This is a genomic window from Acinetobacter sp. CWB-B33 (assembly GCF_039655955.1).
Taxonomy (GTDB): domain Bacteria; phylum Pseudomonadota; class Gammaproteobacteria; order Pseudomonadales; family Moraxellaceae; genus Acinetobacter; species Acinetobacter bouvetii.
In genome coordinates, this window is record NZ_JAGFEU010000001.1 from 172,614 (window position 1) to 230,284 (window position 57,671).

Annotated in this window: 49 protein-coding genes, 1 tRNA gene and 2 pseudogenes (2 of these 52 cut by a window edge); 25 read left to right on the forward strand and 27 right to left on the reverse strand. The window is 44.0% G+C overall.

All coding sequences use genetic code 11. The features are described from left to right. Positions 1-75: the 5' portion of a DJ-1/PfpI family protein gene (locus JZ784_RS00860; RefSeq protein ID WP_346313465.1), read on the reverse strand. The gene continues 504 nt to the left of window position 1, outside the view; 75 of the gene's 579 nt are visible here — the first part of the coding sequence; it begins with the start codon at positions 73-75; its stop codon lies off the left edge, out of view. A 232-nt stretch (positions 76-307) separates the two neighbouring features. Between JZ784_RS00860 and JZ784_RS00865 the strand changes: the two genes are divergently transcribed. Both JZ784_RS00865 and JZ784_RS00870 read left to right on the forward strand, forming a co-directional pair. Next, complete coding sequence (locus tag JZ784_RS00865) at positions 308-829, forward strand: hypothetical protein (RefSeq protein WP_346313466.1); 522 nt, start codon at positions 308-310, stop codon at positions 827-829. A 531-nt stretch (positions 830-1,360) separates the two neighbouring features. After that, positions 1,361-1,459, forward strand: a pseudogene (locus JZ784_RS00870) (IS5/IS1182 family transposase); the annotation flags it as partial. A 215-nt stretch (positions 1,460-1,674) separates the two neighbouring features. Here JZ784_RS00870 and JZ784_RS00875 read toward each other — a convergent pair. From JZ784_RS00875 to gatC, 5 genes are all read right to left on the reverse strand, one after another. Further along, positions 1,675-2,253 (reverse strand): hypothetical protein, encoded by a 579-nt coding sequence (locus tag JZ784_RS00875; protein WP_346313467.1) that lies wholly within the window; start codon positions 2,251-2,253, stop codon positions 1,675-1,677. A 607-nt stretch (positions 2,254-2,860) separates the two neighbouring features. After that, entirely contained in the window at positions 2,861-3,700 is an 840-nt protein-coding gene (locus JZ784_RS00880) for a DUF6236 family protein (protein ID WP_346313468.1), read from the reverse strand. A 96-nt stretch (positions 3,701-3,796) separates the two neighbouring features. Beyond that, a complete protein-coding gene (gene gatB / locus JZ784_RS00885) occupies positions 3,797-5,278 on the reverse strand; it encodes an Asp-tRNA(Asn)/Glu-tRNA(Gln) amidotransferase subunit GatB (RefSeq protein WP_346313469.1) in 1,482 nt (493 codons plus the stop codon). Then, positions 5,278-6,756 (reverse strand): Asp-tRNA(Asn)/Glu-tRNA(Gln) amidotransferase subunit GatA, encoded by a 1,479-nt coding sequence (gatA, locus tag JZ784_RS00890; RefSeq protein ID WP_346313470.1) that lies wholly within the window; start codon positions 6,754-6,756, stop codon positions 5,278-5,280. Before gatA ends, gatB begins: the two co-directional genes overlap by 1 nt. 53 nt (positions 6,757-6,809) lie before the next feature. After that, entirely contained in the window at positions 6,810-7,124 is a 315-nt protein-coding gene (gene gatC / locus JZ784_RS00895) for an Asp-tRNA(Asn)/Glu-tRNA(Gln) amidotransferase subunit GatC (protein WP_346313471.1), read from the reverse strand. Positions 7,125-7,256: 132 nt separating this feature from the next. On the opposite strand from gatC, the gene JZ784_RS00900 reads away from it, so the two are divergent. The 6 genes from JZ784_RS00900 (at position 7,257) to JZ784_RS00925 (ending at position 12,006) form a co-directional block, all read left to right on the forward strand. Then, positions 7,257-8,303 (forward strand): rod shape-determining protein, encoded by a 1,047-nt coding sequence (locus JZ784_RS00900; RefSeq protein ID WP_005011659.1) that lies wholly within the window; start codon positions 7,257-7,259, stop codon positions 8,301-8,303. A 16-nt stretch (positions 8,304-8,319) separates the two neighbouring features. Continuing rightward, a complete protein-coding gene (mreC, locus tag JZ784_RS00905; protein WP_005011656.1) occupies positions 8,320-9,177 on the forward strand; it encodes a rod shape-determining protein MreC in 858 nt (285 codons plus the stop codon). After that, entirely contained in the window at positions 9,164-9,655 is a 492-nt protein-coding gene (gene mreD / locus JZ784_RS00910) for a rod shape-determining protein MreD (RefSeq protein WP_346313472.1), read from the forward strand. Before mreC ends, mreD begins: the two co-directional genes overlap by 14 nt. Further along, on the forward strand, positions 9,643-10,209 hold the full coding sequence (locus JZ784_RS00915; RefSeq protein ID WP_346313473.1) for a Maf-like protein: 567 nt from the start codon (positions 9,643-9,645) through the stop codon (positions 10,207-10,209). The genes mreD and JZ784_RS00915 overlap by 13 nt, the downstream gene beginning before the upstream one ends. 41 nt (positions 10,210-10,250) lie before the next feature. Further along, positions 10,251-11,705, forward strand: a complete 1,455-nt coding sequence (gene rng, locus JZ784_RS00920) for a ribonuclease G (RefSeq protein WP_346313474.1) — start codon at positions 10,251-10,253, stop codon at positions 11,703-11,705. Positions 11,706-11,832: 127 nt separating this feature from the next. Further along, positions 11,833-12,006 (forward strand): PA1571 family protein, encoded by a 174-nt coding sequence (locus tag JZ784_RS00925; RefSeq protein WP_086211437.1) that lies wholly within the window; start codon positions 11,833-11,835, stop codon positions 12,004-12,006. Between the two features lie 101 nt (positions 12,007-12,107). Here the strand turns inward: JZ784_RS00925 and JZ784_RS00930 are convergent, their stop codons facing one another. Both JZ784_RS00930 and JZ784_RS00935 read right to left on the reverse strand, forming a co-directional pair. Next, positions 12,108-13,487 carry a wax ester/triacylglycerol synthase family O-acyltransferase gene (locus JZ784_RS00930; protein WP_346313475.1) on the reverse strand — a complete coding sequence of 460 codons (1,380 nt, stop codon included), beginning with the start codon at positions 13,485-13,487 and terminating at the stop codon, positions 12,108-12,110. Positions 13,488-13,653: 166 nt separating this feature from the next. Then, positions 13,654-14,388 (reverse strand): phosphoadenylyl-sulfate reductase, encoded by a 735-nt coding sequence (locus JZ784_RS00935; protein WP_346313476.1) that lies wholly within the window; start codon positions 14,386-14,388, stop codon positions 13,654-13,656. A gap of 196 nt (positions 14,389-14,584) precedes the next feature. Here JZ784_RS00935 and thrH point away from each other — a divergent pair, with 196 nt between their 5' ends. Next, a complete protein-coding gene (gene thrH / locus JZ784_RS00940; protein WP_005011640.1) occupies positions 14,585-15,202 on the forward strand; it encodes a bifunctional phosphoserine phosphatase/homoserine phosphotransferase ThrH in 618 nt (205 codons plus the stop codon). A gap of 84 nt (positions 15,203-15,286) precedes the next feature. Here the strand turns inward: thrH and JZ784_RS00945 are convergent, their stop codons facing one another. After that, positions 15,287-16,444, reverse strand: coding sequence for an outer membrane protein transport protein (locus tag JZ784_RS00945; protein ID WP_346313477.1), 1,158 nt, complete (start codon positions 16,442-16,444; stop codon positions 15,287-15,289). A 309-nt stretch (positions 16,445-16,753) separates the two neighbouring features. Then, complete coding sequence (locus tag JZ784_RS00950) at positions 16,754-17,995, reverse strand: outer membrane protein transport protein (RefSeq protein WP_346313478.1); 1,242 nt, start codon at positions 17,993-17,995, stop codon at positions 16,754-16,756. 314 nt (positions 17,996-18,309) lie between these two features. On the opposite strand from JZ784_RS00950, the pseudogene JZ784_RS00955 reads away from it, so the two are divergent. The 6 genes and pseudogenes from JZ784_RS00955 to JZ784_RS00980 form a co-directional block, all read left to right on the forward strand. Further along, positions 18,310-18,450, forward strand: a pseudogene (locus JZ784_RS00955) (IS3 family transposase); the annotation flags it as partial. A 175-nt stretch (positions 18,451-18,625) separates the two neighbouring features. Further along, the gene (gene kdpA, locus JZ784_RS00960) at positions 18,626-20,332 is read left to right on the forward strand and encodes a potassium-transporting ATPase subunit KdpA (protein ID WP_346313479.1); all 1,707 of its coding nucleotides are present in this window, start codon (positions 18,626-18,628) and stop codon (positions 20,330-20,332) included. Positions 20,333-20,348: 16 nt separating this feature from the next. Then, the gene (gene kdpB, locus JZ784_RS00965) at positions 20,349-22,361 is read left to right on the forward strand and encodes a potassium-transporting ATPase subunit KdpB (RefSeq protein ID WP_346313480.1); all 2,013 of its coding nucleotides are present in this window, start codon (positions 20,349-20,351) and stop codon (positions 22,359-22,361) included. A gap of 9 nt (positions 22,362-22,370) precedes the next feature. After that, positions 22,371-23,000, forward strand: a complete 630-nt coding sequence (gene kdpC, locus JZ784_RS00970; RefSeq protein WP_346313481.1) for a potassium-transporting ATPase subunit KdpC — start codon at positions 22,371-22,373, stop codon at positions 22,998-23,000. 37 nt (positions 23,001-23,037) lie between these two features. Next, complete coding sequence (locus JZ784_RS00975) at positions 23,038-25,686, forward strand: sensor histidine kinase KdpD (protein WP_346314234.1); 2,649 nt, start codon at positions 23,038-23,040, stop codon at positions 25,684-25,686. A gap of 11 nt (positions 25,687-25,697) precedes the next feature. Further along, positions 25,698-26,402: a response regulator transcription factor gene (locus tag JZ784_RS00980; RefSeq protein ID WP_346313482.1), complete on the forward strand. Its 705-nt coding sequence runs from the start codon at positions 25,698-25,700 to the stop codon at positions 26,400-26,402. Positions 26,403-26,497: 95 nt separating this feature from the next. On the opposite strand, the gene chrA is transcribed toward JZ784_RS00980, so the two are convergent. The 4 genes from chrA to JZ784_RS01000 form a co-directional block, all read right to left on the reverse strand. After that, positions 26,498-27,850 carry a chromate efflux transporter gene (chrA, locus tag JZ784_RS00985; RefSeq protein ID WP_346313483.1) on the reverse strand — a complete coding sequence of 451 codons (1,353 nt, stop codon included), beginning with the start codon at positions 27,848-27,850 and terminating at the stop codon, positions 26,498-26,500. Positions 27,851-27,852: 2 nt separating this feature from the next. Beyond that, on the reverse strand, positions 27,853-28,773 hold the full coding sequence (locus tag JZ784_RS00990) for a chromate resistance protein ChrB domain-containing protein (RefSeq protein ID WP_346313484.1): 921 nt from the start codon (positions 28,771-28,773) through the stop codon (positions 27,853-27,855). 400 nt (positions 28,774-29,173) lie between these two features. Continuing rightward, positions 29,174-29,249, reverse strand: a tRNA-Arg gene (locus JZ784_RS00995). 82 nt (positions 29,250-29,331) lie between these two features. Next, the gene (locus JZ784_RS01000; protein ID WP_346313485.1) at positions 29,332-30,684 is read right to left on the reverse strand and encodes an amino acid permease; all 1,353 of its coding nucleotides are present in this window, start codon (positions 30,682-30,684) and stop codon (positions 29,332-29,334) included. Positions 30,685-31,012: 328 nt separating this feature from the next. Here JZ784_RS01000 and prpF point away from each other — a divergent pair, with 328 nt between their 5' ends. Next, positions 31,013-32,203, forward strand: a complete 1,191-nt coding sequence (prpF, locus tag JZ784_RS01005; RefSeq protein ID WP_346313486.1) for a 2-methylaconitate cis-trans isomerase PrpF — start codon at positions 31,013-31,015, stop codon at positions 32,201-32,203. A gap of 417 nt (positions 32,204-32,620) precedes the next feature. Beyond that, complete coding sequence (locus tag JZ784_RS01010; RefSeq protein WP_131276358.1) at positions 32,621-33,529, forward strand: farnesyl diphosphate synthase; 909 nt, start codon at positions 32,621-32,623, stop codon at positions 33,527-33,529. A gap of 69 nt (positions 33,530-33,598) precedes the next feature. Here the strand turns inward: JZ784_RS01010 and putP are convergent, their stop codons facing one another. The 5 genes from putP to JZ784_RS01035 form a co-directional block, all read right to left on the reverse strand. Continuing rightward, complete coding sequence (gene putP / locus JZ784_RS01015; RefSeq protein WP_346313487.1) at positions 33,599-35,089, reverse strand: sodium/proline symporter PutP; 1,491 nt, start codon at positions 35,087-35,089, stop codon at positions 33,599-33,601. Positions 35,090-35,304: 215 nt separating this feature from the next. Next, complete coding sequence (locus JZ784_RS01020; protein WP_005011598.1) at positions 35,305-36,159, reverse strand: SPFH domain-containing protein; 855 nt, start codon at positions 36,157-36,159, stop codon at positions 35,305-35,307. Between the two features lie 4 nt (positions 36,160-36,163). Further along, positions 36,164-36,643 (reverse strand): NfeD family protein, encoded by a 480-nt coding sequence (locus tag JZ784_RS01025; protein ID WP_005011596.1) that lies wholly within the window; start codon positions 36,641-36,643, stop codon positions 36,164-36,166. 93 nt (positions 36,644-36,736) lie between these two features. After that, positions 36,737-37,660, reverse strand: coding sequence for a patatin-like phospholipase family protein (locus tag JZ784_RS01030; protein WP_346313488.1), 924 nt, complete (start codon positions 37,658-37,660; stop codon positions 36,737-36,739). Between the two features lie 65 nt (positions 37,661-37,725). Then, positions 37,726-38,352, reverse strand: coding sequence for a 1-acyl-sn-glycerol-3-phosphate acyltransferase (locus JZ784_RS01035; protein ID WP_346313489.1), 627 nt, complete (start codon positions 38,350-38,352; stop codon positions 37,726-37,728). A gap of 167 nt (positions 38,353-38,519) precedes the next feature. Between JZ784_RS01035 and JZ784_RS01040 the strand changes: the two genes are divergently transcribed. The 5 genes from JZ784_RS01040 to JZ784_RS01060 all read left to right on the forward strand — a co-directional run bounded on the left by JZ784_RS01040 (position 38,520) and on the right by JZ784_RS01060 (position 44,492). After that, positions 38,520-39,815: an MFS transporter gene (locus tag JZ784_RS01040; RefSeq protein ID WP_346314235.1), complete on the forward strand. Its 1,296-nt coding sequence runs from the start codon at positions 38,520-38,522 to the stop codon at positions 39,813-39,815. Positions 39,816-39,852: 37 nt separating this feature from the next. Then, positions 39,853-40,623 carry a TSUP family transporter gene (locus JZ784_RS01045; protein WP_346313490.1) on the forward strand — a complete coding sequence of 257 codons (771 nt, stop codon included), beginning with the start codon at positions 39,853-39,855 and terminating at the stop codon, positions 40,621-40,623. A 173-nt stretch (positions 40,624-40,796) separates the two neighbouring features. After that, a complete protein-coding gene (locus JZ784_RS01050) occupies positions 40,797-42,461 on the forward strand; it encodes a phosphoethanolamine--lipid A transferase (RefSeq protein WP_346313491.1) in 1,665 nt (554 codons plus the stop codon). 15 nt (positions 42,462-42,476) lie between these two features. Next, positions 42,477-43,151 carry a response regulator transcription factor gene (locus tag JZ784_RS01055; RefSeq protein WP_219191093.1) on the forward strand — a complete coding sequence of 225 codons (675 nt, stop codon included), beginning with the start codon at positions 42,477-42,479 and terminating at the stop codon, positions 43,149-43,151. Positions 43,152-43,172: 21 nt separating this feature from the next. After that, positions 43,173-44,492, forward strand: a complete 1,320-nt coding sequence (locus tag JZ784_RS01060; RefSeq protein ID WP_346313492.1) for an ATP-binding protein — start codon at positions 43,173-43,175, stop codon at positions 44,490-44,492. A gap of 11 nt (positions 44,493-44,503) precedes the next feature. Here the strand turns inward: JZ784_RS01060 and JZ784_RS01065 are convergent, their stop codons facing one another. Further along, positions 44,504-45,226 (reverse strand): phosphatase PAP2 family protein, encoded by a 723-nt coding sequence (locus JZ784_RS01065; protein WP_346313493.1) that lies wholly within the window; start codon positions 45,224-45,226, stop codon positions 44,504-44,506. Positions 45,227-45,405: 179 nt separating this feature from the next. On the opposite strand from JZ784_RS01065, the gene JZ784_RS01070 reads away from it, so the two are divergent. After that, positions 45,406-46,101, forward strand: a complete 696-nt coding sequence (locus tag JZ784_RS01070) for an HAD family hydrolase (protein ID WP_346313494.1) — start codon at positions 45,406-45,408, stop codon at positions 46,099-46,101. Positions 46,102-46,196: 95 nt separating this feature from the next. On the opposite strand, the gene JZ784_RS01075 is transcribed toward JZ784_RS01070, so the two are convergent. The 6 genes from JZ784_RS01075 to JZ784_RS01100 all read right to left on the reverse strand — a co-directional run bounded on the left by JZ784_RS01075 (position 46,197) and on the right by JZ784_RS01100 (position 52,190). After that, a complete protein-coding gene (locus JZ784_RS01075) occupies positions 46,197-47,384 on the reverse strand; it encodes an ammonium transporter (protein WP_346313495.1) in 1,188 nt (395 codons plus the stop codon). Positions 47,385-48,072: 688 nt separating this feature from the next. Continuing rightward, the gene (locus JZ784_RS01080; protein WP_171457736.1) at positions 48,073-48,798 is read right to left on the reverse strand and encodes an amino acid ABC transporter ATP-binding protein; all 726 of its coding nucleotides are present in this window, start codon (positions 48,796-48,798) and stop codon (positions 48,073-48,075) included. A gap of 14 nt (positions 48,799-48,812) precedes the next feature. Continuing rightward, positions 48,813-49,496: an ABC transporter permease subunit gene (locus tag JZ784_RS01085; RefSeq protein ID WP_346313496.1), complete on the reverse strand. Its 684-nt coding sequence runs from the start codon at positions 49,494-49,496 to the stop codon at positions 48,813-48,815. Beyond that, positions 49,496-50,239 (reverse strand): amino acid ABC transporter permease, encoded by a 744-nt coding sequence (locus JZ784_RS01090; protein WP_005011567.1) that lies wholly within the window; start codon positions 50,237-50,239, stop codon positions 49,496-49,498. Before JZ784_RS01090 ends, JZ784_RS01085 begins: the two co-directional genes overlap by 1 nt. 68 nt (positions 50,240-50,307) lie before the next feature. Continuing rightward, complete coding sequence (locus tag JZ784_RS01095) at positions 50,308-51,255, reverse strand: transporter substrate-binding domain-containing protein (protein WP_346313497.1); 948 nt, start codon at positions 51,253-51,255, stop codon at positions 50,308-50,310. Between the two features lie 401 nt (positions 51,256-51,656). Beyond that, the gene (locus JZ784_RS01100; RefSeq protein WP_346313498.1) at positions 51,657-52,190 is read right to left on the reverse strand and encodes a hypothetical protein; all 534 of its coding nucleotides are present in this window, start codon (positions 52,188-52,190) and stop codon (positions 51,657-51,659) included. A 137-nt stretch (positions 52,191-52,327) separates the two neighbouring features. Here JZ784_RS01100 and JZ784_RS01105 point away from each other — a divergent pair, with 137 nt between their 5' ends. Next, a complete protein-coding gene (locus JZ784_RS01105) occupies positions 52,328-53,398 on the forward strand; it encodes a molecular chaperone DnaJ (protein WP_346313499.1) in 1,071 nt (356 codons plus the stop codon). Between the two features lie 201 nt (positions 53,399-53,599). Further along, a complete protein-coding gene (locus JZ784_RS01110; protein WP_346313500.1) occupies positions 53,600-55,573 on the forward strand; it encodes an AAA family ATPase in 1,974 nt (657 codons plus the stop codon). Between the two features lie 47 nt (positions 55,574-55,620). Here JZ784_RS01110 and JZ784_RS01115 read toward each other — a convergent pair whose 3' ends face one another. Next, positions 55,621-57,671, reverse strand: partial view of a valine--tRNA ligase gene (locus JZ784_RS01115; protein WP_346313501.1) — the 3' portion only. 844 nt of this gene lie beyond the right edge of the window; only the last 2,051 of its 2,895 coding nucleotides appear in the window; the start codon falls outside the window, past its right edge; the stop codon is at positions 55,621-55,623.

Sequence of the window (57,671 nt, forward strand, 5' to 3'; positions counted from 1 at the left end):
TAGGAACTGAAAAGGCACCATGGTTTCATAGTCTTCGGCATAGTCGCCCACCAGCATTAGAATTTGTTTGGCCATGTTTTTTTCCCTCTGTTTAGATGTGATTTATATTGCTTTTTCAATGACCATAGCACACGCAGGAGGTTTAGAAAATGCAGCGGGCATGGCTCTTTAGTCGAAGCAAGTAGCTGCATCAAATCATCAGGTTTTTATGCAGGATGCATCACGGGTGTTATTTTACAGAGTCGTAACAGGTGCATCGCCGTACTTTGTGATACAAAGAGGTGGAATATTCACTGGAGTTTGCTTTATGTCACGCGATGTTTTTACTGCTGTACGCCCAAAAAAATCCCGCATGGGCTGCCTGAGCTTGATGGCCGTATTTCTATGTGGAGTCAGCCAAATTGCCGCAGCAGGGCCAACAGTGGATCAGCTCAGTGACTGTTTGGTGAAATCAACCACAGCGGCGGATAAAACTACCGTGCTGCAATGGACATTTAGCGCTTTGTCGGCTCATCCAGACTTAAAGGCATACAGCCAGGTGACGGATGCGCAGCGGACTCAGCTGGATAAAAATTTAGCGCAGACTTTGCAGCGGATTTTGACGGAGCAGTGTTCTGCTCAGGCCAAAGCGGTGATTAAGGCTGAAGGCATGCAGGCCGTGGGTGAGAGTTTTCAGGAACTCGGCAGCATCACGGGCGAAGAAATTTTGAAGAATCCTGAAGTGAAATCGCAGTTGCAAGGCGTGCTGCGCTATGTGGATATGAATAAATTGGTGATGACCTTTTTGACGCCTGAGCTTTGGAATAAATTGGGTTCGACTCGACAATAAATCCATCGGGTTATTTAAAGATTGAAAAGATAATTTTAAATAGCCCCAAAATAGGATAGAAGATGAATTCGATGCCATAGAGTAAGCCTATTCCTCGCTGTTTTCTTGGTGAATAGGCTTCAGGTTGTGTGAGCTTTTTACGCCATTTGGGATGGATTAGCATCACAATGATAAGGATTAGAATCAGTCCAAGGGTACATTGAATGATAGATTGTAAAAGTTCTGGTGCCATTTTTGTTTTTCTTTGATATTTATTTAATTATATAACATCAAAAATAATCCTTTCCCTAGCCCTCTCCTCAAAGGAGAGGGAGTATCCAATATTAAATTCATGCCAGTATTTGATTGCTCATGAACGCTCCTTCTACCACTAGGATGAGCCGCATTGCTGCGCAAAGGGAGCTCAGGATTTACAGTCTAATTTTTTGGATTTTGAAAATGCAATTCAGCCTTTTTCGGCTTTGAGTTTTGGCCGCAGCAAGACTGTGCTAAGGAATGTTCAATATTATAAATTTACTTAAATCAGTGTTGTTTTGCCAATTGAAGCAATTAAGAAAAATCGCAACACAAGATGGCAAGCTAAAGCGAAATTATGAAAATTCTGCGGTTTTGGCCTGCATATTTATTTGATGATTTCACGGAACCTCAACACGCCTTATTTTAGAACAATTTGAATTTCAGCAGTCATTTAACAGGCCGCTGAAAGGATAGATTGTATATTTTCTTGCGATGGCCGATAGGCCTCTCTCAATCACAGCAGCTGGCACAGGCTTGTTTGGCCAGCCACGGGCAGAATCCCTTGACGTTTTATGCTTGGGCCAGAGCTGTGATGTGGATATTGAGGCTCACTTTACTGGAATCATTAAGTGCTGATAAGGAGTTCCGGGCCACATGATGTACGGTATGCTGGTGTCTGGTTGGGCACTCTTAGGATACATATCATAAAAGCTGGGTTCCGCGCCGACAATCATGACATGGGAGCCGGTCTTGATCCAATGGTTGCCTGCAGTTGGCTTTTGGGCATAAGGATCAACATTGCTGGCATCGGTTCCGCCTTCCAGCATGTACATAAAGCCAATTTTACCGGCTTTTGGCGGCTGGTGACCCATCCAGGCTTCTGCCCATTCCAAAGCCGCCTTGTCCATGCACATCGGGTCTGGGCCTGGGGTCGCTGGATTATCAGGCATGCAGGTAAAGTTGTTATGGCCTTTACGCAAGGTATGCATCTTGCCATCTTTGCCCATGGCCACAATGGTTGCTGCTGCAGCCACTTTTTTTGGCGCTGCGCTCATTGCGCTCGCAATAGCTTTTTGGTCAGCTGCTGCGGTGCTGCCGTGAGTAGCAACCTTGGTCTGCGCTGCAAAGAGGTTAGGTGCGGATAGGACAATACAACCGGTAAGAATTAATATTTTAGGGAAATTCATGGTCTGTTCTCCAAATAGGAGGTTATGTTTGTGACCCCTGACTCAAGTGATATGAAACATTTGCCCTATAGTTAAAAATAAATGAATCGGCGCATCATTATTCTTGTTAATGGATTATTCTTAACCATATTCGGTGATTTCAGCAATATGATGTACAGCAATGCACAAAATTCATAACAAATAAAATCACGAGGACACAAGAAGTTACGGACAAAGAAAACTGCGGTTTGGCTCAGTCGGGCGAGCATCAAATAGCATGATGTCAATTTAATGTCTTAGAATCTATTTTATGCCCATGAATAGTTAACTTTTGAATCGAGAAAACAAGGTGAAATCGAGTTGCGGGAGGATGGTAAAGGGAAGCCCCTTTTCCTTTTAGGAGAAGGCGGAGGATGAGGGCTAAAGTTTTCATCTTTTAAATCTCATCCTCTCCCTAGCCCTCTCCTTTGTTAAAGGAGAGGGAACTAAGCGTATCAATTTGATCACGTGACAAAGTCTCCCTTTTTTAAAGGGAGATTTAGAGGGATTCAAAAGTCACGTATAAAGAAAGACTTTGAAAACTGAATACGTCCTAAGTCTTCGAGTTTGGCAATATAGGGTATATTGTTTAAAGGATATTATTTTTTTTTGCTTTAACTAAATAATCTAGTTTTAAATTTCCTTCAGCAGATTTCAAAGCCCATTCTTTTGAAAATTTAAATTTCACTATTGATTTAAGTGTGTTAGCAATGGTTAGGGTAGGAAATGTAGCTAATGCCATATCGATAACCCCAGATTTTACCATTTCAGAAAGCACACTTTCATTAAACTCTAAGCTGACAGAGTGGTCGACACGGGAGGTTAGGCGGAAGCGTTCGATAAGTGTTTTATCCAAACCGTGTATTGCTACTTTTAAATTATGAAATTCTTTTTTTCTTCTTAAGTCTTGGTCTTCACTGTTTAAAATTTTTTCATAGATTTCATCCAAAGATTCATGTAATGCTATTAATTCATCTTTGCGTTGAGCTTTAAAGTCTAATAAATCGTGAATTGCTACATTGTTCCGTGGAACAGGTAAGAGTTTCTTTAACTCAGCTTTTAGAACATCTTTATTTTTATATTGAATAGGGTCACTGTCTTTAGAATCTAACATATTCACTAAAGTCCATTCATTTTCAACATCTTGTAACTTAGAATTAGCAACATAAGTATGTGACTTCTGAAGAACATTAGCCATTTCTCCAGAATTAAATGGTGATTTAACAAGTTCTAAAATGCCTGCTTCAATGTAATCTTGTTCAAAAGGCACTCCTATTTTAATTGCTCTTTGATCTGGTATTGCTATTTTGTCCCAGTATAAAGAAAAATATTGCAATTCTTGGGTGTTATATGATCTTTCAATAAAAACATTATTTTTATTTGCATCGCACTTTATTAACGCTGGGGGAATAATAATACCTCTTTGCATTTTTATATTTCTCGGAAAATTGTTATTTTAATTATATAATAGATAAATAGAAAAACCCGCTCTAAAGCGGGTTTTTTATTCCAAAATTAACTAGCCTCAACCAATCAATTTCTTCATTAATTCATTCACTTGAGCTGGGTTAGCTTTACCTTTCGCTGCTTTCATTACTTGACCAACAAGACCATTGAAAGCTTTCTCTTTACCAGATTTATACTCTTCAACCATCTTCTCGTTGGCAGCAAGCACGTCTTTAATAATTGCTTCAACTGCGCCTGTATCAGTTTCCTGTTTCAAGCCTTTTTCAGCAATAATTTCGTCTGCAGTTTTGCCTTCTTCCCACATAAAGCCGAACACTTGCTTCGCGATTTTACCGTTAATTGTGTTGTCCACAATACGCGCGATCATGCCGCCAAGTTTTTCTGCTGTTACAGGAGAATCTTGTAGTTCTAAGCTTGCTTTATTTAAAGCGCCCGAGAATTCGCCCATCACCCAGTTGGCAGCCACTTTGCCTTGCGCAGCGCCGCCGGCAGCGTTTACAACGGCTTCGTAAAACTCTGACATTTCACGAGTCAGCGTTAAAACGTGTGCATCGTATTCAGTTACGCCAAAGTCCGCGACAAAGCGTTCACGGCGTGCAGCAGGCAACTCAGGAAGGGCAGCACGCGCCGCTTCAATTTGCGCATCTGCAATCACAACAGGCAATAAGTCAGGGTCTGGGAAGTAGCGGTAATCGTTCGCTTCTTCCTTAGAACGCATAGAACGCGTTTCCATCTTCACAGGGTCGAACAAACGCGTTTCTTGGTCAATGGTGCCATCCCATTCTAGGATTTCCATTTGACGTTCAATTTCAACGTTAATTGCTTGTTCAATGAAACGGAATGAGTTGAGGTTTTTCAGCTCACAGCGTGTACCGAACTCATTGCCCGGACGGCGTAAAGACACGTTGCAGTCACAGCGGAACGAACCTTCCGCCATGTTGCCGTCAGAAATACCTAACCAGCGGACCAACGTGTGAATCGACTTAATGTAAGCCACCGCTTCTTCAACTGAACGCATATCCGGTTCAGAGACGATTTCAAGCAAAGGTGTACCAGCACGGTTCAAGTCGATGCCTGACATGCCTTCAAACTGGTCATGAATTGATTTGCCGGCATCTTCTTCAAGGTGCGCACGTGTCACGCCAATGCGTTTTACGGTGCCATCTTCAAGTTGGATGTCGATATGGCCCAAGCCCACAATCGGGTTGTCCATTTGGCTGATTTGGTAGCCTTTAGGTGAGTCTGGGTAGAAGTAGTTTTTACGCGCAAACACAGATGCTTGGTCAATGTACGCATCAATCCCCAAACCAAAGCGGATGGCTAAATCAACCACTTCTTTATTGAGAACTGGCAATACGCCCGGCATGGCCAAATCAACAAGGCTGGCTTGAGTGTTTGGGTCTTGACCAAAGGTCGTTGAAGAGCCAGAGAAGATTTTGGTATTGGTGGCAAGCTGAGTGTGAATCTCGATGCCAATCACCACTTCCCAGCCATCAATCAGGTTAGATTTTGGTTTAGCCGATTTTTGAGCTTGAGCCATTATGCATTCTCCTCAGCAATTGCCGCGCGTTTTGTATGCCAGTCGGTTGTTTGCTGGTACTGATGCACCACAGACAATAATTGAGATTCTGACCAGTAGTTGCCAATCAGCTGTAAGCCCACAGGCAGGCTGTCTTTGTCAAAACCGACCGGGGCATTGATTGCAGGAAGGCCCGCAAGGTTGACTGCGATGGTATAAATGTCACCTAAGTACATCTCAACCTGAGACAGGTTTGCACCGATTCTGTACGCAGTTGTCGGTGCAGAAGGCGCAGCGATCACATCCACATTTTCAAAGGCTTTTAAGAAGTCTTGCTGGATTAAACGGCGTACTTTTTGCGCTTTTACATAGTAGGCATCGTAATAGCCAGCCGATAACGCATAGGTGCCGATCAGGATGCGCTGCTGAACTTCTTTACCAAAACCTTCAGAACGTGAGCGCTTGTACAAATCCATCAGGTCCACAGGGTTTTCTGCACGGTAGCCGTAACGCACGCCGTCAAAACGTGACAGGTTTGAAGAGGCTTCAGCGGGGGCAATCAGGTAATACGTCGGCACATAGCTTTCAGTCATGTTGAGGTCAATCTCAACCAAGACTGCGCCCATGTCTTCCAATTTTTTCAAAGATTCTTCAATACGCGCTTTGACGTCAGCATCTAAACCAGCGGCATTGAAATACTGTTTAGGAATACCAATGCGCAAGCCTTTTACAGAGGTGCCGTTTAAGTTTGCAACGTAATCATCAACATTTTTTTCAACCGATGTTGAATCTTTGGCGTCATGGCCCGCCATCACGTTCATCAGGTAAGCGCAGTCTTCAGCCGAACGCGCCATTGGGCCGCCTTGGTCTAAAGATGATGCATAAGCGATCATACCAAAGCGAGAAACACGGCCATATGTCGGTTTAAGACCTGTCAAACCGCAGAAAGATGCAGGCTGACGGATTGAACCGCCTGTGTCTGTACCTGTAGCAAACGGAGCAAGGTCAGCAGCAACCGCAGCAGCAGAACCGCCTGAAGAGCCGCCAGGAACGTGGTCCAGCGCCCAAGGGTTTGCCGTTGCGCCAAAATAAGATGATTCAGAGGTAGAGCCCATGGCGAATTCGTCCATGTTCACTTTACCCAACGTCACTAAACCGGCAACTTTGCCTTTCGCTACAACGGTGGCGTCGTAAGGAGAGATAAAGTTGTCCAGCATTTTAGAGCCGGCTGTGGTTTTGATGCCGTGCGTACAGAAAATATCTTTATGCGCAATCGGCACGCCAGTCAGTACCGTAGCGCCGCCAGCTTTACGCAAAGCGTCGGCTGCATCTGCTTCAGCCAAAGCCTGTTCAGCGGTGACGGTGACATACGACTGTACTCGTGCATCGATTTTTTCAATGCGTTTTAAATAGTGTTCGGTCAGTTCGCGAGAAGAAAATTTAGCCGCAGCCAAGCCTTCTGTCAGTTCACGAACGGATAAGCGGTGTAAATCTGTCATGAGAAATAATTCTTTACGTTTAATTTTAAGAAAATAGATGGACTGAGCAGTAATTACTCAATTACGCGCGGAACAAGGTACAAGCCGTCTTGCGTTGCAGGTGCAATGGCTTGATATTCCTCACGATGATTTTCTTCAGTCACCACATCTTCACGTAATGGCTGCGGGTGGTCGAATGGACTTTTCAGCGGTTCAACACCGTCAGTATTGATGCCTTTTAAAGTTTCCATCATGCCTAAAATTTTATTTAAACTTTGAGCATATTCAGCAGATTGCGCCTCATTCAGCGATAATCGCGCCAAATGGGCAATTGCTGAAACTGTTTTTGCATTGAGATCTGCAGACTGCTGTGCATCCGATGTAGACATAACATTACCTAATCAGTATTAAAAAATTTCAAATTATCGTGCGTTATAATAAGCGATTGACTTGTTCAAATCATCACATTTAGTTAAAGTTGCCACCTTGCGTCCACATAAAGTTTAATCGAGAACGTCTCCGTGATTCTAAAAAGACTAATTGGCTTGTTTTCGCCCGATCTAGCCATTGATTTAGGTACAGCAAATACACTTATTTATGCGCCAGGACGAGGCATTATATTAAATGAACCGACGGTTGTGGCGATTCGCCACAGCGGCTCACAAAAAATTGTATCGGCAGTCGGCCTTGATGCTAAGCAGATGCTCGGCCGTACACCCGCGAATATTTCTGCAATCCGCCCAATGAAAGACGGTGTGATTGCGGATTTTGAAGTGACGGAAACCATGCTGAACCAGTTTATTGGCAAAGTGCATGAAAAGCGCCTGTTTCCGCCTGCGCCGCGTGTCGTGGTCTGTGTGCCGTGCAAATCAACCTTGGTAGAGCGCCGCGCGATCCGTGAAGCGGTTTATAACGCAGGCGCGCGCGATGTGCGTTTAATTGAAGAGCCGATGGCTGCGGCGATTGGTGCCGGCATGCCGGTCGAGCAGGCTTGCGGTTCGATGGTGGTTGATGTGGGCGGCGGTACAACAGAAATTGCCATTATTTCATTGCAGGGCTGTGTCTATGCCGACTCATTGCGTATTGGCGGCGATGTCTTTGATGAACAGATCATCAATTATGTCCGTAAAGCGCATGGCTGTGTCATTGGTGAAACCACGGCTGAAACCATTAAAAAAGAAGTAGGCATGGCGCTTCCTGAAGAAGGCGCAAAAGCGCTGGAAATTGAAGTCCGCGGCCGCAACCTTGCAGAAGGCGTGCCTCGCGCGATTACCGTTACTTCGGATGAAATTACCCAAGCGATTTCTGATCCATTGCAAAGCATTGTGTCTGCAGTGAAATCTGCGCTGGAGCAGACGCCTCCTGAACTGTCGTCAGATATTGCAGAGCGCGGTATTGTATTGACAGGCGGCGGCGCATTGCTTCGCAATCTGGACAAACTGCTAGCGAAAGAAACAGGCTTGCCGGTGGTGGTTGCCGAGGATCCACTAACTTGCGTCACTCGCGGCGGCGGTAAAGTGCTCGATTTCTTCGATAATCCAAATCACGACATGCTGTTTGTAGGCTAAGACAAGGACTGGGCGGGTGCAAACTCAACTGTTTTCAAGACAGCCGCCATCTTTTCGCTCATTTATCATTGCGGTGATTGCATGTCTGGTGGTGCTTTTCTTTGATTGGCGCATGCCGCATGTAATTCAACCGGCAAGAGACGTCTTGTATGCAGCCTATAATCCCATTTATGCTGCTGCAAGCTATCCAGTGTTATCGCGAGAATGGCTGAATCAACAAACCAAGTCAGAAGCTCAACTGCGCCGTGAAAACACCGCGATGCAGGCTGAACTGCTTCAGGCTCAAGTCCGGTTGCAAAAACTCTCTGAGCTCTCTGCAGAGAATACCCGTTTGCGCGGCTTATTAGACACGCCTTTAATTATTGACGGCCGCATGGAAATTGCAGAAGTGATTGGCACCGATGCAGATCCGCTGCGCCATATTATTGTGATTAACCGCGGAGCCAGCAGCCAGCTGAAAGTCGGCCAAACTGTGCTGGATGATAAAGGCATTATGGGGCAGATTGTCAATGTCTACCCGCATAGCAGCCGAATCATGCTGCTGTCTGATAAGGAACATTCTTTATCTGTGCGTTTGGAACGTACGGGCATGCGCGCAATTGTAACCGGCACAGGTGATCTTGGGCGCTTAAAAATGGAATATGTTCCAACCAGCGCCAATATCAAAGTAGGTGAAAAAGTGTATAGCTCCGGCCTAGGGGCACATTTCCCGGCAGGCTATTTAGTCGGTACGGTGTCTAAAGTGCAGCGCCATAACTCGGGTGAATTTTCACAGATTGATGTTATTCCTGCTGCGCAATTAGCGGGCGGACACCATGTGGTGGTGCTGTTTTCAGACTCATTAGCGATGGAGCAGCCGAATGCCGATCGCTAAACTGAACCGGCCGACAAGCCGGGATCCGCTGTTTGCTATTATCATTTCGGTGATCATGGCATCGGCGCTGATGGTCTATCCATTGTCCTATGAAGTTTCGGGCTGGCGTCCGTTATTCATGCTGATGATTACGCTGTTTTGGGTGCTGTGCCAGCCCACATGGTGCGGGGTGTGGTTTGCTTTCGGCACGGGTCTCTTTGTTGATCTATTGGTCGATGCGCCATTGGGCATGAATGCGCTGAGTTTTGTGCTGATCTCATTTATAGCCAGATTTTTGACGCGTGAACGCCGCATTTTAACCTTCGGCAATCTATGGATTATCTCGTCGATTGCAATTCTTGCGCATCTGTTCTTTATTTGGATCGCGCAGGTGATGAGCGGCGTGCATTTTTCTTTTGCGCGTCATTGGCAGCCGCTGCTAAGCAGCGTATTGGTCTGGCCTGTCATTTATTATTTGCTGAAAAAATGGCGCATTTAATTCTGGCTTCCAGTTCGCCTCGGCGCAATGAGCTGCTCAGCCAGCTGGGGCTGACATTTGATATCTACAGCCCGGACATTGACGAGTCTATACTGCATGGTGAAACTGCCGCGGTATATGTCGAGCGTTTGGCCAGAATGAAAGCCAAAGCCGTACAGATGCGCTTTCCAGATGCAGTCATTGTGGCTGCGGATACCAGTCTAGGTGTTGACGGGCGTATTTTAGGCAAGCCTGAATCCAAACAGCATGCCTTTGAAATTTGGGCGCAAATCTCAGGCCGAAAACATGATGTTTTTTCAGGTGTTTGCGTACGTACAAAAGAACAAATTTGCAGTATAGTAGTGCGTACACAGGTTGAATTTCAGGCGCTGAGCCTCAGGGATATGGAAGATTACTGGGCTACGGGTGAACCTTTGGGCAAGGCGGGAGCCTATGCGATTCAAGGCATTGCCGCCCGCTATATTCCACGCATTGACGGCAGCTATTCAAATGTTGTCGGATTGCCTCTGCATGAAACCGCACAGTTATTACAGACAGTTAAAGCACTAAATTAACTGCTGAAAAAAAGAATTTTTATAATGCTTTGAGTTTTATTATGTCTGACGAGTTGCTGATTAACGTCACACCGATGGAGTGCCGTGTCGCGTTAATCGAAAATGGTACAGTCAATGAATTATTTGTTGAGCGTACTGTTAAACGCGGGTTAGTGGGCAATATTTACAAAGGAAAAGTGGTTCGCGTGCTGCCCGGCATGCAGGCGGCTTTTGTTGATATTGGGCTGTCACGCACTGCATTTCTGCATATCAATGATATGGTCTGGCCAAAAAATCAGCCGACGCCAAATGTCTTTGAACTGCTGCAGCCTGGTCAGGTTCTGACGGTTCAAGTCATGAAAGATATGCTGGGCACGAAAGGCGCCCGTTTAAGCACAGATCTTTCCATTCCGTCCCGCTATTTGGTCATGATGCCTTTTGGCAGTCATACAGGCGTGTCGCAGCGGATTGAATCTGAAGAAGAGCGTGACCGCCTTCGCAGCATGATTGAGCGCATTCAGGCGGAACATAAATTGCCGGGCTCCGTCATTGTGCGCACCGCCGCGGAAGGCATTGCTGAAGCCGAAATTGCTCAGGATATGGCCTATTTGGCGAAATTGTGGGAATTTATTCAGCGCAAGCAAAAAATCATCGCTGTGCCTTCATTGATTTTTGAAGAATTGCCTTTGCCGCAGCGGGTGATCCGCGATTTAGCCAATGCAGAGACCTCTAAAATTCATGTCGATTCACGGGAAATTCACGCCAAACTGACCGAGTTTGTAGACGAATTTGTCCCGACTATGCGCAACCGCCTGATTCATTATCCGGGCGAACGTCCAATCTTTGATTTATACAATGTTGAGGAAGACATTCAGAAGGCCCTGCAGACCCGTGTCGCGCTGAAATCTGGCGGTTATCTGATGATTGATCAGACTGAAGCGATGACCACCATCGATGTGAATACGGGCTCTTATGTCGGCGGCCGCACATTAGAAGATACTGTTTTTAAAACCAACATGGAAGCGACACAGGTCATTGCGCGCCAGCTGCGCCTGCGCAATTTGGGCGGCATTATCATTATCGATTTCATTGATATGCAGGAAGCGCATCATCGTGAACAGGTGATGAGCCAGTTTGACAAAATGCTGGAACGGGATCACGCCAAAACCAAAATTACCCAAGTTTCAGAGCTGGGCTTGGTGGAAATGACCCGGAAGCGTACCCGTGAATCTTTGGAGCATTTGCTGTGTGAATCGTGTCCGACTTGTCAGGGACGGGGTTATGTGAAAACAGCCGAGACAGTGTGTTACGAAATCTTTCGGGAAATCTTGCGCTATGCGCGGGCTTTTGAAAATCAGAGTGGCTTTACTGTCGTTGCGCATCCATCGGTGATTGACCGCTTGTTAACAGCAGAAGCGCCCGCTGTCTCTGATTTAGAGCACTTTATCAGCGGCGTGATTAAGTTCCAGGTGGAAAATCTATATACGCAAGAGCAATACGATATCATCTTGAGCTGAAATTGTAACAGAATATCGTTAAACACTTGTTACAACTGAAATTTTACTTTTGAACTGTATTTTTTATACTTAACACATCGAATAGCCAAAACCTTTTTTGAACAGGTTTAGCAATGTGAGGTGTGAGATGGGTGTAAGTAAAGCAGTAATGAGTACAGGTTTAAAGCATATGCTGGACGCTAAAACAATGCATTCAGCTTATATCGTAGATGAGCGCGGCAATGAAGTGCAAATCACTGCATCGATGATCCGCACAGCATGCCATCAATTATTAAAACAGTGCCGAAATATTAAAAATTAAGGGGCAATTTAAAAGCCCCTTTTTTTTTAATCATTTTTTTTAAATATTAATTACAACATTCTGCCAAACCTGATTGGCAATTTATTCCAGCGGGTTTGCGGTCAGCTAACCGCCTGAAGCTTTGGGTTGTTTTTATTCACGATTTCTTCAAATCTCTGAATTTCTTCTTCCAAATGTGTCAGCAGGTTTTGCATTTTCGGCAAAGCATTGCGGCATGCGGTCAGGCCCACTTCCAATTTGTCCAAATAGCTGGTCATGGTAATGTTCAGCGCTTGACCGTCTAAAACAATAGAGGCAGGGTAGAGTGCATCCAGGCGCGCGCCATTCCAGTATAAAGGTTCGCGTGGTCCCGGCACATTAGAAATCACCAAATTGAATGCCTGGCGTTTTGGCATTAAGCCGGAAGCGATATTTAAGCCGGCAGCGCCATAAACAAAAGCGCTATAATTTAAAATCTGATTGGCATTCATGCGTTTAAAACGTTCTTTGGCATTCAGTACGCTGCGGCGCACAATTTTAAGGCGCTCAAGCGGATCTTCTTTGTGAGTGCCTAAGTTGGCCAGAATCATGGTTATGCGGTTGGACATATCCGAATCATCCGTACGCACAGATGCGGGAACCATGGCAATCAACGGTTTTTTCGGCAGCGCATTTTGGCTGATGAGATATTCACGCAATGCGCCTGAACAAATGGCCAAAACAATATCATTAATGGTCACGCCCAGTTCTTTGGCAATATGCGCTAATCTTGCAAACTCAAAGGATTGCGCGGCGAAACGGCGCGACGAACTGACCCGCTGATTCAGAATAGAACTCGGCGCCTGAAAGCTGGAGACATAATCAGGATTGCGCCCCATATCTTTCATTACAGTCTGAGACAGTTCATATATCACACGCGGTGTCGATTCCAGCTGACCTTTCAGTCCATCCATTAAGCCTTTGATACGGCTGACTTTTGGCACTTTTAAACGCTTCGCACGGGGACCTTCAACACACCAGGGTGGAACAATGCGTTTCGCATTCGGGTCATCTGAAAGCGATTTCTCCACTAAGCGCATGCCTGCAATGCCGTCGACCATGGCATGGTGGATTTTAAAATACATGCCAAAACGGTTGCCTTCAATGCCTTCAATAATATGGCAAGTCCACAGCGGTTTAGCGCGGTCAATCAGCGTACTGTGCTCTTGCGATATATAAGTCAAAAGCTCACGGATGCGGCCAGGGTGGGGCAGGGCAATGTGGCGGAAATGGTGATCTAAATCGAACTCTTCATCTTCATCCCAAAAAAAGCCATTTAAGCGGTTATTGAAGGGCGGGATTGGAATTGATTTTGAATTTCGGATATCTGTAACCAGATCTTGAATAAAACTGGATGGCGCATTATCTGGAATCGTAAATAAAAATAGTCCGCCAACATGCATCGGCTGCTGACGCTTTTCTAAAGTGAGAAATATAAAATCAATCGGATGTAATGGACGCATAGCGTGGATTGCCTCACTGCAATGTCTAGGGACGCTCCTATATGAGCTGCCTTGTTAGAATTATAAATTACTCTGAAATTATAGCTGTTTTCCATCAGAATAAAACTGCTTTATATGTATCAATACGTCGAAAAAAACCACTGCTCAGGCAATGGTTTAGGCTTGATTATTTCTTTAAGTTTCCGGCGTGTAAGCCGCATTCTTTATGTGTGGCGTCTTCCCACCACCAGCGGCCTTCGCGTTCATGCTGATTTGGCAATACAGGCCGGGTGCACGGTTCACAGCCGATGGAAATAAAGCCGCGTTCATGCAATGGATTATAGGGAATTTCCATCAGGCGGATATAGTTCCAGACATCGGCGCTAGACCAGTTGGCTAAAGGATTATATTTAATCAGCTGCTTGCCTGGGCCTGAAAAACCTGGGTCAGCTTGCACGACAGGAATCTCATTGCGGGTGCCTGGGCTCTGATCTTTACGCTGACCGGTAATCCAGCCATCTAAAGTCGCCAGTTTTTTACGCAGCGGCTGAACTTTACGGATGCCGCAGCATTCTTTATGGTCATCCTGATAAAAGCTGAAGAAGCCTTTTTTAGTCACTAATTGTTGAATGGCTTCAGTTTCAGGGAAGCAAATCTCAATATCAATATTATAGTGTTTACGCACGGCATCAATGAATTGATAAGTTTCGGCATGCAGGCGGCCTGTATCCAGGCTGAAAACACGAAAAGGCTTGCCTAAATGCGAGGCCATATCAATAAGAACCACATCTTCTGCACCGGAAAATGAAATGGCAATTTCGCCTTCTTGGCTCAGTGCAAGTTCAATAATTTCGTTTGGAGATTTATCTGCATATTCAGCTGCAAGCGCATCTACAATATCGATCGTTGGGATTGTTGTCATGATTGTCCTGGCGATAGGCTTGGAAACATTAAGCCTATATTAATTTATTTCACAACTATTTTAATAGAATTGATAAATACGACTTATCACTAAAAAATAGATACTTATGAAAAAAATAGATTTAAAAAAGAACAAGGCAAAAGCTATTTCTTAAGCTATGATAGTGCAAATTTTTTCACTGAGATTAGGAGAGTCCATGGAAATCGTATGTCTTGATTTAGAAGGTGTTTTAGTTCCGGAAATCTGGATTAATTTTGCTAAAAAAACTGGAATTAAAGAGTTGGAAGCAACTACACGCGATATTCCAGACTACGATGTGCTGATGACTCAGCGTTTGAATATTTTAAAAGAGCATGGCTTAGGCTTAAATGATATTCAAGCGGTTATTGCAGATATGGGGCCATTTGAAGGCGCCAAAGAATTTGTAAAATGGGTGAGCACGCATTTCCAGCTGATTATTCTATCTGACACATTCTACGAATTTGCGCATCCTTTAATGAAGCAGCTAGATTGGCCAACGATTTTTTGCCATAAGTTAGAAACGGATGAAAATGGCATGATCACCGATTATAAGCTGCGTCAGCCGGATCAAAAGCGTCAAGCGGTAAAAGCATTGCATGGCTTAAACTTCCGCGTTATCGCTGCCGGTGATTCTTATAATGATACAACCATGCTGGGCGAGGCTGATCATGGCTTCTTGTTTGATGCGCCTGAAAATGTCATTGCAGAATTTCCGCAGTTCCCGCCGATTCATGGCTATGAAGCACTGAAAGAAGCGATCCGTAAATCATCTGTGCGAAATATTCCTGCTTGATTTAACCCTGCAGACATTTTATTGCTGAAAAAGAGAAGGGCGCCGTTGGCGCCCTTTTTTGCATTCTAATTTAAGTCATATCAATTAGAAGCGGTAACCAATTTTCATGCCGTAAGCGATGGCATTGTTGTCTTCAAAGCTGCCAACGACATTTCCGCCTGTTTGTGCTTTAGCATCACCTAACCACAGGTATTTGACACCAGCGGCGATGAAATAGCTTTCAGCAGGACTGTATTGACCGCCTAAGCCTACACTCCAAAAGCCTTCTGTTGGGCCAAGTGTAGTTACAGGGTTGCCTGCGCCAGAATCATAACCGACAGAAGCAGTTCCTGCCCATTTGTCATTAAACTTGCGGGAAACACCTGTGTTAATAGACCATTGGTCATCAGAGTAGTCGATTAAATTTTGCGCTTTGCCTTGAGCGAGTAAAGTTGCTGCTGCTAAATATGCAGGTTTCACTGCAAATTGATCCCAATGTACCCAACGGATATTAGCAAAAGCCAAAGTATTTTTTGCGATACCTGACTGTAAGTCTAAATTGACAGATTGAGGCGTTACAACTTCTGTCTGGCTATTTGGACGAATCACAGAACCAAAACCGAATGTTTCAGATGATTCTAATTCATGTTTGATTTCGGAACGGTAAGTGACGGCGGCTTTCAATGCAATTTCAGGAATTGAGTATGCTGCGCCTGCAATCCAGCCGAATGCATCATCTTCTTTAAGGTTAATGTCATAGCCGCCTAGCTTAGCTGGGCCGCCGTAGGCTTGACCGCGCAGTGACACTTGGCCTTTAACTGTTTGATAAACAGGGCCTGCATAAAAATTCCAATTTTCATTTGGCTGGTAACCAATTAATGCCGTTATGTTATTGGTTCTAACTTCTACATGTGTTCCTTGATTTTTTGACTTTTCTGCAAAAATACTGTTTTCGGTTACATAAGTTGCATCGGCACCATAGGGCTGATCATAGATTAAACCTAATGAAATTTTATCAGTTGCTTGCACTTTGATTGCAGCAGATGGAAAGTAGTAATCATCGCCCATATCACTTACTTTATTGCCAGCGATGTCTTTACCTTCTACTGTCGGGTCAAGGACAGTAAAACCTGCTTCAGCATAATTTCCAGGTTGAAGGAATGCTGAAATAGACTGACCAGAGCGGTCTAATCCTGCTGCAAAAACAGAAGTGGCTGGCAATAAGCTGATGAGAATCGCTTTAGATAACTGGCTGAGCTTCATAGTTTTCCCTGTTTGTAACTTTTAGTAATCGATCAATGCAGGGAAAGTAACATAATATGAAAATGAGTAAATACTCAGGAGTGCTCTAGAAATGAACGCGGGAATGCAAAAAAAGTAGTTGTATAGAGTAAAAAGTCTATTTGGAGTAATCTATCTAAATGATTTTTAATAGGAAAATAGAGTATTTATTTTAATTTTTATATTTCATTATCAAAAAAATTAAATGGGTGTTTTTAAAGCAATTGATTCGTTGTGAAGAAATGAGAAGAAGACCATAGCAAACTATGGCCTTCTTACAATTTTAATTAATTAGAATCTATAACCGATTTTTAAGCCATAAGCCCAAGCTGTATTGTCTTCAAATTTTGCAACTGTATTAGACGTGTTGAACTGTGCACCAGATTGAGCATCAGCATCACCTAGCCAGAAGTATTTAACACCGCCTGCAATAAAGTAGTTTGCTGCAGGGCTGAATTGAACACCTAAACCTAAGTTCCAGTAGCCTTCTGTAGGGCCAAGTGTTGAAATAGGATTGCCTGCGCCAGTGTCATAACCTACAGAAATGTTGCCAGCCCATTGTTCACTGAGTTTACGGCCAACACCCACTGTTGCAGAAATTTGATCATCTGAATATGCTACTAGATCAAAGCCATTTGGTTGACCAATTGCTGGGCCAACAGTGCCACTTGCTTTACCAAAGGCATATGGGCGGATTGCAAACTTAGACCATTCAACCCAACGCACGTTAGCAAATGCAACTGTATCAGCCATAATGCCGGTCTGGAAATCTAAGTTAACAGATTGCGGAGTTGTAATATCGCTTGAACCTTGATTTGCATAAAAATTAATTAAATTAGGTACAGGAAGAGCTGTTAAATTTGTACCACTAGATGATTCATCAATATTTACTGAGTGCTCAATTTCAGAACGATAAGTTAGAGATGCCTTTAAAGCTATTTCTGGAATTTGGTATGCAACGCCAGCTAACCAGCCTACTGCACTATCTTCACCAATATTGGCTTTGTAACCTGCAAATCCTGTGCTTGGTGAAGCTGTGCCGCTATATGCTGTGCCTTGAAGTTCAACATTCCCTTTAATTGTTTGGTATACCGCACCACCATAAATATTCCAGTTAACCGTAGGTTGATAACCAAAAATCATAGAAAGATTCTGAGTATCAACTTCGACTGCAGTATGGCCAGTAGGACTAGTAAACATATTTGACGTAGTGTATTCAGCATCTGCACCATATGGCTGATCATAAAGTAAGCCAAATGAGAAGTTATCTGTAAGTTGTAACTTTAAAGCAGCTGAAGGGAAATAATAGTCACCAGCCATATCACCAGTTTCTTGGCTAGTCGGGTTAGTTGCTGTAACGTTTGATTTACCTGAAACTTCTGGGTCTAAAACTGAGATGCCTGCTTCAAAATAGTTGCCAGGCTGTAAAAATGCAGCAATGGATTGACCAGAACGATCTAGCGCTGCTGCAAATACGCCAGTGGCTGGTAATGTTGCAAGAATTAATGCTGTCGTTAGCTTTTTTAATTTCATTCTTCATCTTTCCTTGGTGTACAAATTGAAGTTACTGCATTTTTATTTGAGTTACAGGGGCATTGGCTATGGATAAATCTTTGGCTTCCAATGCGCTGAATTGTTACTCCATGTGACAAAAATAGCACAAAAAAAATAAGAGTAAATGCTCTAGATAAAAAAATCAGAATAAAAATGCGTCTGTTTGGAGTAATTGCACTAATTATTTAAAGTTTTATTTTATAACTATCTGTTTTTAAATTGGAAAAAATGAATTTAAATGAGAACTAGCGAGTTATAAAAAAAACAAAAATATGTGAATTTTAATCTTAATTAATGCTGTCTTTTTTGACTCTATTGGGAGTTAAGACAATTGGGTCAGAAGATATTCTGTAAATGGCTGGCTAAGTCCTGAAGCTTTTGAGCCGAAAGATTTTAAAAATTTAGAGGGACTTATTGTCCGCTATACTGTCTAGGATCAGTATTGTAAAAACAAAAGCAGCGAATTCGCTGTTTTTTCTTTGGGTAAAAAAAAATAAACTTTTTCTTTCAGAATTTACGCAAAATTTACGCCATCCGCAGTTTTGAATATAGAGAATTTACGCCCTCAATTTCCATACTAACGCTGACCTATTTTAAATGGCATTTGCTATGTGGGAATTTATTTCTGTATTTGTCTTTTCATTGCTGTTGGCTTATCCGCTTGGTGCTTACCTCGCCGATGTGATGCAAGCCAAGCCAATGAAAAGTGACCATTTTTTTAAATGGATTGAGCAGCCGATTTATGCTGTTCTGGGTGTTAAGCAGGTCGGTATGAACTGGCGGCAATATCTGGGTGCTTTTGCCCTCAGTAATGCTTTACTGCTTGGGGCGAGTGTCACTATTTTAATGACACAGGCATGGCTACCATTAAATCCTGATCATATTCCCAATATGAATTGGGATTTGGCTTTACACACCACAATTTCCTTCCTGACCAATACTAACCAGCAGCATTATTCAGGACAAGCTCAACTGTCCTATTTATCGCAAATGACAGTCATTGTTGGACTGCAGTATTTGTCGCCAATTATTGGGCTGGCTTTATTGGTGGCAATGTTAAGGGCTTTATTCCTGCAATCACGCCAATCGGAAGATTCAGATCCAAAGGATTGGAATCATATTAATCTCGGTAATTATTGGATGGATATTATTCGCCCATTATTTAGATTCTTTATTCCATTGGGTTTAGTTTTTTCTTTGCTACTGACCTTTCAAGGCGTTCCTGCAACTTTATCAGCAGGTCCAACTGTACAGGTCTTGGATCAAACCGTAGAGCTTAAAAACCAACATATTCCATTGGGTCCTGTTGCGCCGATGGTGGCGATTAAACAACTGGGGAGCAATGGTGGAGGGTGGTATGGCCCAAATAGTAGTGTGCCCTTAGAAAACCCAACACCTTTATCCAATGTGATTGAGATGATTGCGATCTTACTCATTCCATTGTCAGCAGTATTTATGGTTGGACGCTTTATCCAACGTAAAAAATTGATGTGGATGATTTTTGGCACCATGTTACTAATGTCATTGGCTTCAACCTTGTTGACTATATGGACAGAAAAATCATCTTTAATTTTAAATGCTGCGTTGATGGAAGGGAAAGAGCTTCGTTTCGGTGCGGATGCATCTGCATTGTGGGGAAGCTTGACCACGCAAGTGAATAACGGTTCGGTCAATATGATGCATGATTCTGCCTCACCACTGACGGGGTTGGTTGAACTGTGCAATATGTTGATCAATGCCATTTGGGGCGGTATCGGCTGTGGGCTATTACAGTTCTTTATTTACCTGTTCTTGGCGGTATTTATTGCAGGCTTAATGACGGGGCGTACCCCTGAATTGTTTGGTCGAAAAGTTGAAGTGACTGAAATTAAGTTATTGGCTTTCGTAATTCTGCTGCAACCTGTGGTGATTCTTGGTCTGACAGCGATTGCAATTGCTTTCCCATCCATTACAGGCAATTCAAATCCAGCGTTCCACGGCATTAGCCAAGTGTTCTATGAGTATGTCTCTGCTTTTGCGAATAATGGTTCAGGTTTTGAAGGCTTAGGTGATAACACGGTATGGTGGAATCTCAGTGCCAGTGTTGCTTTGTTGGCAGGTCGTTACAGCGTACTGATCATCCCTGTATTGATCGCAGTCAGTTTGGCAACCAAACCACAAGCAGCCGAAAGCAAAGGCTCTTTACACATCGAGTCTCCAACTTTTGCATTGACCTTAATTGGAATCGTGCTGATTTTGACCTTATTGCAATTCATGCCCGTGTTGGTGATTGGACCAATTGCCGATTATTTATCTGTGCTATCTGTGAAAGTTTAAGCGTGGAGCGACAACAATGAAACATTCAAATGCGACACAACACATGGATATTTTGAATAAAGAAATTATTCAGCAAACTTTTCATAAACTACTGCCACAGTATGCTTTTAAAAATCCAGTCATGGCATGTGTATGGGTAGGCACAGTCTTAACCATTGCGGCAACCTTGATGGGCAGTACCAGTTTAGGTTTTGGACTGCTGTTGGGCTTGATTCTGTTGGTCACAGTTTTATTTGCCAATTATGCTGAAGCGGTTGCAGAAGCCAAAGGGCGTGGACAAGCAGCATCCTTACGTCAGGCACGTGAGAATTTAACCGCAAATCGGATTGCAGATCTCAAAGCTGTACCCACCATGATTTCGGCAAATTTATTGAAAAAAGATGATTTAATCATCGTTAAAGCAGGTGAAATTGTGCCTGCGGATGGCGAGATTATCCAAGGCTTTGCCACCATCAATGAATCAGCAGTTACAGGCGAATCTGCGCCAGTACTACGTGAAGCTAATACGGACCGTTCTGGTGTGATCGGTGGAACCAAAGTTTTGACTGATGAAATTATTATTCGGGTCAGTAGTGAGGCAGGACATAGTTTCCTAGACCGTATGATTGCTTTGGTTGAAGGCGCTAACCGTCAAAAAACACCGAATGAGGTTGCACTGAGTATTTTGCTCAACATCATGACCATTACCTTTATTGCAGTGGTAGTGACCTTACCTGTGATTGGTTCAATGGTCGGGATCAAAATCAGCATCGTCTTGTTGATTGCTCTATTGGTTTGTTTGATTCCAACCACGATTGGCGGCTTATTACCTGCGATTGGGATTGCAGGGATGAACCGTGCGTTAAAAGCCAATGTCTTAGCCAAATCAGGGAAAGCGGTTGAAGTTGCAGGTGATATTGACGTATTGCTGTTGGATAAAACAGGTACGATCACCTATGGCGACCGTCAGGCTACTGCATTTTATCCATTGGCAGGTGTCAGCCCAAGTGAGTTACGCCAAGCAGCCATGCTGACCTCTTTTGCTGATCCAACCCCTGAAGGTAAATCTGTGGTGAGTTTAGGTAAAGAAATGAGGGAAAGTGTCCAAGAGCCTCAAGATGCGGAGTTTATCCAATTTAGTGCATCGACACGTTTATCAGGTGTGGATTTAGCCACTGGGCAAAAGATTCGTAAAGGTGCAGTGGATGCGATTCTTAAATTTACCAATCAAGAGATCAAAGACAATGTTGAGCTAAAAACCAGAGTGGAACAGGTGGCGTCTAAAGGTGCAACACCATTGGTCGTGGCTTCGAATCACAGTATTTTAGGCGTGATTGAACTTTCAGATGTGATTAAGTCTGGAATTAAAGAACGTTTTGCACTGTTACGTGAGATGGGTATTAAAACCATTATGGTGACAGGGGATAATCCATTAACAGCGGCAGCAATTGCAGCAGAAGCAGGCGTGGATGATTATATTGCCGAAGCTCGACCTGAAGATAAATTAGCGTGTATTCGTAAAGAGCAAGCTGCAGGTAAATTGGTTGCAATGGTTGGCGATGGTACCAATGATGCACCAGCTTTAGCACAGGCTGACATTGGTCTAGCAATGAACTCAGGTACACAAGCAGCGAAAGAGGCTGGCAATATGGTGGACTTGGATTCCGACCCAACCAAATTGCTGGATGTGGTGGAAATTGGTAAACAACAATTGATTACCCGTGGTGCATTAACCACCTTTTCTCTGGCAAATGATGTCTCCAAGTACTTTGTGATTTTACCTGCACTGTTTGCAGTCGCAATTCCACAACTTGGGGTACTCAATATCCTGCAGCTCAGTAGTCCAAGCAGTGCCGTGATTTCAGCATTGATTTTTAATGCGCTGATTATTCCGATGCTGATTCCATTGGCACTCAAAGGTGTTCAATTTAAACCTGCCAGTGCTTTGCAATTGTTACGCCGTAATATGCTGATTTACGGTGTAGGTGGCGTGGTGTTTCCGTTTATTGCGATCAAGTTAATTGACCTTGTTGTGTCCTTGTGGATTTAGGAGTGAGAGATGAATACTTTATTGAATCATGAGCAATTGAATCAACAGAATTTAAAATTATCCAATCCAGTACATTCGATCTTACGTCCAAGCCTTGGTTTGATCTTGGTGGGGTTCCTTGTCGCAGGTGTCTTATATTCTGCTGTGAGTGTATCGATTGCCCAGTTAATTTTTCCGAAGCAGGCCAATGGTAGCTTAATCCAACTTGATGGCAGAATTGTTGGTTCAAGTTTGGTGGGACAAAACTTTGTTAGTGAACAATATTTTCATGCTCGCCCAAGCGCAGTCAGTTACAGTGTTGATGGCATGGCAGGCAGTAATTTGGCAATTTCTAATCCTGATTTACAAAAACAAATTAAGGAAAGAACAGTACAATTTGCTCAAAGTAATCAGATCGCTGTACAGCAAGTATCGAACGATATGGTGACTGCATCAGGCAGTGGGATTGACCCTGATATTTCACCTGAGAGTGCTTTATTACAGGTGAAACGTGTGGCACAGCAACGTCATTTAACGGAGCAACAGGTTCGTCATGTCGTACAACAGCATATTCAACCTGCACAGTTCGGCATCTATGGGCAAGCGAGGGTGAATGTTTTACAACTTAATTTAGCATTAGATCAATTATCTACGCATTGACATTGATCATGCCAGTTTCAGGGATAGGGGCATCATGATGCAGATCGACCGTAACAACAAAGCAGATGCGTGGTTGGCACATAGTCAACGTGAACAATCTGGACGTTTGACCATTTTCTTGGGTGCAGCACCTGGGGTAGGTAAAACCTATGCCATGCTCACCCGAGCGCATGAGCTGATGAAGCAAGGGCAGCATGTGGTGGTGGGTGTGGTGGAAACTCATGGTCGAGCTGATACTGAGCGTTTAATTCAGGGATTGAATGTTATTCCAAGAAAAGTTTTAGACTATCAAGGACGGACTTTGGAGGAGATGGATCTCGATCAAATCCTTAAATTAAAACCTGAAATTGTGCTTGTTGATGAGTTGGCACATCGTAATGTACCGAACAGTCGCCATGAATATCGTTGGCAGGATGTCAATGAATTGTTAGATGCAGGCATTGATGTCTATAGCACCTTAAATATTCAACATCTGGAAAGTCTCAATGATGTGGTTTATCAGATTACAGGGATTCGGGTCAGTGAAACCGTTCCTGATGCATTACTCAAACGATTGAAAGACATTCGCTTAGTGGATTTGCCTGTACCTGAGCTGTTAGAGCGTATGAATCATGGCAAGATTTATTTTGCTGATGTTGCACCTCAAGCATTACAGGGATTTTTTAAACCTGCACATTTAACCGCCCTGCGTGATTTAGCCATTCAAACAGTTGCAGGGCAAGTTGAACTGGATTATCGAGAGAAGTCTGCTGCACAAGGGCAGATTATTCCGATTCAAAATCATGTCATGTTGGCGATAGATGGTTCTGAATTCTCTGAAGATTTGGTACGCCGTGCGCATCGGATTGCGGAAAGGCGCAATGCAACGTGGAGCGTCATTTCAATTCAAAAAAGTAAGGTTGAAACGACCCAAGCTTTTGCAGTGACGAAGGCTTTTAATCTAGCGCGTAAGCTCGGTGCAGATACCTATTTGTTGTATAGTAATCATATTGCATCGACCATTTTACAAGCGGCTTATGATTATGGTGCATCTAATATTTTACTCGGCAAAAGCCCTCAAAAATCGTTATGGCAGCGTCTATTCTCAGATCATATTGCCGATCAACTGTTAGAGAAACAACATCCTTTTGAAATCACCTTTGTTCAGCCATTAGCATCAAAACATGGCGATCATAAAGCAATGATCAATCTCTCTCATCATGCTTGGTTAGAACAGGGCTTAGCATTCAATCAACGAGAAGTCATTGAAAGCATTGTGATTGTCCTGCTAGGTCTTATGGTGGCGGCAATCAGTGATCGGTTTATTGGTTATAGTGATTTAGCCTTAATTTTCATCGTGACTGTGTTGTTGGTCGCAATGCGGGCACGCATGCTCATTACGATTATGAGCGTTTTTATCTGTTTTCTACTCTATAACTACTTTTTTATCGAACCACGATTTACTTTTATGATTAGTGCTGAACGTGGCGTCATTACCATTATCACGTTTATTATTTCTGCCTTACTGGTCGGGCGTTTAGCCAACCAATTACGTGCTCAGGTGCTTAGCCTCCGTGCTGCAAATTCTATTGCTCTACAATTACAAGAATTAGAACGAAAACTTTCCAGTTGCGTGGATATTGAACAGGTGATGACAGTTGCAAAGCAACATTTAGAAAGTGCTTTAAATGCAGCCGTTTGGCTTAGAATTGGAACACAGGAATTAGGCGATGCCACTTTATTTAATGAAAAAGATCAGATCGCTGCAAACTGGACTCAGAAAAATGTGCAATCGTGTGGGCGTTTTACCAACACCTTAACCCAATCTGAATGGTGGTTTAATCCGCTAAATTTGGTGGATGGGTATGGGGTAATTGCGATTCGCTTTCATCAAAATCCTGAAAGTATTGGTTTTGAACAACAACGCCTAGTTGAGTTGATGATTGATGACATTGCTCAAACTGCTTCACGTGTACAGTTGTCATTACAGTTAGAAAACTCTCGTGTGGTGGCTGAAACGGAAAAGTTACGTTCAGCTTTGCTTTCTTCGGTATCGCATGATTTACGTTCACCCTTAGCAGCGATGATTGGTTCAGCAGATACGCTCAAATATTATGGTGAACAGATGCCTGAAAGCGATCGCCATGAATTATTAGACACCATTCACATTGAAGGTGAACGGTTGGATCGTTATATTCAAAACCTGTTGGATATGACGCGATTAGGTCATCAGGGTTTGACTTTAAGTCGTGCTTGGATCGGTGTAGATGAACTGATTGGCTCGGCAACGCAACGGCTTAAACGCTATCAGCCTGAGGTGAAAATCGAAGTTGCTTTGGCGGAAGAACTTCCGCAATTGTATGTGCATCCTACTTTGATTGAACAAGCCATTTTTAATGTCTTGGAAAATGCCGCAAAATTTTCACCAGAGGATGTCCCGATTGAAGTGAAAATTCAGCAAGAGGAACAATATCTGCAAATTGACATTATGGATCAAGGGACAGGAATTCCCGAAGATGAACGTGAACAAATTTTTGATATGTTTTATACCATGCAGCGTGGCGATCGCGGTAAAACGGGGACAGGTTTAGGGCTTGCGATTGTCAAAGCAATTATTGGCGCACATATGGGCAGTATAGAAGCATTTGCTGGAACACATGGTCAGGGCACACTAATTAGAATACGATTACCACTGCATCAGGATTAAAATCATCATTTATGCCACAAACATTGAATTCTCAAGCATCGATTCTGATTATTGATGATGAGCCCCAAATTCGGAAATTTCTGGACATCGCCTTGCGTGCACAAGGTTATCAGGTGCATGTTGCTGAAAATGGGATGAAAGGCTTAGAAATTTTGGCAACACGAGGTGCGGATTTACTGATTTTAGATTTGGGTTTGCCAGATATGGAAGGACAGCAGGTGTTGACCGAGATGAGACAGTGGTCAGATATTCCTGTGATTGTGTTGTCTGCACGTCCTGATGAAAATCAAAAAATTAAATTGCTGGATGCAGGTGCGAATGATTATGTGACCAAACCGTTTAGCATTCAGGAATTATGTGCCCGTATTCGAGTGATGTTTCGCAATAAACCACAACAGTCTGAACAGAATATTGTATTTGATGATGGTCAATTATTCGTGGATGTCGCCGAACATGTGGTGAAGTTTGCCAACGAAGAAATTGTACTCAGCAAAAAAGAATTTCAACTGTTAGCACTCTTGATTCGCCATCAGGGTAAGATTGTTACGCAAAAGCAAATTATGACCGAGTTATGGGGCATTAGCCATGAAGAAGATACCCATTATCTTCGAATCTTGGTGAAAAAACTCCGCACCAAAATTGGAGATTCTGCAGTCACCCCAAAATATATTTTTACCATTGCAGGCGTGGGGTTGCGTTTTTTAGGTGAATCCTAGCGATCAACTTCAAGAGACCACAAGGGACTTAAAAATAGTGTGGGATTGATTCAATCAAATCCCACAAAAGAAGGCCTTCATTCAATTGATATACATTAAAGAAAGCTAAAACAAAGCAAGCCGATTAATGCAGAAGCAGCAAGGACATACATGACTTTCAACTCAAAATAGAACAGTCCAATCAGGGCAGCACAGGCAATGAGTGCCGCAACGAAATCAAAGGAACCGCTAAATCCAGTCGGCCAAAGCACGTGATAACTAAAAAATAGTGCAAGGTTAAGAATCACGCCGACAACCGCTGCTGTAATAGCCGTTAAGGGTGCTGTAAATTTGAGTTCGTTATGTGTCGATTCAATAATCGGTGCGCCTGCTAAAATAAAAATGAAAGAAAATAAAAAGGTAAACCAAGTGACGATTGTTGCGCCAATCGCGCCTGCCATGAATAGATGATCCGAGCCTAAGAGTGCATGATTGAATGCCCCTAAAAAGCCAACAAATGCCACCACCATAATCAGTGGCCCAGGGGTGCTTTCACCCAGTGCCAAACCATCGATCATTTGCGTTGGGCTTAACCAGCCATAATAGTTCACAGCCCCTTGATAAACATAAGGTAAAACGGCATAGGCACCGCCAAAGGTCAACAGCGCAGCTTTAGTAAAGAACCATGCCATTTGCGTATACGCATGATCCCATCCAAGCGTTAAGCTTAGACTGATGATCGGAATTAGCCACAGCAGAGCGCCGATCAGTACAATACTCCCCAATCGTTTCCAGCTAAAGATCGCATGCGCTGGTGTGGGAGTATCATCGTCAATCAATGCAGCCCCATAGTCTTTTTTACTCTGCTGATGCGTGTTTACATTAGAAAATAGGGCTGGATACTTTTTGCTGGTCAGATATCCAATGATCGCGGCAGAGAAAACGATTAAAGGAAAAGGTGCGCTGAAGAAAAAAATCGCGATAAATGAGAGCGCGGCAATCAGCCACAAAAAATTATTCTTGAGTGACCGGCTGCCGATCCGGTGAGTTGCATGAAAAACAATGGCAACCACAGCGGGTTTAATGCCGTAAAACAGTCCAGCGATGATGGGGACATCACCAAATTTGACATAGACCCATGAAAGGCCGATTAAAATAAACAGGGAGGGCAATACAAAAAGAATACCTGCAACTAATCCGCCAGTCGTCCTGTGCATTAACCAGCCGATATAAGTCGCTAATTGCTGTGCTTCAGGCCCGGGCAACAACATGCAGTAGTTCAGCGCATGCAAAAAACGCTTCTCGGAAATCCAGCGCTTCTGTTCAACCAGTTCTTGATGCATGACCGCGATTTGACCTGCAGGTCCGCCAAAACTAATAAATCCTAATTTAAGCCAAAACAGAAAGGCCTGCCAAAATGAAACAGTTTCTATTTCCGCTTCTGGGGGAGGAATCAGTTCTTGTTCCATGATTATTCTCTGGATAGGTTGGTATAGAGGCCATCAAAAATATGATTGGATAATTCAAATAATTGGTCATCATTGTTTATTTGGCTTCGGAGGCCCTGAATGATTTTCTCAATACCGATGGCTTCAGGCGGTTCAATCCCGCCGACATCAAGGTAATGCACAATTTCAGCAACTTTTTTGAGTGCTGGCGTTTCTAAATTAAAACTATGTAAAAGCACTTCAAAAGTGACCCAGTGATTCACGTGGCTGAACCTCGCGCCATCAAAATCGAAACCTAAGGCTTCTTCGGGGCAATCATTGGGAGTTTCTAACCAAATAAAGGTCGGTGTGGCATCGATAAAAGTCTTAATCAGCCATGCGGAGGCTAGCCGATCAATCCAAGGTCTTTTTCGCGTTGCCCAAATTTGGTTTTGATAATCTGTTTTGTCTAAAAGTTGAATATGAGTTTGTATTGCTTGGGGTTCGTTAGCTTCACCGAGTCGGGCAATAGAACGTTCCAATAATGAAAGTTCGTTGAGCACTTGTACCTGAGTTTTATCGGGGTAATAGTCAATATCTACAAGCGCATCGATATTTTTTCGGAGTTTACGGACTTGCTTAAGCAGTTCTTTCTTTTGATTTTGAGTCAGGTGGTATCGTAATGCTGTGAGCTGTTTATAGAGAGTGTCATATTCTTCTTTTCGGCTGAAAATAGTCGAAAGATCAATATTTGAAAGGGACTCTGTATGGAAGATATAAGCAGTTCCTTGCTCTGAAACAATATCGTGAGCGATAGGGTCAAATTTCTCGCAATGAGCAATTGGGAGTACATAGACCCCATCTCTAAGGGTTGCAGCGCCACTTGTCTTAAGAGATCGCCATACCCTCATGCGCGCCGTGGTGCTTTGCGTTGGAAGCGATGAGATGAGTAAAGATATTTTCATGTTATATACTCAACATATTTTGTTAAGTATATTTTATTTTTATAATTAGTAGATCATATTTTCTGCAAAGTATATATACAAAATAGATATGAAACTAATCGTTAACAAAGCTTATTTCTGATTTATTTTAGAAACGGAGATGAGAAATTGATTTGAGAACTTTTAGAATAATTTAAAGATCGCTGTATCTAAGCTTATTGTATGGCAAGAGTTGTGACCTAATGATGTCAAATGGTCATTTGATTTCATCCGAATAAAATTGTCGTGAATAGGCTCTTTTCTATTTCTTAAGTGTTGAATGCGGTTAAGGGAACAGGTTTATTGGACTCACTCAAAATATAATATCTATTCTCTGTTTATATTTAATTTAGAGTGTTAAAGACTAAAATCCGCTATAAAATGGTACGCCCTGCGGGACTCGAACCCACGTCGGTCGCTTAGGAGGCAACTGCTCTATCCAGTTAAGCTAAGGGCGCGTAAAACGCAGTTAATTTACTCCAATTCCAAACAAAAAAAAAGTTATTGCCGAAACAATAACTTTTTAAATGCTTAAAAAAATTACGCTTTTCTATAAAGTATTTTGAATAGAATAAACATGAGCGCAATCCAAATTGGAATCATGATCACGGCGCCGCTTAAACCTTGCGTCCACATGATGTAGAGCACAACCGCAATGAAGGCAAGAACCAGGTAGTTGCTGAATGGCGACCAAAGCGCAGGGAATTGCGATACCTTAGCTTCTGCTTTCATTGCTTTAATGAACTTAAGGTGCGTTAAGCTGATCATTGCCCAGTTTAGGACTAAAGCGCCAACCACGATATAAATCAGGTTGCTTAAAGCATCTTCCGGTGCAAAGTAGTTTAGTAATACACAGCCAAAAATAAGCAAGGCAGAAAACAGCACGGCAGGAATTGGCACACCTTGCTTATTGGTCTGCGTAAAGATTTTCGGCGCATTGCCTTGCTGCGCTAGACCAAACAGCATGCGGCTGTTGGCATACATGCCGCTGTTATAAACAGAAAGCGCCGCCGTTAAAATAATAAAGTTAAGCAAATGCGCGGCCCAGCCAATACCCAGCTGGCTGAAGATCATCACGAATGGGCTTTTGTCTAAACCGCCCAGCTGCAATTCGTTCCATGGCACAAGCGACAGTAAAATCGTCATTGAACCGACATAGAAAACCAAGATACGCAAAACGACTTGGTTAATGGCTTTCGGAATGGTCTTTTGCGGATCTTTGGCTTCAGCTGCCGCCATGCCAATCAGCTCAATACCGCCAAAAGCGAACATGAGGAAGGCCAGCATGTAAAACAAACCTTCAAAGCCGTGCGGGAAGAAACCGCCATGTGTCCAAAGATTGCTGAAAGATGCGGTGGAATCCGGGCCTGCTGTAACCAGTAAGTAAATACCGAATACAATCATCGCGACAACAGCAGTGACTTTAACAATAGAGAGCCAGAATTCAGATTCGCCATAAAATTTTACGTTGCCAAGGTTCACTAAGGTGATAATGACAAAGAAGGTCAGCACCGATGCCCAGGCAGGGATGTGAGGCCACCAATAATTGATGTATTTCGCGACAGCAGTCAGTTCTGTCATGGCAACGAGGACATATAAAATCCAATAGTTCCAGCCTGCAAGAAAGCCGGCGAATTTGCCCCAGTATTTGTTCGCAAAATGACTGAATGAGCCTGCTACAGGCTCTTCAACAATCATTTCCCCAAGTTGACGCATAATTAAAAAAGCAATTAATCCGCCAATCGCATAACCCAAAATAATGGATGGACCGGCAGATTCAATCACGTGTGCGGAACCTAAAAATAAGCCAGTACCAATTGCACCACCCATGGCAATCAATTGAATATGACGGTTTTTTAAGCCACGCTGAAGTTGAGACGACTCTTTATTCAAGTTATTTCAGCCCGACAATGAATATGTGATTTGGATTGTAATAGATCAAGAAGAAATAGCCTAGTAGCTCAAAAAATATGAAAAAAAGTTATAGGTTTCATTAAATATTTTTTAACAAAATTAATCATTAAACAATAAATGAATCAACAGATTAATTTTATTTTATTTATGAAAGATGAATCTGTGCTGCCGTCGGAAATCTGACAGATGCCGTTTTTTTATACTTAAGTCCTGTGGCTAATGTATTTTCAGTAAAAGCCGTTATGATAATGCGCGATCAATATCGGATTGGTATTGTGCAATACAATGATAAATAAGGATTCAGAATATGCCATTTGCTCCCCAAATTAAAATTCCAGCAACTTATATGCGTGGCGGCACCAGTAAGGGTGTTTTTTTTAAGCGCAGTGATCTGCCGGAAGCCGCGCAGCAGGCAGGCGCTATTCGTGATCAGCTGCTGCTTCGTGTCATTGGCAGTCCAGATCCTTACGGCAAGCAAATTGACGGCATGGGCGGCGCAACATCCAGCACCAGTAAAACAGTTATTTTAGATAAAAGCACGCAGCCGCATCATGATGTGGATTATTTATTTGGGCAGGTGTCCATTGACAGCGCTTTTGTAGACTGGAGCGGCAATTGCGGCAACTTAACTGCTGCCGTAGGCGCTTTTGCAATTGCAAATGGTTTAGTGGCGGCGGAAAAAATCCCGGAAAATGGCATTTGCACAGTGCATATTTGGCAGGCTAATATTCAAAAAACCATTATTGCGCATGTGCCAATCACTCAGGGCCAGGTGCAGGAAACGGGTGATTTTGAACTGGATGGCGTCACTTTTCCGGCCGCAGAAGTGCAGATTGAATTTTTAGATCCAGCAGATGACGGTGAAGATGGCGGCGCGATGTTCCCGACAGGCAATCTGGTTGATACCTTGCTTGTGCCGGAGGTTGGCGAGTTTCAAGCGACCTTCATTAATGCCGGCATTCCAACAATTTTCTTAAATGCAGCAGATATCGGCTATGAAGGCACCGAACTGCAGGATGCAATTAACAGTGATGCCGCAGCCTTGGCGCGTTTTGAGAAAATCCGCGCGTATGGCGCCAAGCAGATGGGCTTAATTCAAGATATTGCTGAAGCGGAAAAACGCCAGCATACGCCAAAAATTGCCTTCGTCTCTGAGCCGAAAAGCTATGTGTCTTCCAGCGGAAAAGCCATTGGCGAACAGGATACAGACCTTCTGGTACGCGCACTGTCGATGGGCAAATTGCATCATGCGATGATGGGGACTGCCGCTGTCGCAATCGGCACAGCCGCGGCGATTCCCGGCACGTTGGTGAATTTAGCGGCTGGCGGCGGTGAGCGGGAAGCTGTACGTTTTGGCCATCCGTCTGGAACTTTGCGTGTTGGCGCGCAAGCCGTACAGGAAAATGGGCAATGGGCTGTGAAGAAAGCGGTGATGAGTCGCAGCGCGCGCGTATTGATGGAAGGCTGGGTGCGCATTCCGCAAGATGCCTTGAAATAATCATCGATTGATATCGCGTGATTGTGTAATTCAATGTGCATGTAATTGATTGAAAATATTTTAAAGCCCCTGAACAGGGGCTTTATTTTTGAGATCAGTTTCAGAACGTTTTATGGTTACTACGCAGAGTGTTCAATTCATTGTTTCAACAGCATGGATATAATAACAATCAGCATTGAATCATCCGCTGCAGCCTTTCACCTCCAGAGCAGATTCATGACTTCAGATTAATTTTCGGTTCGTTTAGCAGAAAGAGGATCGATTATAAATTTAAGTTTTAAGAATTCAGTTTCGTGATAGAGAAAACAAGGCAAAAGCAGTATGATGCAACAAGCCAGAAACTGATGCAGGCCAAATTTTTAAGGCCCTATGCAGCGCCAGTTTGTCATACCGCTTAGATAAAAAATTGAGGTGAACGTGTCGTCTTTAACTGATGTGCAGGCTCATGCACTGACAGAAGCACAGAACCGCATTCAGCAGGATTTACTGACTGCGCTGGATGCCTTTGCAATTCCAGAACCGTTAAAAGGCGCAGTGCACCATGCCGTTATGCTGGGCGGCAAGCGGGTGCGTCCAGCGCTTTGCTATGCAGCCGGCGCATTAAAGCAAAATCCGAATGCCGCTGCGGTGCGCCGCGCAGCGGTTGCCATAGAGTTTATTCACTGTTATTCATTGGCGCATGACGATTTGCCCTGCATGGACAATGATCTGCTGCGCCGCGGCCAGCCGACATGCCACGTGGCTTTTGGCGAGGACACGGCGCTATTGGCTGGAGATATTCTGCAGTCGATGGCTTTTGAAATTTTAGGCAGCCGCTTGTTTGATCAGGGGCCAGCCGTTGAAGCGTCTATTGTGCTGAAACAAATGCAGATTCTAGCGACAGCGTCTTCAAAAATGGTGAATGGCCAAGTTCTGGATTTGCAGGCTGAAGGTAAAAAAATTACACAGGATGCATTAGAAAACATTCACCGCAATAAAACTGGGGCGCTGATTACGGCAGCCGTGATGATGGCTGCGGTAACGCTGTTTGAAGGGACCGATCAGGCCATTCCGAAACTGCGAGAGTATGGGCAGGCGATTGGGCTGGCTTTCCAAGTTCAGGATGATATTTTGGATATTGTGTCCGAGACTGAAGTTCTGGGAAAAACGGCTGGCAAAGACCAGCAGGTTGAGAAATCAACTTATCCTGCCTTGATGGGGCTGGAGCAAGCCAAGGCTTATGCTCAGGATTTGCACAATCAGGCGATAGGCGCATTGGCTTATTTTGGTGATCAAGCTGAGCAATTAAGCCAAATCACCCAATTTCTGCTGTCGCGGAAAAGCTGATCTCAGTTGAGATCAAAGAATGAAAACAAAAAAGGAGAACAAGCTGTTCTCCTTTTTTGTTCAATACGCTTATAAGCTTTCTTTGTAAATCCGTTCCGCTTCTTCAAAACGCTCGGTAATGTCTTTACCAGGCGCTTTGCCCATTAAGCTGACCGCAATAATGGCGATGAATGAGCAGATAAAGCCAGGAATAATTTCATAAACACCGGTATCATCCCAAACATTCTTCCATAAAATCACCATGACTGCGCCAACGACCATGCCGGCTAAAGCGCCATTTAGGGTCATGCGTTTCCAGAACAGTGAAAGAATAATCAATGGGCCAAATGCTGCGCCAAAACCGGCCCATGCATAAGCCACTAAGCCTAAAACTTTAGATTCAGGATTGCCTGCCATCCAAATGGCCAGCAAGGCAATCAAGAGCACCATCAGGCGGCCGACCCACACCAATTCTTTCTGTGACGCATGCTTACGCAGGAAAGACTTATAGAAATCTTCTGTCAAGGTGCTTGAGCACACTAAAAGCTGACAGCTTAAAGTACTCATGACTGCAGCCAAAATAGCCGCCAGTACAATGCCGGCAATCCACGGATTAAACAGGATTTTGGTCAGTTCCATAAACACGGTTTCAGGGTTCGCATTTACTGCGCCCGCTAGTTCCGGATGCTGCTGGAAGTAGGCGATGCCGAAGAAACCCGCTGCGACTGCGCCGCCTAGGCAGAGTGTCATCCACGTCATGCCGATGCGGCGTGCATTGGGAATGGACTTCACCGAATCCGCGGCCATAAAACGGACAAGAATATGCGGCTGACCGAAATAGCCCAGGCCCCATGCCATGAGTGACACGATGGTAACAACACTTAAATTGCCGATGATATCGGTGGCTTGCGGACGGGCGGCTTCAAGCGCCAAAGTCACCTGGCTCATGTCTGAGAAGGACATAAGCGCAACAATCGGAGTCAGCAGCAAGGCGAAAATCATTAAGCCTGCCTGAATGGTATCTGTCCAGCTGACAGCAAGAAAGCCGCCGATAAACACATAGCTGATGGTTGCGATCGCGCTGATCCACAGCGCGGTGCTGTAGGACATGTTAAACATGCTTTCGAACAGGCGTGCGCCGGCAACCATGCCGGAAGCGCAGTAAATAGCAAAGAACACCAAGATGACAACTGCTGAAACGATGCGTAAAACCTTTTTCTGGTCGTTAAAGCGGTTGGAGAAATAATCAGGCAGGGTTAAGGCATTGTGCTGCACTTCAGTATGCACGCGCAGCCGTCCGGCAACGAGCAGCCAGTTCAGCCATGCGCCAATAATTAAACCGATGGCAATCCACATTTCAGATAAGCCTGAAAGGTAAATGGCGCCCGGCAAGCCCATTAGCAGCCAGCCGCTCATGTCAGATGCGCCTGCAGAAAGGGCGGTAACAAAACTTCCTAGACGGCGGCCCCCTAAAATGTAATCGGAAAAATTGCTTGTTGCCCGGTATGCCATCAAGCCAATCACAATCATGGCGGCAATATAAAAAAGAAAGGTGATTAAGGTTGGATTCAGGGAGCTCATACAATATCCATTTTCGAGTTGGACAGCAGATCGAAATATGAATTGACAGCAAAGGGAGAGCCAATTGAAGGCAAAATAAACTGCCATCAATTCAAGAGATTTCAAAAATTAACGCGAAATTTAACCATAAATAAACAAATTTTGCTGGCTTTTTATCAGCTTAAATAAAAATAGACAGCAAAAATGCTGTCTATTGTTTTGAAAAGCATGATGAATTAGTTATTTCGGCCCATCACGCCGCGAATGGTATTCATAATGTCTGCAGGTAGAACTACAGTTTTAGCATTATTGGATTTCGACATATCCTGCATGGCTTTGACGTACTGTTCCCCTAGAAGATAAGCGACTGGAATTTCTTTGTCGCCTACTGCCGAGGTCACCATTTCAATGGCTTTTTGCGAGGCTTCCGCCAAGACCACTTGCGCTTCCGCATCGCGGCGTGATGCTTCCAAACGGCCGTCTGCTTCTAAAATGGCGGCCTGTTTTTCACCATCCGCTTTGGTGACCGTGGCGCGGCGCTGGCGTTCCGCCGCTGCCTGTTCTTCCATTGCGGACTGCATAGTGCTTGATGGTTTAATATCTTGAATTTCTACGGTTTTTAACGTAATTCCCCAGTCCGAAATATCATCGGAAATACTGGCTTTTAATCGGGCTTTGATATGATCGCGAGATGAAAGCGCATCATCTAAATCCATTTCACCGACAATGGAACGCAAGGCTGTCTGCACGAGGTTCTGAATTGCCCATGTGTAGTTTTCGATCCCGTACACTGCTTTTTCAGGCGTGGTTAGGTTGATGTAGGCCACAGCATTCATTAATAAAACAGCATTGTCGCGGGTGATGACCTCCTGAGACGGAATATCCAGCACAATGTCTTTGGTGGTGACTTTGTAAGAGACTTCATCGACATAGGGAATGACAAAGTTCAAGCCCGGACTGAGGGTGGTATGGTATTTGCCTAAACGTTGAACAATCCATTTATAGCCTTGCGGCACAATGCGCACACCCTTAAAAATGGTGACGGCAACAAAGGCCAGCAGGGCAAATACAACAATCGTAGCTGCGCTCATTTATTTACTCACTTTTTTCGTTGTCAGTTTGATTGTGCAATTGCACAACGAGGTCATTGCCTAAAATATCGACGACTCGGACCCGGTCACCCACTTGAACTGCAGATAAGCTGCGGCAGTTCCATTCATCTGAACCCAAGACCGGCATTGGAAAGCGCACCTTGATTTGCTCATGCTCTAAATTGGTTTGAATCACCATGCCGACTTGGCCAATCGTGGCTTCGCGTGACAAACCGGCTTTGGTTCTGTCTGTCGATAGGGGTTTAATGAATTTAAACCATGCGATAGTGCATAACACAGACAGAATGATCCAGGTCACAAACTGGGTGGTGGTGCCCATCATTGGAAAAAGAAAATATAAAACGCCAACCATGATGGCGCCAATGCCAAACCACAGCGCCGCAAATGCAGGCAGCAGCAGTTCTGACAGAATCAGCAAAACGCCTAAAACAAACCAGTGCCAAGGTTCTAAAACAAATTCCATACATCTGCCCGTGTATTGCCGTAATTGATATAGATGACCAAGCATCTATATCAATGTAGCAGATGAATAAGTTTTTGAATATTTAAAAAAATACTAAATTTTAAATTTAGAAGCCGGCGCAGGCTTGAGCGCTGCTGGAGACGCCTTAAAATCTGCAATGGCTTTTTGGATGGATCGGATTTTCAGCTGAGCGGCTTTTTCGCCTTCTAAAATGGTTTCATTGCTGGCTTTTAAATCCAGTGTGCCAATGTGGCCGACTTTGGGCTGAATCACAATATTCGCGCGGTCCAATTCTTCATTAATGCTTTGCTGGCCCATAATATTCAGGGTTTGATCCAGCACGCCAAGCATATTCAGTGCCTTGCTTCCGTCTGGGCGGGCAGAAATATCGACGGCAATCACGATGTCAGCGCCCATATCTTTTGCTGTTTTGACAGGGATAGGGCTGACCAAGCCGCCATCAACATATTTTAAACCGCCTATTGTGGCCGGAACAAAGACATTAGGAATGCTGCAGGAGGCGCGCACGGCTTGTCCTGCATTGCCTTTCATAAAATCGGCTTTTCGGCCGTTGTCTAAGCGGGTGGCTACAGCGGCAAAACGGATTGGAAATTTTTCGATTGGCTTATGCCCGACGTTTTTATTGACATAGTCTTGCAGCTTTTGACCTAAAATTACCCCTTGGCGGTTTAAGGTCAGGTCACGGATATCGGATTCTTTGAAGCCAAGAGCAATTTGCTGCATCTGATACGGTGTTTTGCCGCTGGCGTACAGGCTGCCGACAAAACTGCCGGCGCTGGTGCCAGTGACGATTTTCGGCTTAATGCCGTGCGATTCCAAAACTTTTAAAACGCCGATATGGGCAAAGCCTTTGGCGCCGCCGCCGCCCAGCGCAATGGCAATCACGGGTTCACGGGCTTTAATCGGCGTGGTTTTGACGGGGGTGTTCACAGCTTTGTCGCAGCCTGCAAGGCTAAGGCCCAGCAGTCCAATCAAAGAGTAATGCAATAATCTCATAAAATTAAAACTGATTAAGTTCTGTTCAAATAGGCGCACATCTCAGCAAAAAAATGCAGATATAGCTAGTGTTTTTTCCATTGCTTTTGTAACGGCTTGGCCAGCCAATCTGGATTTTTAGGGGAAAACTTGCCTTCATAGCGCTGCAGAATCTGCTCTAAATCCTGTTCAAAATGGCCTGTCGGCTCAAAAACGCCTAAGCAATGAATCGTTTTATTTTCATAATCAAAGGAGAACATCACAATCGGAATATGGGCCTCATAGGCAATATAATAAAAGCCGCTTTTGATTTTATCGGCTTTTTTACGGGTGCCTTCAGGTGCCATGCCCACCCAAATCCGGTCTTTTGCGTGAATAATTTCGGCAATCTGTTTGGTCAGGCCCTGCTGACTGGCACGGTTGACCGGAATTACGCCAATCCATTCCAGCAGCGGCTTTAAGGGCGTATTAAACAAGGTGTGCTTGCCAAAGATGGTGATTTGAATGCCGAGTCCGAGCAGGGCGGTAAAGCCATGCCATGCATCTATATTGGAGGTATGCGGCGAAATAATGGCGACCGCTTTAGGCAAATTGGGAAATTCGCCTTCAAAGCTCCAGCCTTGAGCCAAAAAAATTTGCCTAAAGATCCGTTTGGTTAATGCAGAACCGCGTGCAGGCACTTGGTCTGGCAATGCTGGAAAATACTGGGTCATTGTTTTTATCATTGATATCCATTTATTTAAATTATCATAGGCTGTTGGTTTCGGGACTGCATTGGCAAGATTGTGCAGTCTGACCAGTGGCCCTGATCAGCGCAGTCACGTGCTGAAGCAGTCTCTGCCGATGCTTTCCAAAACCGCAAGGAAATTTCATGCTTCAAATGCGCAATGTCTATCTGCTGCTGTTTTCACTGTATTGGGCGCAGGGTTTGCCTGTCGGCTTTATGACGCATGCGCTGCCAGTGATTTTAAGGGCGCAGGGGGTGTCTTTGGCGCATATTGGCGGTTTTGGCCTGCTGATGCTGCCGTGGTCAATCAAGATTTTCTGGGCGCCTTGGGTCGACCGCATCGGCAGCGCGAAGCAGGGCCATTACCGTTCATGGATTATTCCAGCACAGCTGCTGACAGTATTTGTGCTCATCGGACTGTCTTTTTTACCCATTCAGGCCTTAAATCAGCCGCTGTATCTGCTGGCATTTTTTGCGGTTTTGCTGAGCATGAATTTGATTGGCGCAACACAGGATGTTGCGACAGACGGCCTGGCTGTCAATATCTTGAAAGGCGAACAGCAGCATTGGGGCAATACGTTTCAGGTGGTGGGATCCCGCCTTGGCTTCATTGTTGGCGGCGGGGCGATTTTATGGGCCTTGGACTGGCTGCAGTGGCAGCCCACATTTTTAATTCTGGCTGGCTTGGTGCTGATCAATACTTGGCCTGTTTTGATGTATGAGGAAGCGCCGCGCACGAGTGCAATTGCGCATGATGCGTCCGCTTTAATGGATACCCAACGGCCGGCGCCGCTGCAACAAAAGTGGGCGGATATCCGGCATTATCTGGCCTATTTCATTGAAAGCGCTGAGCTGAGGCTATGGCTATGGGTGCTGATCACTTTCAAAGTAGCTGATGGTTTGGCGGGGCCTATTTTAAAGCCGCTGATGGTGGATATGGGGCTGAGTTTCAGCCAAATAGGTGTTTATGTCAGCATGCTGGGGGCCGCTGCTGCGCTTGCAGGCGCCGGTTTGGCAGGCATTGCTTTAAAGTATTGCTCGCGTTTTCAGACGCTGCTGATTTTTTCCATATTTAAAGTATGCAGTTTAGGCGCTTATGCATGGCTGGCCTGGCAATATGATACCCAGCAATCGGTGCAGCCGCGGGTCATTTATGCCATTAATGCATTGGAAGATATGGTGTCTGCCATGCTTTTGGTGGTGATGCTGACGGTGGTCATGCAATACAGCCGCAGGCATTTGGCCGCTACAGATTTTACCTTTCAGGTGTCGCTGCTGGCGACCGTCAGCGGCGGGCTGTACAGCTTAAGCGGTATTGCGGCGGATGCTTTGGGGTATAGTGATTATTTGATCATTATTACGCTGATTGCTGCGGTGTGCTTAATTCCGATTTATCGCTGGGGACGCTGTATTTTTAAAACGCGTGAATTGACAGAGCCGGCAGAATAGCCAAAGATAGCTGAGTATATTTTGCGCATATTTCAATATGGATATTGAACCGGTATTTATAGCGTTAGGCTTTTTTGCATTTTGCGGCGGATTGATTGATGCCGCCGTGGGCGGCGGAGGGCTGGTTCAATTGCCGGTATTGATACATGCCTTGCCTCAATACAGCCTTGCGACAGTGTTCGGCACCAATAAACTGGCGGTTTTAGCCGGAACCTTTTCATCATTCTTCAGCTATATGCAGAGGATAAAAATTGTTTGGGCGCTGCTGCTGCCGACTATGCTGGCGGCCTTTGTCTTTGCATTTTTTGGCGCAATGTCTGTGGCTTATATTCCAAAGGCTTTGATGCAATATGCAGTGTTTTTTTTGCTGATTGTGATGGCTGTTTACACCTTTATAAAAAAGGATCTGGGCAAGCTGCACACGCAAATTCAGTGCGGGAAAAAACAAATTATGCTGGGCATTGGCTTTGGCGCGCTGATTGGTTTTTATGACGGTGTATTTGGCCCCGGCAGCGGCAGTTTTCTGCTTTTCTTGTTTGTGAAAGTATTCGGATTTGATTTTTTGAATGCTTCTGCATCGGCCAAGCTGGTCAATTTAGGCACATTCAGCGCATCCCTCTTGTTCTTTATTCCTTCTGGGCATGTACTTTGGATGATCGGTGGCATGGTGGCGCTATGCAATATTGCCGGTTCTGTCTGCGGTACCTTTTTGGCGCTGCGTTACGGCAGCGGTTTTATCCGCATATTTTTCTTTATTCTGCTGCTGTTCTTAATTGGCCGAATGGGGCTGGAAATTTTTGCTGGCTAAATCTGCTGATGAATGCGTGCAAGCCTGATATCGGCGTTCAATTGGAAAGAGTGAAAGAAAAGCATTCCATCGGTGCATGCGCGCGTCAAAGGCTGGCCTGAAACACAATTAAGCCAGTTTTAAGTTTGAACATTTACCTTAACAGCATCCATGAAAGCCCATGATGAATTTAGATGCTGACACAGTTAACGAACTTGAAGAACAAAATTCCGCCAATCTCTTTAGGCTGGTTTAATTTTTTTGTAGCGCTGTGGCTTGGCTTGGCGCTCAATGTGGTTTTTTATCAAAAAATTCAAGCGCTCACGCCCTATCAAGGGATCAAGGCGCAGCTCTTTATCGCGGCTACGGTAGCGGTGGTCATTGCACTGTATAACGCGCTGCTTCAGCTGCTGCAATGGCGCTGGAATGCCAAGATCTTGGCTTTCATTTGGGTTTTTATTGGCGGCTTCAGCGCATATTTTGTGGCGAGTCTGGGCGTGGTCATTTCTCCTGATCAAATTCAAAATGCCATGCAAACAGATCCCAATGAGCTTAAAGATTTAGCCTCAGTCCATCTGCTGTCTTGGACTGTGCTGATGGTGATTTTGCCGATCGCTGTTTTTTCGAAAATCAAAATTCAAAAAGAGCAAATATCAAAGGTGCTGCTGAAAAAAGCGCTCAGCATTGTTGCGTCATTTGCAGTTATTGGCGGGCTGCTGTTCGTTTTTTATGTTGATTACGCAGCCATTTTTCGTGAGCACCGGGATTTGAAAGGCATGCTGTCACCGCAAAATGCCATTGCATCGGGCGTGTCATATTACCGTCATCAGGCGCCAAAAGAAAACCTGCCTTTGGTTGCTTACGGCACAGATGCACACCGCAATGTGCCTGCATCGCATGGCGGCAAGCCTAAGCTGATGGTGCTGGTTGTCGGTGAAACGGCGCGGGCTGAAAGCTTTTCCTTAAATGGCTACGCGAAAAATACCAATCCGCAGCTTTCTAAATTAGACATCATTAACTTCAGCCAAGTCAGCTCTTGCGGCACTGCAACGGCAGTCTCTGTACCATGCATGTTCTCTGGCATGCCGCGCAAAGATTATGATGAGCAGCTGTCCAGCCACCGTGAGGGGCTCTTGGATATTGCTAAGCGTGCAGGCTATAAAGTGGCTTGGCTGGACAATAACTCAGGCTGTAAAGGGACATGCAACCGCATTGAGCAAGTGCAGTTCAGCCCTGAATTAAAGAAAAAATGGTGCAGCGGCGCCCAAGGGGAATGCCAAGACGAAATTCTGGCAGACGGTTTAAAGCAGTATATTGATGCTATTCCGGCGAATGACTTGACGCCGCGCCTGATTGTGCTGCATCAAATGGGCAGCCATGGCCCGGCGTATTATGCCCGCACCACCGCGGAGCACCAGCCATTTAAGCCGACTTGCGACACCAATGCCATTCAGGGCTGCACGCAGGAGGCATTAATCAATACATATGACAACTCCATTGTGTATACGGACTATGTGCTGAGCAAAATTATCGGCACATTGCAGGGCAGCCAAAAATACCAAACAGGATTCTGGTATTTGTCAGACCATGGTGAATCAACCGGTGAACATGGCATGTATCTGCATGGCGCGCCGTATGCCATTGCCCCTGAGCAGCAAACGCATGTGCCGATGCTGATGTGGTTTTCGGCAGACTGGAAAACGAAAAATGCACAGCAAATTGCTTGCCTCAGCGCGCAAAAAAGCAAAGAATTAAGCCAAGACAATTTATTTCCGAGCTTGCTGAGCCTGCTGGATGTGCAAAGCAACGTCATTGATGAAAAAAATAACATGCTGCAGCACTGCGCGCCGGCTGTTTAAGAGAGTACTGAACGGATGAGCAAGATACTAATCATTGAAGATGACTTTATGATTGCTGAATCGACTCAGACCCTGCTGCAATATCAAGGTTTTGAGGTGATTTGGGTGAATAACGGCATCGATGGCCTAAAAAAAATCCAGCAGGAGCAGGTTGATGCTGTATTGCTGGATTTAGGCCTGCCAATGATGGATGGCATGCAGGTGCTGAAGCAGATCCGGCAAATCCACCCGGCACTGCCTGTATTGATCATCTCGGCGCGCGACCAGCTGCAGCAGCGGGTGGATGGCCTGAATCAAGGGGCCGACGACTATCTGATCAAGCCATACGAATTTGATGAATTGCTAGCGCGCCTGCATGCCTTGCTGCGCCGCAGCGGAAAAGTACAGCAGCAAAACAGCCAGTCAATTTTAAGCTACGGCGATTTGATTTTGGATATTGAACAGCATTTGGCCAAATTTAAAGGCGAATATATTGATCTCTCGAATCGGGAGTGGGCAATTCTGATTCCCTTAGTCACGCATCCGAATAAAATCTTTTCCAAAACCAATTTGGAAGATAAGCTTTATGACTTCGACAGTGAAATCAGCAGCAATACTATCGAAGTCTATGTGCATCATTTGCGCAATAAGCTGGGTAAAGATTTCATCCGGACAATTCGTGGCTTGGGTTACCGTCTGGGGCAGCTTTAAACCTTTAGGATTTCTCACAATATGGCGCTGCTGACAGGCAATTCGTTAAAGCGGAAGCTGATTCTGTACACTTCATTTTTCAGTGTGGTTTTAGGCTGCCTGCTGATGGTGTCTGCGTACAAAATTTCACTGGAAGAGACCAAAGAAATTTTAGATGCGCAGATGAAAAATTTGGCAGAGCGGGTTGCTGCGCATTCGCCAGAACTGATGCAGAGTCAGTTTGATCCCGAAAAGCATTATCATGAAGAAGATTTGTTTGTGGATGTGTGGCCTTATTCGCAGCAGTCACATCAGTATCATGAATTCAATTTGCTGATTCAGCCTATCCGTAAAGCAGGCTTTTATACTCATAAAACTTCCCATGGCACATGGCGCACATATGTCCTGCCTTTAAAAGACTATCAGGTTCAGGTCAGCCAGCAGCAGTCTGTGCGTCAAAATCTGGCGATTGAGCTGGCGGGCAGCATGTTTATTCCCTATTTACTGTTTATGCCTTTCATGCTTTGGGGATTAGGCTGGATGATCAGCCGGATTTTACAGCCGCTGGATGACTTTAAAGCAGAGTTGACGCAGCGCGATTCCAAAGCATTGAACCCGATTCAATCGCAGAATTATCCTATTGAAATTGCGCCCACCATTGACGAAATGAACGCTCTGTTTGAGCGCATCTCATTGGCGCAGCAGGAACAGCGCCAATTTATTGCCGATGCCGCGCATGAGCTGCGTACGCCAATCACAGCTTTAACATTGCAAGTTAAAGTGCTGCTGCAGGAATTTCCAGAACATAAAGCATTAAATAATTTAGCTTTAGGCTTAATCCGCATGCAGCATTTGGTTGCGCAGCTGCTGAGTTTGGCAAAACAGGATGCGTCCTTGCCTGAACTGGAAAACAAGCATCCATTTTATTTAAATGAAACTGCGGTGCATTGCGTTGAAGCTCTGATGCATTTGGCTATGCAGAAAGATATTGATCTGGGCATGGAGCGCAATGAAGTGCTCATGGTCAATATGCAAGAAACGGCGGTGCATTCAGTAATCTACAATTTAATTGATAACGCCATTAAATATACACCAGAGCATGGCGTGATTAATGTCTCTGTCTTTCAGCAAGAGGGCATGGCTATCCTGCAGATAGAGGACAGCGGGCCGGGGATTGATCCCGCCCTGCATGCGCAAATTTTAAAGCGGTTTTACCGCGTGCATCACCATCAGGAAGTGGGCAGCGGACTGGGGCTTTCTATTGTCGATAAAGCCGTAGAGCGCTTGAATGGCCGTTTAAGTTTTGGCAGCAGCGCCAGTTTGGGCGGTTTGCAAGTCAATGTGCAGCTGCCCAAAGCCTAATATTTAAAAGGTCAGGGCAGAGGCGTATGCGCCTCAGCGCTGCTCAGGCCGATGACTGGCTGCGCCTGCAGCGCGATGCGCTTATAGAAAATGCCGTAAATAATGACATTGACCAGCCACACCACCCATGCCGTCCATAGATTATGGCTGAGGAAATGCGCGCCGCGCATCATTTGCGCCCAGCCCATGGCAAAGCCTAAAATAAATCCAGAAAATAAAAAGAAATAGGCGCGTTTGGGATTGGAGAGCCGATAGACAAAATATCCTGTCATAAATGCAAAGCCAGTGGAAGCGTGCCCGCCAGGAAAGCAGTGTCCGTTTTCATTTTTAAGCACCCAAAGAAATCCGTGCGGCAAAGCAGCGGTCATCGACCAAGGGCAGGCATGCGCAGACTGAGACTTTAAAATGCCAACGACAGCCGTGCATAGCATAGCCACCCAAAAGAAATAGCCTAATTCAAAGCGTCGAGGCTTTAAGGGGGCAAATTTAAAGGAGGCCAGCCATTGCAGAAGAATCACCACATAGGCGGCAATCAGCACATTTTTGACCCAGCTGTGATTCAATACGGCCAAGGCCCAATCATAGCGCAGCGGGAATTCACCGGCTTCACTCATCCATGGTTCAATCAGGCTTAAGTCCAGCGCGCCGCCCACAGGAAAAAAAACCCAAAGCACGGCGCTGCAGCAGAGCAGCAGGCTGGCTTGAATAAAAATAAAACGCTGTTGATCAGTCATGTAACGTATATGAATTTTAAGGATGCTTCATTGCAGCAAAGTCAGCTTAAATTGTGCTTAAAATGGCAGCATGAAAAGCTATTTTCAGCTTTGTAATATGCTTATCAGACATGCGGCAAAGGCGCGAAAGCCAGCCATGCTAAAGTAAGTCAAAACATGCCAATAGCGAATGAATCCTTATGAGCATACAAGCCGTACTGTTTGATTTGGACAATACCTTGACCCACCGCGGGCAGAGTATCGGCGCTTATAGCCAGTTTCTTGCGCAGCGCTATGCTGCACAGCTGCTGGAGATGGATTTGCCTAAAATCCAGCGTATTATTAACCGCATAGACAATGGCGGCTATCCTAAAAAAGAAGAGTTAACGCACCCCAGCATTGGCGCATCGGTTGCCTATGCCTTATTGCAGGAGCTGCACTGGAAAACTGTGCCGGATTTGAAGGAATTGAGCGCGTTCTGGTTTGAACACTTTGGACGGCATGCGGTTGCAATGCCGGGTGCAGAGTTTTTACTGCAAAATTTAAAGCAAAAACGCTATAAATTGGCGGTCATTTCAAATGGCGGTCATGCCACACGGCTGAATATTTTGCAGGGTTTAGGCTTTACGCATTATTTTGATGAAATCGTCAGTTCTGAGTTGGCGGGGATCAGTAAACCGAAACCTGAAATTTTTCTGCAGACCAGTGTGAAGTTGGGCATAGCGCCAGAGCGCTGCCTGTTTGTTGGTGATCATCCCGTGAATGATGTGCAGGGAGCCTTAGGCGCAGGCATGCAGGCCATTCTGCTGGAAGGTTTTCATTCGGCAGATATAGATCAGCTGATGGTTTCTAACCGCATCCAGCAGCTGGATCAGATCTGGACCTTTTTAGGCTAGGCTGATTATCAGGCTGCAATCAAAAGGCAGGCAAGATCAAGCAAAGTGGTTGAATTTAGCCGCTTTGATTAAATTGCCGGACAGGATTTCTTTACTCAGAACATGGCATCTTCTGAGTTGGCGCTGATGCGGTGGATAGAGAGATCTGCGCCGCGAAATTCTTCTTCTTGGCTGAGGCGGATCCCCATGGTGACTTTCAGTAAGCCGTAGACAGCAAAGCCGCCTGCAAGCGCAATAGCAATCGCCAGAGCGGTGCCAAGAATTTGTGAAATCAAAGAAACGCCGCCGAGGCCGCCCAGCCATTGCTGACCGAAAATTCCAACAGCAATGCCGCCGAATGCGCCGCATACGCCGTGCAATGGCCAGACTCCTAAAACATCATCAATTTTCAGCTTATTTTGGGTATATGTAAACAGTTTGACAAAAATAATCCCTGCCGCCGCGCCAATGATTAATGCGCCTACAGGATGAACAATATCTGAGCCTGCGCAAATCGCGACGAGGCCTGCCAGTGGGCCATTATGCAAAAAGCCGGGGTCATTTTTGCCCATGAAGTTTGCTGAAATCGTGCCGCCCACCATGGCCATCAGTGAATTAATGGCCACCAGCCCTGAAATGGCATCCAAACGCTGTGCGCTCATGACGTTAAAGCCAAACCAGCCGACGATTAAAATCCATGAACCGAGAGCCAGGAATGGAATGGAAGAGGGCGGGTGAGCGCTGATGCGGCCATCTTTTTTATAGCGCCCATAGCGCGGGCCAAGCAAAAGCACCGCCGCCAGCGCAATCCATCCGCCCATGGCATGCACCACGACGGAACCTGCAAAGTCATGGAAACTGGCGCCAAAAGTATGCTGCAGCCAGCTTTGGAAGCCAAAGTTGCTGTTCCAGATCATGCCTTCAAAAAATGGATACACCAGTGCCACCAGCAGTAAAGTGGCCAGCGCCTGAGAGCGCATTTTGGCGCGTTCCGCAATGCCGCCTGAAATGATGGCGGGGATGGCTGCGGCAAAGGTCAGTAAAAAGAAACAGCGCATTAAGTTGTAGCCGTGATCGGCTGCGAGGGCTGCGCCTGCATGGAAAAAATGCTGCCCGTAGGAGATATAATAGCCAATAAAAAAATAGGCAATCGCGGAAAGGGAGAAGTCCGTTAAAATTTTACTGAGCGCATTCACTTGGTTTTTATGGCGTACAGTGCCGAGTTCAAGAAACGCGAATCCAGCATGCATTGCAAGCACTAAAACTGCACCAAGGAGGAGAAAAAGTAAGTCAATATTTTGCATTGTGAGTCCTAATTTAGTGCGTAGTGTCACAAAAGAAACCCAGTATATCGATGCAGGCGATTTCGAAAAGAGGATTGATTAAGGGAAATTTTGATTAATTCAGATTAAAAATATGTAAGACTCGATATAAAGCAAATACTTAGATGTTGCACTTAATTGGTGCGTTTTTTGTGTTAAATAATCTCTATAAATTTATTTTATTTCATATATTTATATTTATTAAATAGTGGATTTTATTTCAGTGTTTTGCAAAGGTGCATCATTGTCCCCAATTTAACGAATGTCCGCTGCATAAACAAAATGCAAAATTATTCAGTGCTGTCCGCGCTTAATGCACCGAGATAAGCCAATTTTAGCTCAAGGCCGTTAACATCTATTTTTTATGATGTGAATTTTAAGCGCATTGGGCGCAGAGATTAAAAAAACAGCCTGCTATTCCAATAAGCGGTATCTGCACGTGAAAACTATAGCTGATGAAAATTCAGCAATGCATCAGCGGCGGCACAGGAGCAGGCATATGAATCAAAGCAATCTTATATTTTTCTTTTAGTGAAAATTACTGTGATGGCAGCAATGCTTTTTTAGGATTGCATTTGGTGCGGACGGATATATGGGAAGATTTGGCTTTCAAGATATTGATGTTGAATAAAAAAAGCAGATCCGCAGATCTGCTTTTGATGGTGCTGAGTCAATGCAAAATTTTGTTAAGGAACTGCTGCGCTCGTTCACCGCGCTGAGTATTAAAGAACTCATCTTTGGTGCAGTCTTCGACAATTTTACCCTGATCCATAAAAATAATGCGGTTGGCAACTTGCCGGGCAAAGCCCATTTCATGCGTGACGCACATCATGGTCATGCCTTCTTTGGCCAGCTGCACCATTACATCCAGTACTTCATTAATCATTTCAGGATCTAGGGCCGAGGTCGGTTCATCAAACAGCATGGCGATCGGGTCCATGCTGAGCGCCCGGGCAATGGCAACACGCTGCTGCTGTCCGCCAGACAGCTGGGCTGGAAATTTAGCGGCATGCGCACTTAAACCCACACGGTCTAAATAGGCCAAGCCTTTTTTCTTGGCGTCTTCTTCCGAACGGCCTAAAACTTTGACTTGCGCAATGGTCAGGTTTTCAGTAATGGATAAATGCGGGAACAGTTCAAAGTGCTGGAATACCATGCCGACACGGCTGCGCAGCTTATTTAAATCGGTTTTAGGATCATTAATGGAAATGCCGTCCACTAAAATGGTGCCGGACTGAAAAGGCTCTAAACCATTCACTGTTTTAATGAGGGTGGATTTTCCAGAACCTGAAGGCCCGCAAACGACAACCACTTCTCCTTGGCAAATCTGCGTAGTGCAGTCAGTCAATACCTGAAAGTCTTTATACCATTTACTGACATTTTGGAGGTCAATCATTACTTTTTGATCTGTCATACACTTAACCTCCTCTGCAATTTTTTAACTGCATACGTTGCGATCATGCTGATGGTGAAATACACCAAACCAGCGAATAAAATATATTGAGTGAGCAGGGACATTAAGTCGCCGCGCACGTAGTTGGTGCGGAAAAAGTCCAAAAGTCCAATGGCGTAAACCATGGTGGAATCCTGAAATAGAATGATGGTTTGCTGCAGCAGCAAAGGCGTCATTTTGCGGAATGCCTGAGGCAGAATGATCAAACGCATGGCTTGACTGTAACTCATGCCCAGCGCATAAGCCGCTGAAGTTTGCCCTTTAGGGATGGACTGAATGCCGGCGCGCACAATTTCAGAAAAATAAGCCGCTTCAAACAGCATAAAGGCCACAATGCTGGATACCAGCGCCGTGTCGATGGTGAGGTAATTGCCAGTAAGCCCTGTATAAATAAAAGGCACCGCAAAATAAAACCACATCAAGACTAAAAGCAGTGGAATGGAACGGAATAAATTGACATAGCCTTTGGCAAACCAGTTCAGCGCTTTAATGGAAGACAAACGCATCAATGCGAGCAGCGTGCCAATAAAGACCCCGCCGATCGTTGCGCTGATCACTACTTTGAGCGTGATGCTTAAACCATGCCACAGAGCAGGGCCAGACTGCTGCAGATCTTGAATAAATGAAGTCAGCCAATCCATTATTTATCTCCTGCAATTAGGCCCGGAACACGCAGGCGTTTTTCCAGATAGGTCATAAAGCCAATCAGGCAAACATTAATGACCATGAAAATAATGGTGACATAGGTGTAAATTTCGATGGTGTTTTGCGTGTACTCACTGATGGTTTTCATTTGCGCAATAATTTCTGCGACTCCCACCAAAGAGGCGACCGAGGTGTTTTTTACACAGTTGGTCAGTTCAGAGCTGAGCGGCGGCAAAATGGTGCGGAAAGACTGCGGCAAAATAATGTGGCGGTACAGCTGAGCTGTGGAAAAACCCATCGCATAGCCCGCATTGGTTTGTCCGACAGGCAAAGCTTCAATGCCCGTACGCACCTGTTCACAAACGCGGGCGGCGGTGAATAGGCCTAAGCCGACACTGGCAGAGATTAACGCCGTGGTGTTGGCGCCTAAATCATTCATCCACCAGTTTTTAATTCCAGCCGGCAGGAAATTAGGCACCACATAAAACCATATAAAGAGTTGAATCAACAGCGGCACATTTCGGAAAATGGTTACGTAGGCCGTACCGATGCCGCGGGCAACCGGGCTGGGCAAAGTCCGCATGATGCCTAAAATGCTGCCGAGCACCATGGCAATGCTCCATGCGACCAGCGCAATCACAAACAGCCAGCCCAGGCCAATTAAAATCCACTCCAGATATGTGGAATCTCCCACACCTGTGGATTGGAAGAGCACACCCCAATTCCAGCTATAATTCATAGAAACTCCCTTTTTAGCTTAAGCCAAATTCCTTTTGGCTTAAGCATTTACAGAATGTTTAGGGATGATTATTCGTCACGGTCATGCGGATTGCTGATAAGCGCCTTCAGCTGATCGGACATTGGGAAATTTAAGTTAATATTTTTAGGCGGAATTGGCATTTGGAACCATTTCTTATACATCGCATTGATTTCGCCTGAGCTGTAAGTTGCTTTAATGGCATCGTCAACAACCTGCTTAAAGCCAGTATCGCCTTTACGCATCATGCAGCCGTAAATCTCATGAATCGGCGCAGTGCCCACAATTTCCCATTTATTTGGATCTTGTGCCTTCGATTTTTCACCTGCCAGCAGAATGTCATCCATCATGAAGGCTGCCGCGCGGCCATTCTGCAGCATTAAGAACGATTCCGCATGGTCTTTGGCCGAAATGACTTCACCAATGCCCAGCTCTTTTTCATGCTGGCGGATGTAGCGCTCCGATGTTGTGCCCGCAGTGGTCACCAGTTTTTTGCCTTTAAGGTCAGCAAAGTCTTTGACACCGGAATCTTTAGCGGTAAGCAGGCGGGAACCGACTTCAAAGAAGCCTGTAGAGAAGGCCACTTGCTGCTGGCGCTCTTTGTTGTTGGTGGTCGAACCGCACTCTAAATCGACAGTGCCGTTAGAGACGAGCGGAATACGGTTTTGACTGGTGACAAGGTTATAGCGGACTTTTAAATCCGGCATGTTTAATTTCTTTTTGACCGCTTCTACCACTTTCAGCTGCAGGTCATGCGCATAGCCGACCGGCTGGTTCGGATTGTCAGCAATATATGAAAATGGAATAGAGGAGTCGCGGTAGCCTAAGACAATGGTGCCGGACTTTTTGATTTTATCTAAAGTGCCTGAGTCGGAAGCTGTTGCTTCGCCGCCCGCAGGCTTATCAGAAGATGGAGCTTTATTGTCGCTGCAGGCACTTAGACCGAGCATGAGAGCACTTGCACAGAACAGGGAGGTCATGGTGCGTTTAAAGATCATTGGCAAAACTCCTTTTTATTGCTTGTTCATCAATTGCTTTAATTGTCGATGGTTTAAAGCCATCAGGTTGTTGCAAAGATGATTTCTGATATGTACAAAAACCGTACATTAGATTTCATCTTAAGCGAGATTTGAAGAATTGCTCAAGCAAATTTTTTTACGATTTGTTAACGGTAAATGGTTATGATTTAAACAGTTTTTATGGCGCAGAAATATAAGAAAAGTACAGCACAATATGTGCCAGCTATGTTGATTTTTAAGTTCAATTTAGACAAAAGTAGTCTGCTGAATAGGGCTGATTTTTAAAAAAATAGAACTATGGGATGAAGAAGTAAAAAAGGTTAAGGCTCGCTATGATTAAAATAAACTATTCTGTTAAATCGGTTATTCAGATGTTGCCTTTAAGATGTTTCATAATATTGTTCTATGTGCTCAATTAAAGTCATGCTCAGGCGATGAATATGCTGTCCATGCTCTATTAATGCATTTTGATGTTTAATCTGTTTTTTATCGTTGGCTAATAATAAATGCTGTTGCAGGATTTCTTCAGAATGAAACAGTTCAAAAGCCAGCTGGTTTAAATTGGCATCGTATATTTGGCTATGTACAAAAATATGCAGTTCTTTGGCAAAAACTGGAATGAGTTCTAAATATTCGGTTTCTAGGGTATGCAAAATATTTTCGGTACTTTGTTTATTTTGCTGCATTTGTATAAGGAAATCGTCACTGTAGCGCTTAATGCGGTAGAGCGTGGGCAGGAGTGTCACAAAATATTTTTGCTTTTGTATGTTTTGCAATGTGCGGTCACGCTGCAGTTCTAAATGGTTTAAATATAGAGGCACACTAATGGCCACAAAAATGGCAATGACGGAACCGACGGCTTGCACCCACGCGGCCAGTTCTTGATTAAATATTAAATCTGCTTGTGTTGGCATTGAATATTCTCATTTTATTGTTGTCTTGATTGTGCCAACTATTGCATTGAAACGATATGGCATTAATGGCCGATTCAGGCTTTGGGTGTTCATTCATAAAGTTGCGCTATAATCGCTCTTTTGCTTTGCATTTACTTATGGCTTTTGATTTAAAAACCACGGTTCAGCCCAATATCGAGCGCTCTACTCCTGAGAAAAAGCTCAACCGTTTAATTGATCAAATTGAACAGCTGAAACGGGAACTGGCTGCATGGGAAAATGCAAAATCAGATATTCTGCTATATAGCCGCAAGCGCTTTATGCCTGTATATGCAGCGCTGCATGATGTGTTATTTCAGCAACTAGAACAGCTTTGGAATAGCCTCAGCAGTTATGAGTTCAGCAAAACCGATGCTGCGCAGCTGGATGATAAAATTTATGCCTTAGCCAAAATACTGAAATCTTCAAAGCTGCTGAATCAAGTGCAGCTGGAAAAGGTGGATGAGTTATATGCGTACTATCAGCAAACGGCTGAGTATGAGCTCAATAAGAAATCTAAAAAGAAAAATGATGCAGCGTATTCAGATCTGAATAGTGATTTTAGTGCAGTCAGTGGAATGGATAAGGCTGAGGATTGGGAAAATGCTGAATGGGAGCGTGAGGATTGGAACGGAGAGCAGTACAGTCAAGCGCGTGAACAGGCCAAACTCAAACGCCAGCAAGAAAAGCGCGAACAGGCAGAAAAGTTAGTCGAGCAGTCGCTGAAAACGGTGTATTTAAAAATTGCGGCCAGCATTCACCCTGACCGCGAACCTGATGAAGCTAAAAAATTGGAAAAAACCGAGTTATTCCAGCGCGCCAATGAAGCCTATGAACAGCAGGATTTATTTTATCTGCTGAAATTGCAGCTGCAGGTGGAGTCCAGTCAAAGCTGTTCGCAAAAGAGTTTAAGCGCTGAGCAAGTCAAGTTTTATAAAATGGCGCTGGATGCACAATGTCAGAAACTGCAAGGCCAAATTGATGATCTGATTGATGCTTTGGTGTGGTCTGAGAGCGCTAAAATTACCGTGCAGAAGTCGAAAGGCAAACTAAAAATTGAGGACTTGTATAAGCAGATTGATGTAGATACTTCGGCTTTAAAACAGCAGGTAAAAGTAGAAAACCAACGACTGGGCTATATGGGGAAAGAGAGTGGGCTAGGGATGTTGTTGGAGCATGGGGTTTTATAAAAACACCTCTCCTAAAAGGGGGGAGTCATTGTGAATAAAATAATAAGCAAGCTCAAACACATACTTCCTCTCACATCATTGATGATGGGTATGGAATTTATAAAAATATGAAATACTTTTTTAGTATCTATCTTATGGATTTTAAATTAGTTTTTTGATTTACATTGTGGTAGATTGGGAGATGTTATAGAAATTAGAATAATGGTTATTATGTTAGTTGGTGTTTTTTTACGGTATTTTAAAACTTATAAAAATGCGCGTTATATCCCTTTTACTATCGATAATTTAGAAAATTTTAATTTATTCATTGGGCAAAATGGCACAGGAAAAAGCTCCATATTGGAAAGTTTGGATTATTTTTTTAATAATAGAGATTTTATTTACAATAATAATCAGAATAAAAATGATGCTTTTGTTGCGCCTCTATTTATGATTAAAAAAAATGATCTTAAAAAGTTTGATAGGGATGTACAAGAAATCATCCCAATAATAAGTGATTACTTTTTCGAAGCTGATATAAATACAAATACAAACTTTAGACTGTATCCAAATTTTTTTAAGCATAGAGATTCTATTAAGCTATTTCATAAAGAATACTACTTGATATTATTGGGTTGCGCTCCACAAACGGATTTACTTAGTAATGCCTTTATTACTTTTAATAATTTTGTGAAAAGTAGAATAGTTGAAAAAAATAAAACTTATGAGGATGATAAGAAATTAAGAAAATTATTAGAAAGACTCAGATTAGACTTAATTAATTTATATTCATATCAGTATATACCTGTTGAAACATCGCTTAATGATTTTTTAAGATTGGAATCAAAGGGAATGCAAGATTTGATGAGTGAAAATATAAAGAGCAGAATAGAGAAATTATTAAATGAAAAGTTGCCTATAAAAGCTGATAGACCTCAATCAAAAAGCCTTCTGGATATTGTAAATAATGACTTAGAGGGATTTGTGGATAGTGTGGCGCATACAGTTCAATTGATTGACGAGAAATATGATTTTGAAAAAGAGTATAAAGCAAAAACTAAATTAACAGCGAATCATTTAACAGATATTATTGTTGATTCCTTTTTTTCTAAGAGAAAGCTGAAAAGAGATGGAAAGCCTATTGAAAATATGTCTGCCGGTGAGCGTAAAAAAGCACTTATTGATATAGCATATGCTTTTTTAACCCAAGACAGAAAGTTTAGCCAAAACATTATCCTTGCTATAGATGAACCTGAATCTTCTTTACATATTTCAATGTGTTATGATCAGTTTAATCGTTTGCAACAACTGGCTAAGGATTACAATATTCAGCTTTTTGTGGCTACTCATTGGTATGGTGCTTTACCAATTATTGATCAAGGTACTCTGCATCATATTGATTCCAATGATGATGAAATAATTGAAATAAAGCAATTTTCATTCTCGAATTATTTTTCTAAACAAAGGCGTCATCCTGATGATATTCAATTTAAGAGTTATTTTGATTTGGTATCCTCAATAATTAGCTCTTTGCGCCTTCAAGAGGTAAATTGGATGGTAGTTGAAAGCGAAGATGATAAAAAATATATATGTAAACATTTGACAGATAAAATTAAAAAACCAATTAGGTTTTTACCAGTAGGTAGCTGTGCAACAGTAGCTGTACTCTATAACTATTTACATACTCCAATAGAACAAGGTCACGAAAATAATACTTTTAAAGGGAAAATCTTTTGTTTAATTGATACTGATATTCAAGGTGTAAAGCTTTCTGAAAAATCAGATGTAGGGAATATTATGAAAATCAGAAGATTACAATCTAATAATCAAAAAATTGAGCTTCATACTATAGAGAGTACTGTACATTACCCAACAGAAATTGAAGAGGCTTTAGTACCAAGTGCTTTTTACAATGCTTTGCATAACTCAATTCAAGAATCTGATGATGAAGAAATAAAAATTATCTTTTCAAAGTTTAAATTCGATGAGAAAGCTAAAAATAGCTATATTAAAGGTGATGATTCTATAATCTATGTAGATACTGATCAAAATTTTGAAGGTAACCCAAAGCATTCAAAAGAGCGTATTCATAAATTTATTGACCGAAATAAATCTAGAATATGTGAGTTATATTGTGAACAAGAGATTTTAGAAAAACCAGATTGGATTGTACAAATAGAGAAGTATTTTCAATAAAAAATCCCCTCAATTGAGGGGATTTTTTATTGAATTAAACTACAGCATTAAAGCGCTGCAATTTGCTCCATATTCGCTTTAATCTTCGCTAACTGATCAGCAAATTCAGCAAGTTTCACTTTCTCGCCTTCAACCACTGCAGCAGGTGCTTTCGCTACAAAACCTTCATTGCCAAGTTTAGTGGCAATTTGGTCGTGCTGTTTTTGAACCTTGTCTAAATCTTTTTGCAGACGGCCCAATTCCGCTTTCGGGTCAATTAAGCCTTTCATTGGAACGAATACAGACACATGCCCCACAACAGAAGATGAAGACAATGGCGGCTGTTCAGCATCAGCAAGGAAAGTAATGCTTTCAACTTTTGCCAATGCTTTAAACAATGGTTCAATACGAGAAATCTGCGCTTTTTCAGCATCAGTCGTATTTTGAAGCAATACAGGCAACAAGCGAGCATTACCTAGACCCATCTCACCACGGATGTTACGTACCGCACCAATCAAACCTTGCAGCCATTGCATATCTGCTTCAGCTTGTTCATTGATTTTCGCTTCATCGGCAACAGGGTACTGCGCCAACATAATCGTTTCGCTAGAGATGCCGAGTTTCGGCGCAAGCGTTTGCCAGATTTCTTCTGTTAGGTAAGGCATTAACGGATGCGCTAAACGCAAAGACGCTTCCATTACAGCAAGAAGAACACGGCGAACTTCAGCTTTACGCTCTTCAGATACATTTTCATCGTTCAGAACTGGTTTGGTTAATTCTACATACCAGTCACAGTATTCATTCCAAATGAACTCGTAGATCGCTTGCGCAGCCAAGTCTAAACGGTAAGTTGCAAACGCTGTTTGCACCGCTTGTTCCGCTTTTTGCAGGCGGCTCACGATCCACTGTTCAGGCAATTCCCAAAGGTCTTGACGAACTTCAGTACCAATGGTTTGGCCTTCAATGTTCATCATCACGAAACGCGTTGCGTTCCAGATTTTGTTAGCGAAGTTACGGTAACCTTCAACACGCTTCATGTCGAATTTAATGTCACGGCCTGTATTGGCAAGCGCACAGAATGTGAAACGAACCGCATCTGTACCGTAAGACTGAATGCCTTCAGGGAATTCTTTACGCGTTGATTTTTCAATCTTCGATGCTTGTTTCGGGTTCATCAAACCTGTTGTACGTTTTTGTACTAAAGTTTCAAGATCCACACCGTCAATCAAATCTAATGGGTCAAGCACGTTGCCCTTAGATTTAGACATCTTCTGACCTTCACCGTCACGCACCAAACCGTGTACGTATACAGTTTTGAACGGAACTTGCGGCGTACCGTCTTCATTCTTCATAAAGTGCAGCGTAAACATAATCATACGTGCAACCCAGAAGAAGATGATGTCAAAACCAGTCACCAATACATCCGTTGGGTGGAAAGTATTGAGGAAATAGTTTTCTGCATCTTTTTTCGCGTCGCCAGTCCAACCCAATGTTGAGAAGGTCCACAGCGCAGAAGAGAACCAAGTATCCAGCACGTCTTCGTCTTGGCTCAGTGCAAGGTCAGCAGGAAGATTGTGTTTTGCACGCACTTCAGCTTCATTACGTCCGACATAGATATTGCCATCTGCATCGTACCAAGCAGGAATGCGGTGACCCCACCACAATTGACGCGAGATGCACCAGTCTTGGATGTTGTTCATCCAAGCCATGTACATGTTGCTGTATTGCTCAGGCACAAATTTGATGTCGCCGTCTTTCACCGCTTTAATTGCAGGCTCAGCCAATGGCGCAATTTTTACATACCATTGATCCGTCAGTAACGGCTCAACGATCACGCCTGAACGGTCACCGCGAGGCGGTTTCAGCGTATACGGTTGAATTTGCTCTAACCAGCCTTCAGCTTCAGCTTGTTCTACTAGCTTTTTACGCGCTTCAAAACGCTCTAAGCCAATGTAGTCTGCAGGCGCAGGAATGGTTTTAGAAATTTGTTCGCCCGCTTTTGCGATGTATTCAAACTCAGCCAGCACTTCAGCATTCTTGTTGAAAATGTTGATAATCGGAAGTTCGTTACGTTTACCCACTTCATAGTCATTAAAGTCGTGCGCAGGAGTGATTTTTA

Coding starts and splice junctions, on each gene's coding strand:
- JZ784_RS00975 (WP_346314234.1), top strand. CDS start 23,038: ATGCAGATCGACCGTAACAACAAAGCAGATGCGTGGTTGGCACATAGT.
- thrH (WP_005011640.1), top strand. CDS start 14,585: ATGGAAATCGTATGTCTTGATTTAGAAGGTGTTTTAGTTCCGGAAATC.
- JZ784_RS01055 (WP_219191093.1), top strand. CDS start 42,477: ATGAGCAAGATACTAATCATTGAAGATGACTTTATGATTGCTGAATCG.
- JZ784_RS01075 (WP_346313495.1), bottom strand. CDS start 47,384: ATGCAAAATATTGACTTACTTTTTCTCCTCCTTGGTGCAGTTTTAGTG.
- gatA (WP_346313470.1), bottom strand. CDS start 6,756: ATGACAGATTTACACCGCTTATCCGTTCGTGAACTGACAGAAGGCTTG.
- JZ784_RS01070 (WP_346313494.1), top strand. CDS start 45,406: ATGAGCATACAAGCCGTACTGTTTGATTTGGACAATACCTTGACCCAC.
- JZ784_RS00945 (WP_346313477.1), bottom strand. CDS start 16,444: ATGAAGCTCAGCCAGTTATCTAAAGCGATTCTCATCAGCTTATTGCCA.
- JZ784_RS01060 (WP_346313492.1), top strand. CDS start 43,173: ATGGCGCTGCTGACAGGCAATTCGTTAAAGCGGAAGCTGATTCTGTAC.
- JZ784_RS00880 (WP_346313468.1), bottom strand. CDS start 3,700: ATGCAAAGAGGTATTATTATTCCCCCAGCGTTAATAAAGTGCGATGCA.
- JZ784_RS01020 (WP_005011598.1), bottom strand. CDS start 36,159: ATGAGCGCAGCTACGATTGTTGTATTTGCCCTGCTGGCCTTTGTTGCC.
- JZ784_RS01100 (WP_346313498.1), bottom strand. CDS start 52,190: ATGCCAACACAAGCAGATTTAATATTTAATCAAGAACTGGCCGCGTGG.
- JZ784_RS01090 (WP_005011567.1), bottom strand. CDS start 50,239: ATGAATTATAGCTGGAATTGGGGTGTGCTCTTCCAATCCACAGGTGTG.
- JZ784_RS00915 (WP_346313473.1), top strand. CDS start 9,643: ATGGCGCATTTAATTCTGGCTTCCAGTTCGCCTCGGCGCAATGAGCTG.
- mreD (WP_346313472.1), top strand. CDS start 9,164: ATGCCGATCGCTAAACTGAACCGGCCGACAAGCCGGGATCCGCTGTTT.
- JZ784_RS00875 (WP_346313467.1), bottom strand. CDS start 2,253: ATGAATTTCCCTAAAATATTAATTCTTACCGGTTGTATTGTCCTATCC.
- JZ784_RS01095 (WP_346313497.1), bottom strand. CDS start 51,255: ATGATCTTTAAACGCACCATGACCTCCCTGTTCTGTGCAAGTGCTCTC.
- JZ784_RS00930 (WP_346313475.1), bottom strand. CDS start 13,487: ATGCGTCCATTACATCCGATTGATTTTATATTTCTCACTTTAGAAAAG.
- JZ784_RS00990 (WP_346313484.1), bottom strand. CDS start 28,773: ATGAAAATATCTTTACTCATCTCATCGCTTCCAACGCAAAGCACCACG.
- prpF (WP_346313486.1), top strand. CDS start 31,013: ATGCCATTTGCTCCCCAAATTAAAATTCCAGCAACTTATATGCGTGGC.
- JZ784_RS01025 (WP_005011596.1), bottom strand. CDS start 36,643: ATGGAATTTGTTTTAGAACCTTGGCACTGGTTTGTTTTAGGCGTTTTG.
- kdpC (WP_346313481.1), top strand. CDS start 22,371: ATGAATACTTTATTGAATCATGAGCAATTGAATCAACAGAATTTAAAA.
- JZ784_RS01105 (WP_346313499.1), top strand. CDS start 52,328: ATGGCTTTTGATTTAAAAACCACGGTTCAGCCCAATATCGAGCGCTCT.
- JZ784_RS01045 (WP_346313490.1), top strand. CDS start 39,853: ATGGATATTGAACCGGTATTTATAGCGTTAGGCTTTTTTGCATTTTGC.
- JZ784_RS01065 (WP_346313493.1), bottom strand. CDS start 45,226: ATGACTGATCAACAGCGTTTTATTTTTATTCAAGCCAGCCTGCTGCTC.
- JZ784_RS01035 (WP_346313489.1), bottom strand. CDS start 38,352: ATGACCCAGTATTTTCCAGCATTGCCAGACCAAGTGCCTGCACGCGGT.
- JZ784_RS00980 (WP_346313482.1), top strand. CDS start 25,698: ATGCCACAAACATTGAATTCTCAAGCATCGATTCTGATTATTGATGAT.
- JZ784_RS00935 (WP_346313476.1), bottom strand. CDS start 14,388: ATGACAACAATCCCAACGATCGATATTGTAGATGCGCTTGCAGCTGAA.
- JZ784_RS01050 (WP_346313491.1), top strand. CDS start 40,797: ATGCTGACACAGTTAACGAACTTGAAGAACAAAATTCCGCCAATCTCT.
- kdpB (WP_346313480.1), top strand. CDS start 20,349: ATGAAACATTCAAATGCGACACAACACATGGATATTTTGAATAAAGAA.
- JZ784_RS00925 (WP_086211437.1), top strand. CDS start 11,833: ATGGGTGTAAGTAAAGCAGTAATGAGTACAGGTTTAAAGCATATGCTG.
- JZ784_RS00865 (WP_346313466.1), top strand. CDS start 308: ATGTCACGCGATGTTTTTACTGCTGTACGCCCAAAAAAATCCCGCATG.
- JZ784_RS01030 (WP_346313488.1), bottom strand. CDS start 37,660: ATGAGATTATTGCATTACTCTTTGATTGGACTGCTGGGCCTTAGCCTT.
- JZ784_RS01080 (WP_171457736.1), bottom strand. CDS start 48,798: ATGATTGACCTCCAAAATGTCAGTAAATGGTATAAAGACTTTCAGGTA.
- chrA (WP_346313483.1), bottom strand. CDS start 27,850: ATGGAACAAGAACTGATTCCTCCCCCAGAAGCGGAAATAGAAACTGTT.
- putP (WP_346313487.1), bottom strand. CDS start 35,089: ATGAGCTCCCTGAATCCAACCTTAATCACCTTTCTTTTTTATATTGCC.
- JZ784_RS01040 (WP_346314235.1), top strand. CDS start 38,520: ATGCGCAATGTCTATCTGCTGCTGTTTTCACTGTATTGGGCGCAGGGT.
- JZ784_RS01110 (WP_346313500.1), top strand. CDS start 53,600: ATGGTTATTATGTTAGTTGGTGTTTTTTTACGGTATTTTAAAACTTAT.
- gatC (WP_346313471.1), bottom strand. CDS start 7,124: ATGTCTACATCGGATGCACAGCAGTCTGCAGATCTCAATGCAAAAACA.
- rng (WP_346313474.1), top strand. CDS start 10,251: ATGTCTGACGAGTTGCTGATTAACGTCACACCGATGGAGTGCCGTGTC.
- gatB (WP_346313469.1), bottom strand. CDS start 5,278: ATGGCTCAAGCTCAAAAATCGGCTAAACCAAAATCTAACCTGATTGAT.
- kdpA (WP_346313479.1), top strand. CDS start 18,626: ATGTGGGAATTTATTTCTGTATTTGTCTTTTCATTGCTGTTGGCTTAT.
- JZ784_RS01085 (WP_346313496.1), bottom strand. CDS start 49,496: ATGGATTGGCTGACTTCATTTATTCAAGATCTGCAGCAGTCTGGCCCT.
- JZ784_RS00950 (WP_346313478.1), bottom strand. CDS start 17,995: ATGAAATTAAAAAAGCTAACGACAGCATTAATTCTTGCAACATTACCA.